This is a genomic window from Micromonospora sp. NPDC048839 (assembly GCF_040649915.1).
GTDB lineage: Bacteria > Actinomycetota > Actinomycetes > Mycobacteriales > Micromonosporaceae > Micromonospora.
On record NZ_JBEZGL010000002.1, the window covers coordinates 344,994 to 400,893 of the forward strand.

Genomic DNA, 55,900 nt, shown 5'->3' on the forward strand with positions numbered 1-55,900 from the left:
CTTCACCAGGATCGAGCCGTACACGGCGGACAGTTGGCGGTTACCGGCGAGGGCCACCAGCGCGACGTGGAACTCCCGGTGCGACTCGGCGACCGCCATCCGGTCGCCGGACCGGGTCGCCTCCCTCATCTGGTCCAGGGTCGCCCGCAACCCGGCCAGGTCGCTCTCCCGGCCGACCGGGATCCCGGCCCGCACCGCGAACTGTTCCAACACGTCCCGCAGCTCGTACAGCTCCCGCACGTCGCGATCCGACAGGGTGGCCACCCGGACTCCCCGCCGCGGCACGTGCTCGACCAGTCCCTGTTGGGCCAGCAACCGCAGCGCCTCCCGCAACGGAGCCCGGCTGATCCCCAGCCGTCGGGTCAGCTGCTCCTCCACCAGGCGTTCGCCCGGGTCGCTCTTGCCGCTGAGGATCTCCCGGGTCAGCCGGGAGACGGCGAGGTCCACCAGACTGACGCTCTCCAGCTCACCATCCACCGACGAAGCGGCCACGTCGTTCACGCCGATGAGTCTGCCACCCGCCCCGGGCTGACCGGTGTGCCTGGTCGCCTTGTCCGACCTGTCCCGCGGTGGAGGCTCGACGCCCGGGGCACGCTGTTCCCCGGTGCCGTCGCCTCCAACGGGTCGGCGGCATCGCCCGGCCTCGCGCCGCCCCGATCGGTGGAGGGCAGCCGGTGATCATCGGGCTTCCGGGTTCGGCCGGTCAGCGGCGTTGGGGTGGGGCGCCGATGGCCAGGACGGCGGTGTCGTCGGTGAGCCCGTCGCCGAACGTGTCGAGCAGATCGGTGACGGCGGCGACGGTGGCAGCGGCGGTAGCGGGCGCGAGGTTGCGGGCAAACCGGACGAGGGCGACCGCTCCGTAACGGCCGTCGGCGGTCTCACCGCCATCGACACGAGCCTCGGTGAGTCCGTCGCTGTAGAGGAACAACGTGTCGCCAGGGTTCGCTACGACTGCGGTGTTGGTGTACCGGGAGTGCGGGAAGGCCCCCACGATACGGCCCTTGGTGGGGTGGTAGTGGGTCGAGCCGTCGGCTCGCAGCAGCAGAGGTTCCGGGTGCCCGCCGCTGGCGATGATCGCGGTGAAACCGCCGACGGCCGGCGTGGGTGTGAGGATGCCGAACACGACGGTGCAGTAGCGTGCGTCCGCGCGGTATTCCTGCCAGAGCACGGTGTTGAGGTTGTGCAGCGCGGCAGCGGGGTCGGGGTCGTAGACGGTTGCGGCACGCAACGTGTAGCGGGCCAGGGCGGTGACGGCGGCGGCTTCGACGCCTTTGCCGCTGACGTCGCCGAGGAAGAACCCCCAGCGGCCGTCGATGAGCGGAAACAGGTCGTAGAAGTCGCCACCGACATGGTCGGTGGAGGCGGCCCGGTAGTACGCGGCGCTCTCGAGTCCGGGCGGGGTCTGCAGCACGGCGGGGAGGAGACTGCGTTGTAGCTTACTGACGAGATGCCGTAGCCGTTGGTCCTCGCGCTCCGCAGCCTTGCGGGCGTGGAGAAGCTCTCGCTCGTAGGCGCGGCGCATCCTCGCGTCGAAGATGGCCGTCCGGATGAGTTGGGGTTGACCATCGCTGCCGGTCTTGACGACTGACGTGACGAGGACCGGCATCCGGGCGCCGTCCTTGGCGCGAAGTTCGAGGGAGACACCGGCGATCTCGCCCTGCATGGCAAGCATCGGCGCGAAGTGGGTCTCGTGGTAGATCCGGCCGCCGCCGGTGAGCAGATCGCTGAAGCGACGCCGGTCGACGAGTTCCTCGCGGCGGTAGCCCAGCCAGGCCAGCAACGTCCCGTTGATCTTCGCGATGGTGCCGTCCAGCAGGGTGGACAGGTGACCGCACGGCGCATTTTCGTACAGGTCTTCGAGGTTGTCTTCAAGCAGGGCAGGAAACCCGACCTCACTCGGCTGGGCACTCCCATCATCGCCCTGGCCCTGCCCGTCCGGGTGGTGCCCAGCGGTGGCGGTCATCGGTAGGCGGCCCGGACAAACGACGTGATCGCTGCGGCCGTTGCCTCCGGCGCGCTCAACTGCGGGCAATGCCCGGTCGCACTCAGTGTGACGAGTCGACTTCCGGGAATCTGCGCATGCACGAACGCCCCGACCTCGGGCGGTGCGATGGCGTCCTGAGCACATTGCAGGATCAGGGTCGGAACTCGCACGGTCGCGAGATCCGCTCGGTTGTCAGACAGGAACGTCGCCCGGGCGAACACCTGTGCCATCGCGGGATCCGTCCGGCAGAAGCTCGCCGTCAACTCTTCGCCCAACTCCGGCCGCTCGGGATTGCCCATGATCACGGGTGCCATGGTCGACGACCAGCCGAGGTAGTTGCTGTCGAGTGAATCAAGCAGGTCGTCGATGTCCTCGCGAGTGAAACCGCCCCGGTAGTTTTCGTCATCGATGTAGCACGGCGACGGGGTGACCAGGACAAGCGCGGAGAAGCGGTCCGGTTCGCGGTTCGCCGCGAGGACGCCGATGCTCGAACTCACCGAGTGCCCGACGAAGATCGGCCGCTGGAGGTCGAGGTCCTGGCAGATGCTCAGTACGTCATCGGCGTAGCCGTCCAGGGAGGCGTACCGGTCGGCGTCCCAGGCCACCGGGTCAGCCTTGCCTGATCCGACGTGATCAAACAACACCAGTCGGGCCCATTGTCCGATTTCAGCGACCACGTGGCGCCACATCTGCTGATCGCAACCGAAGCCGTGCGCGAGCACAAGAGTCGGGCCGCCCGCACGACCGGTCACCACCACGTTGTTGCGGTCCCGCACAAGCATCTGCCCATCTTCCATCACCCGCATCCGCGGTCCAAGCAGGGCTCACCTGCCCTTGGCTGGAGGTGGCCCCGGGCGCGGCGAACGATGCGGGGCCGGCCCTGCAGGGCGTACCCGCGGTGCCGTCGCCCGCCACGGACGACGGCACCGACCGACCTCGCGCCGACCACAGATCTCGACTCGCGTGCGTCGTCGGTCACCCGTCGCCGGCGGCGCGGTGCCGGTCGGCCTCGGCATCCGCGGCACCTGTCGGAACGCCGTCGCCGTCGCGGGTGGCGTGGGACAGGTCCACGTCGGCTCCGGTCCGGGCGGCGTCGGCAGCCGCGTCGTCCGCGCCGACGATCTCGCCGCCGGAGTCGGTAACCGCGCCGTCGTCGTCGATGAGCTGTTCGGGGGCGGCCATCGCGATCGGCATGTACCTGGGCTCGGTCATCGGATCCTCCTCGGGGGTCCTGTGTGCTTCCCTACCGCTACCCCGAGGCACGCTCCGCACACCCTCGACCATGTCGCCGATGGTCCACTCTGCTCGTCAGCCGCACGTCACGCTTCGACGTCATACGTCTGACGATGATGCTAATCTATTTCAGCGCGGTAAACGGATCATCAACGGGACCGTCCGCGCAGCCGCGTGTGGGCGACGCGGGGCGGACGCGCACATCGTCAGCTATGCATACCCAAGGAGGTTTGACTGTGCCACTTCGTAAACTCTCCGCCCCCTGGTTGGGGGCGGCCATGGCCGCCATGATGTTGGTCGCCGTCGGGGCGTACGTCATCATGACCGGCGCATCCGCATCCGCGGCCAGCACTGCCGGCTGCGGCAAGGCGCCCGGATTGAACAGCGGCACCCACACCATCCAGAGCAGCGGAAAGAGCCGCAGTTTCATCCTTCGGCTGCCCGACAACTACAACAACACCTATGCCCACCGGCTGGCCTTCGGGTTCCACTGGTTGGGAGGCACCTCCAGCCAGGTCGCGGGCGGCGGCTCCGACGGAGCTTCGTGGGCCTACTACGGCATGCTCTCCCAGGCGAACAACACGACGATCTTCGTCGCCCCGCAGGGTCTCAACGGCGGCTGGGGCAACTCCAACGGTGAGGACGTCACCTTCACCGACGACATGATCCGCATGATCGACAACGCGCTCTGCGTCGACACCACCCAACGTTTCTCGGTCGGGTTCAGCTACGGCGGCGCGATGAGCTACTCGTTGGCGTGTTCCCGACCCAACGTGTTCCGTGCGGTCGCGGCAATCGCCGCCCCCGGGGCGATCAGCGGATGCAGCGGCGGCACCCAGCCAGTGGCGTACCTGGGGATTCACGGCATCAACGACAACATCGGGAGCGGACGGTCGCTGCGCGACAGGTTCGTCCGGAACAACGGCTGTGCCGCGCAGACCCCGCCGGAACCGCGGGCGGGCAGCCTGACCCACATCACCACCGCGTACTCGTGCCAGCCCGGATACCCGGTGCTCTGGGCCGCCTTCGACGGCGGCCACCAGCAGGGGCCGGTCGACGGGTGTGCCGGCTGTGAGAGCGGCGCGCGGAGCTGGGTCAAGCAGGAGGTGTGGCGGTTCTTCAGCCAGTTCGGGTCCACCGTGCCGCCCACCAGCGCACCGCCCACCACCACTCCCCCGCCGTCGAGCCCGCCGCCGGGTGGTCAGCAGAACGTGCAGATCGTGGGTAGCCAGTCCGGCCGCTGCGTCGACGTCCCCGGCTCCAGCACCACCAACGGGGCCCGCCCGGCGCTGTGGGACTGTCACGGCCGCACCAACCAGCGCTGGACCCACACCTCCAACCGCGCCCTGACCGTCTACGGCAACAAGTGTCTGGACGCCAGCGGTGCGGGCACCAGCAACGGCACCGCTGTCATCATCTGGGACTGCAACGGCCAGCCCAACCAGCAGTGGAACCTGAACTCCAACGGCACCATCACCGGAGCCCAGTCGGGGCTCTGCCTCGACGCCGTCAACTCCGGCACGGCCAACGGAACGCAACTGCACCTCTGGGCCTGCCAAGGCAGCGCCAACCAGCAGTGGAGCACGCGCGCCTAGTGCCACATCCGGCCCCCGCCGGAGACGCGCCGCCCGGGTCCTTGTCCCGGGCGGCGCGTCGCGTCGGCTACCGGCCCGCCTACCATTTCGCCATGGAGGACACCACCCGCGGCGTACGTATCAGACGCGGCAGCCCGGCCGACGCACCCGCCGTACTGAAGATGCTCGACGCCGCGGTGACGTGGATGAACGATCGGGGCAATACCGAGCAGTGGGGCCCGACCCCGTTCTCCGCGAAACCCGGCGGGACCGACCTGGTCGACCGGTACCTGACCGAGAACCTCCCGTACATCGCGGAGCTGGACGGGACACCAGCCGCAACCCTGGTGCTGGACTCCGGACCCAGCCCGCGCGCACCGATCGCGCCCGCGGCAGAACCTGAGCGGTACGTCCGCCTCCTGGTGACCGACCGACGGTTCGCCGGCCGACACCTCGGGGCGGCCCTGTTGGCGCACGCCGTGGAGGAGACTCGCCGAGCCGGCGTGCGGTTGCTCCGGGTGGACTGCTGGGCGGGCGGTGGTGGCGAGTTGGTGGCGTTCTACGAGCGCCACGGGTTCACCCCCACCGACACCTTCCGAGCTGGCTCCTGGCCGGGGCAGGTGCTGGCCATGCGGGTCGACTGAGTCGCGCCCCCGACGCGTGAGCTGTCCCCGCGATGCGACGCACACGTCCTCAACAGCGGGTGGCGCAGTGCGGCGCGGCGACCGTTGGCGGCTGCTTGTCCAGACCGGCCCGCGTCACGGCATCACCGCCGCTGCCGGTACCGCCGTCGTGAGCAGGTACTCGACCTCCAACCGGAGACGACCGCCGTCGGCCACCCCACGGTCGCCGACGAACGAGCGCAGGTCCGCGCGCAACGCCTCCCACCGGCCCTGGGCCACCAGCCGATCCCGTTCGGTGACGACGTGACCGGCGGTGTCGATGAGCAGGCTGGTCGCCGCGTCGGCGTTGGCGAAGCTCAGGCCCAACCGGTGCACGACGGTCGACGTGATCCGCAGGTCGGCGTCTGCCAGGAGCTGGCCGACGAGCGTGCGGTCACCCCATCGGCTCGGTGGGGCGCCTCCGGCCGGAGGCGGCGGTAGATATCCGCCGAGCACCTGGCCCATGGCCGGCAGCAGACTGCCCGGTGTCCAGGCGGCCAGCAGGACCCGGCCCGCGGGGGCACACACCCGGCTCAGTTCCCGGGCCGCCGCTTCGTGGTCGTTCGCGTACATGACGCCGAACACCGACAGGACCACGTCGGCCGCATCGTCGGGAAGCGGCAGGCGACAGGCGTCGCCGACCTGCCAGTCGACCGCCAGGCCGTCGTCCGCGGACCGACGCCAGGCCAGCTCCACAAGCGCCGGCTCCAGGTCCACCCCGACGGTACGGGCTCCGCACCGGGCGGCCAGTATCGCCGCGTTGCCCGTACCGGTGGCCACGTCGACCACCTGTTCACCCGGCCGTATCGCGGCGGCTGCCACCACCGTTTCGGCGACCGGCATCAGCCGCCGCGCCATGGCCGGATAGTCGCCGGAAGCCCACGTGGTCACGGATGCACTCTCCCATGGACCCGTGGGACGCCAGTCGGGACAGGTGTGCACACGCGGCATTCGGGGCGTCGCCGGTACCAGTAGGCGAGGGTGGCGGCGGCGAGCAGGAGCCCCCAGAGCGGGAAGGGCATCAACAGGACCAGGAAATGATCCGAGAGGTCGGTTCCGGCCCCGAAGGACTGCTGTACCAGCGAATGGCCGGCGATGCACATCATGAGGGCCACGATCAGGCCGGGTATGACCGCCGCGTGGACGGGTACTGGGCGACCGCCGACAAACGGCAGCGAGCGGGGGAAGACCTCGCCGCGGGGCCGGATCAAGCCGAGAGTCAGCCAGGTGCCCGCCTCGCCGGCGACCGCGAGGGCCAGTCCGAAGATGCGGAGACCGGGATGTGCGGCGAGGGTCTCGGCGCTTTCCCCGATGGGCCAGGGTGTCAGCCAGCTCAGTCTCGTCACCACGTACGGCAGGGGGCACAGGGCGGCGGCCCAGGTCAGGACGCGACCCCAGGACGACGCCGCCGCTGGTGTCGTCCACGCCGCTCCCGGGCGTCCACAGGACTGGCAGTGGCCGCGGTGGTGCCGCAGGAGGCGGACCAACACCGCGGCCCAACAGGCGCCGACGGCCAGGGATCCGAACACGACGAACGGTCGGTAGCCGATCGGTTCGGCGTCGCGGGCGATGTAGCCCAACCACAGCAGCAGCGCGACGAAGGCTGCCGCTCCGACGGTGATGCCACCGGCGCCCGCGGCGCGACCGCTGCGTGGCCTCGCCGACCTGAACAGGCGCGTGGCCAGTGCGGCGGTGATCGCGGCAGGCACCGCCAGCGTCATCAGGTACGCGGTGATGGTGAGCACCTGGATGTCGGGTACCAGGAAGCCGAGCAGCGTCGCCGCGACGGCGGCGACCACGATGCCGCCGACCCGGACCGCCGCGCCGACCCGGCCGCTGCGGAGCAGACCGACCAGCGCCAGCCCGACGACGCCGGCCGTCAGGGCGAGCACGACAGCCGTGTCCGACGGCACGTAGGTCATGAGGGAGAGATCCGCGAACCGGTCCTGCGGGCCGAACGGGTAGCTGCTCGGTCGCAGCCACCACAGGACCCCGACAGCGACCAGCAGGAGGGACCCGACCAGGACGCCGGTCTCCGGCCAGCCGGCGACATATCGATGGTGTGCTGACGCCGGGGCGTCATCCGTCGGTGCTGCGTGCATCTCTGTCCTCCCCGTGGGTGAGCCAGCCACGCCCGTGACCGGCATCGTGACGCCAGCATCGCCGCGCTCAGGAACCCCTCGCCATCTGCCGATCGGTAGATACCGGTCGGCAGCGCGACGCAGTTACGGTGACCTCGTGATCTCGCTGAACGCCCTGGGAGCCCGGTACGGGCGGGTGTCCCGCAGCCGTACGGCACGAGCGGGCGTGGCGATCGGCGCCTGCCTCGCTGTCGTCGTACCGGCCGGGGTCTGGGGTTCGGGCGGCCACCCACCGCTCGCCCTCGTAGCCGTGCTGGCCCTTGCGACGCTCGCCGGGCACGCGGCGATCTGGCCGCGCGCCCGGCACCTGACCGGCGTGAGCAGCGTCGTGGTGTCCGTGCTGTCACTCGGCGCGGTGGCGCTGTGGCACCACGCCGGCGCTCCCATGCCAGCGGGGCCGTGGCCCCTGCTGACCACGGCAGTCCTGGTCGCCTACCTCGCCCTGGTCTGCCGGATGGCCACGTCCCGCATCTCGACACTGACGGTCGCCGTGGCGATCCTCGCGGAGAGCGTGCTGGCCGTTCCGATCACCGGGGCCGCCGAGCTGGGCTGGCGCGACCGCGTCGCCGTCTGCGTCTTCTGGTCGCTGGCCGGGTTCGCCGGCATCGCCGCCGGTCGGTACCTGCGCCGCCTCGACGAGGCCCGGGTACGCGCCGTCCGGCTGGCTCGCCGGGCGCAACGCGTCCAACTCGCCACCGACCTCCACGACTTCGTCGCCCATGACGTCAGCGCGATGGTGATCCAGGCGCAGGCCGGACGGATCCTGCTCGACGAGGGTGTCGACGTCGCCGAGGTACTCCAGGCCATCGAGGCGGACGGCACCCGCGCGTTGAACGCGATGGATCGCACCATCCGGCTGCTCCGGGAACTTGAGGATGTCGCTGGCGCGGTCCGCACGCCCTTGCCGGATGCCAGCGGGTTGCCGAACCTGATCCGGCGGTACGCGGCCGCCTGGGACGGACCCGTCACCGTCGCTGTCGATCCGGGGCTCGAATCCTCGTTGCTGCCCGAGGCGAGCACGACCGTCTACCGCGTGGTTGTCGAAGCGCTCACGAACGTGCGCCGCCATGCCCACCCCGGGGCCGCCGTCGACGTACGGCTGCACCGCAGGCTCGAAGGCGTCACCGTGGCCGTGACGAACACGTCTCCCACCGACCAGCGGAGCCCCGCACCGATGCACAGTCGGCGCGATCCGGTACGACGGCGCAGCGGCACCGGGCTGAACGCCCTGGCCGAACGAGTCGACATGCTCGGCGGCACGCTCGACTACGGGCCGCAGTCGCCCGCTGGATGGCAATTACGTGTCGACCTGCCCGCCGACGTGCTGCGGACGACAGCATGACCATCTGCGTACTCCTCGCTGATGATCAGCACTCCGTCCGCTTCGGGTTCCGCACCATCCTGGGGGCCGCCACGGACATCGAGGTCGTCGGCGAGGCCGCCGACGGTGCGACGGCGCTGACCCTGACTCGGCGACTGCGTCCCGACGTCGTCATCGCCGACATCCGCATGCCCGGGATGGACGGACTCGAACTGACACGCAGGCTGTGCGCGGCAGACGCTCCCGTCGCGGCGCGCGTCGTGGTGGTGACGGCCTACGATCTCGATGCCTACGTGCACACCGCGCTCCGCCACGGCGCCAGCGGATTCCTCGTCAAACACTCCGGGCCGGCACTTCTCACCGAGGCGGTTCGCGCCGCGGTGGCCGGCGACGCGTTGATCAGCCCCACCGTGACGGTTCGGCTGCTCCGCGAACTCTCCCGGACCACGATCGCGCCCGCCCGCAAGCCGGAACCCGCGCTGTCCGACCGCGAGATGGAGGTCGTCTCCCTGGTGGCCGACGGTCTGACCAACCCCGAGATCGGCGCCAGACTGTTCATCACCACGGGAACCGTCAAGACCCACCTGGCCAGCGTCCACCGCAAGCTGGGCGTGCGGAATCGCGTCGGCATCGCGCAGTGGGCGTGGGAGACACGCGCCCACACCCGGATGCCGGGCGGCGAGCAGCGCTAGTCCCCTGTCGGCGTGCCGGGCCGACCGGTCGCGCGTGCTACTTGCTCCGGGAGCGCAGGAACAGGATGACGACGATGGCCACCACGACGAGGACGAAGAAGCCGATCAGCACCGGTTGGGAGACCGGCGTCTTCGGACCTCCGACCACGGCAAGGTTGTCCAGCATGGCAGTCTCCGTCCACTGAGGAGGTACGCGTCCGGGACTGTCCCCTTCCCAGAATGCGTGGCGCGCAACCCACTCCGACGCGGGGAGCAGACCGAGGCGCCGCGACCGCCTCGCTGGTGTCCCCCGGTCGAGCGCGACACGCTCCCCGACCTCCCGATCCGTAACAGGCCCGAAACTACCGGTTGAGAATCCTGGAACTTCGTGCCAGCCTGAGAGCCATCGATGTGTGTGAACGTTAACGCCAACGACCCGGGGTTTCCGCCCTCACCACCGGAGGATCAGCATGATGTCCCCGGACCCGTCCCACCGGGCGCACCCGACCATTGACGCTCACATCTTCCGGAACGACGGCGGTAATTCTGCTCCGAGGGCGCCTGGCCCGGGTCTGCTGACGCGGCAGCACTGACGGACGGACAACGCCGGGGCACCCACCCACCACCAGGAGGCACCAATGCGCGGACCTGCGAACCACCCCCCACCCGAGGACGACATCCGGGTGTCCTCCCGTCTTCGCGGACGGCTGCTCAAGCTCGCCGCTGCGGGGATCGCCGCCGCAGTCGCGATGTTCACCCTGACGATGACGACCGGATCGGCGTCGGCCGCCGACAACCCGTACCAGCGGGGCCCGGACCCCACCCGGACCAGCGTCACCGCCGTTAACGGGCCCTTCGCCAACACGTCGGTGAGCGTCCCGACCGGGTACGGCTTCAACGGCGGCAGGATCTACTACCCGACCGACACCAGCCAGGGCACCTTCGGGGCCATCGCGATCTCGCCCGGCTACACCGCGTTGTTCTCCGCCGAACTGGCCTGGATGGGTCCGTGGCTGGCCTCCCACGGCTTCGTCGTGATCGGCATCGAGACCAACAGTCGTAACGACTTCGACACGGCCCGAGGCACCCAGTTGCTCGCCGCGCTGGACTACCTGACCCAGCAGAGCCCGGTACGCGACCGGGTCGACCCCACCCGGTTGGCGGTCGCCGGTCACTCCATGGGTGGCGGTGGCGCACTGAGCGCGGCTATCCGGCGCCCGTCGTTGAAGGCAGTGGTCGGCATCGCGCCGTACTCGCCGTCGTCGAACCTGGCCAACGACCGGGTGCCCACGATGATCTTCGCTGGGCAGGCGGACACGGTGGTCACCCCGTCCTACGCCACCGGCCTGTACAACAGCCTCCCGGCCACGACGGAGAGCGTCTACGTGGAGGTCGCCGGCGCGGATCACGGGTTCATGGTCGGACGGTCGAACCCGGTGATGGTCCGCACCATGCTGCCGTTCGTCAAGATGTTCGTCGACAACGACGCCCGGTACAGCCAGTTCCTCTGCCCACTGCTGGACTCCAGCGGCGTGGTCACCTACCGCAGCACCTGCCCGTTGCTGCCCTCGACGCCCACCAGCCCGACGGCGACCCCCACCAACACACCGAGCCCCACCAACACGCCGACCCCCACCGCGTCGCCTTCCGTCCCGCCCACCTCGGCCAGCGAGATCGTCGGAACGCAGTCCGGCCGGTGCGTCGACGTACCCAACGCCTCGCGCACCAACGGCACCCGGGTGCAGCTCTACGGCTGCAACAAGCAGACCAACCAGGCATGGACCTACACCTCAGGCAAACAACTCCAGGTGTACGGCAACATGTGCCTGGACGCGGCGGGCTCCGGCAACGGCGCTGCGGTGCAGATCTACGGCTGCCACAGCCAGACCAACCAACAGTGGAACGTCAACTCCAACGGCACCATCAGCAACGTCCAGTCCGGACGATGCCTGGACGTCTGGAGCACGGCCAACGGAGCCCAGATTCAGCTGTACGACTGCCACGGACAAACCAACCAGCAGTTCCGGCTCGCGGCCCTCGCGTAAGGATCGCGGCCGGACGGAGACGGGCGGGCTCGGCGTCACACCGGGCCCGCCCGGATCAGATCAGAGTTCCCGGTAGTAGACGGCGATCGGCAGCGGAGTGCAACCGAGTGCTTCGTACAGGGCTCGGGCGGGGGCATGGAATCCGTCCCCGCCCGTGCCGATCATGACGACCTCGGCACCGAGGTCCCGCATCGCGGCGAACGCGTGCTCGCACAGCACGGTGCCCGCGCCGAGCCGACGGTGCTGCGCGGACACGGCGAGGATCGTGACGCTGGCGTTTCGGCGCTCGGGTTCTACTGCCCAGGCCACGTAGCCCGCGATGGCACCGTCGATCTCAGCGACCGCGACGTACCGGTGCTCGGCGGGGTCGTGGAGCCCGGCGACCTGCTCGACGTAGTCGTCGCGCCACGTGCCGTGCTGGTTGGCGAAGACCGCCTCGCCCACGAGGGGGCGGAAGGAGTCCTCGTAGAACGGCCCGAACGTCTCGATTGTCAGTTCGGTGAGCCGGGCCAGGTCATGCGGAAGAAACGAGCGGATACGCATGTGAGTGTGCCTCTCAAGCTGAGGTGCTGAAAGCCGACAAAGCGGGCATCAGGTGGTCAGCTGGCGGCCGGAACGGCGGCAAGCCGACCCTCAGCGGCGGGTACGCCAAGCGGCGAAGCAACTCATGGTCGAAATCCTACGACGCGCCGCAACGGCATTCGCGTCCCCTCTAGAGGGAGCACCAGCAGTACAGGTCCTCGCCCGCGTCCCGGGCGCGCTGCGCGAGGGCGGTGACCTCCTCGATGACCGGGAGCATCTCGTCGTCGGGAAGCGGACCGCTCCGCGCCAACTCCTCGACCCGCCCCCACCGCGCGGACAACTCCGGCATCTGCGGCGTGGCGATGGAGGCGAGGGTGTCGCGCGTGGCCCGATCGAGCGACATCAGCCACGGCCCCTCCTGCTCGTCCTCGCTCCACACCAGCTCGGTGTCGACAAGGCTCGCGGTCCAGTTGACCTCGCGCACGAAACCCACGAGCTGACCGAGGATCACCGTCGGCTCGATGCCCTTCAGGTCGACCGCATCCACGGCCGCGCCGCCGTGCCCGGCAGCGAGCGGCCCGCCCTCGAAATCCTCCACCAACCTGACAGCCGCAGCGTCGTCCTCGGCCCGGAAGTAGTCGTACAGCACGCCCATGGGGTGCACTCCACCACAGGGATACGACAACAGATGCCCCACGCCGATCCCGCCGCCGCGCCCCCGCATCCCCGGATCTGTAAACAACCCTTGATATTAAGTGTCACGAACGTCAATATGTGGAGGTCGCGGGTCGTCGAAGCCTGGGGAGTGAGCCATGAGGAGCCGTCGGATTTTCGCAGTGGTGGCCGGGGCGGCGATGACCGTCACGGCGGCCGTCGCCTTCGTCCCCAGCAGCACGGCGGCCGTGTCGTCGCCGGATGTCGTGCCGATGGTCGCCTGCACCGCCCCGGCCTGGGCCGAGGGCACCACCTTCCAGACGGGCGCCCAGGTCACCTACGGCGGCCGGCTCTACCAGGCACTTGTCGCCCACACCGCGCACCCCGGCGCCGGCTGGAACCCCGCCGCGACCCCGTCGCTGTGGCGTGACCTGGGCGCGTGCTCGGGAAGCACTCCGCCGCCCACCACGGCGCCACCGACCACGCCACCCCCCACGACGCCGCCACCCACCACGCCACCCCCGACCACACCTCCCGCCACCACACCGCCCCCGACCACGCCGCCGCCCACCGGCGGGACCTGCGCGGTCAAGTCGCGGCCCACCGGCAAGGTGTTGCAGGGCTACTGGGAGAACTGGGACGGTGCCTCCAACGGCGTACACCCCGGCCTCGGCTGGATCCCGATCACCGACAGCCGGCTCAGCCAGCACGGCTACAACGTGATCAACGCAGCGTTCCCGGTGATCCGCGCGGACGGCACGGTCCTCTGGGAGAACGGCATGGACGCCGGCGTCAAGGTCGCCACCCCGGCCGAGATGTGCCAGGCCAAGGCCGCCGGCGCCACCATCCTGATGTCGATCGGCGGGGCCGCCGCCGGCATCGACCTGAGTTCCACCGCGGTCGCCGACCGGTTCGTCGCGACGATCGTGCCGATCCTGACGGCCTACCACTTCGACGGCATCGACATCGACATCGAGACCGGCCTGACCGGCAGCGGCAACATCAACACCCTGTCCACGTCGCAGGCGAACCTGATCCGGATCATCGACGGCGTCCTGGCCCGGATGCCGTCGAACTTCGGCCTCACCATGGCACCGGAGACGGCCTACGTCACCGGCGGCAGCGTGGTCTACGGCTCGATCTGGGGCTCGTACCTGCCGATCATCAAGAAGTACGTGGACAACGGCCGGCTCTGGTGGCTCAACATGCAGTACTACAACGGCAGCATGTACGGCTGCAACGGCGACTCGTACCCGGCGGGCACCGTGCAGGGCTTCACGGTGCAGACGCAGTGCCTCAACAACGGCCTCACCATCCAGGGCACCACCATCCGCGTGCCGTACGACAAGCAGGTCCCGGGCCTGCCCGCGCAGATCGGGGCGGGCGGCGGCCACCTGTCGACGACGCTCGTCACGCAGGCCTGGAACTCCGTGCCCGGCCTGAAGGGCCTGATGACCTGGTCGGCGAACTGGGACGGGTCGAAGGGGTGGACCTTCGGCGACAACGTGAAGCGCCTGCAGGGCCGCTGACGCAACCCGTGCCAGGATGGCGAACCGAAGCCCGGTGCCGTTGCGATAGGTAGGCATGACCGCCCAGGACGACGCCGACCTCCTGGCCCTGACCGCAGGTGGCGACCGGAACGCGTTCGAGGCGTTCTACCGCCGGCACGCGCCGTGGCTGCGGCTGCGCCTGTGCTACCGCTGCTCCGACGACGCCCTCATCGACGACGTCGTGCAGGAGACGTTCCTCGCCGTCTGGACGGGCGCCGCGGCCTCGTTCCGGCCCCGCGACACCGACGCCGCCGCCTGGCTGTGGCGGATCGGGTCACGCCGGCTCATCGACGCGCTGCGTCGCCGCACGTCCCGCGACCGGCTCGGCCGGCTGCTGGCCCGCCTGGGCGGCCGGGACGAGTCGTCCGCCGAGGAGCAGGTGCTCATCGGCCTCGAACACGGCGACCTCGGCGGCGCCCTCGCCCGCCTCTCCCCGGAGTTGCGCGCGGTCATCCGCGCCACCGTCCTTGACGGACTATCCACCGCCGAGGCCGCCGTCCTGCTCGGCATCCCCGCCGGCACCGTCAAGACGCGGGCGATGCGGGCCCGCCGGCAGCTGCGAGAGGAGTTGACATGACCTGGCATCTGCTCGACGAGGACCTGCGCGCCTACGCTGCCCGTACCCTCGCCGCCCCTGGTCTGTGGTCCACGGAGGCCCACCTGACGGCGTGCGGTGAGTGCCGCGAACGCCTCGCCGCCGCCGCGACCGCCGACCTACGGTGGGCGATCGACGGAGGCTGGGCCCGCCTCGACGCCTCCCTGGACGCGCCGCGGCCGGGGCCTGTCGAACGGTTGATGATCACGGCCGGCGTTCCCGATCACACCGCGCGGCTGCTCGCGGCGACGCCTGCGCTGCGGCTGTCGTGGCTCGTGGCGATCGCGGTCACGGCCGCGTTGACGGCAACGATCGCTTTGTTCACCGACCCGGTCGTGTTCCTCGCCGTAGCCCCGCTGTTGCCGCTGGTCGCGGTCGCGATGTCCTTCGCGCCCGGCATCGACCCCACCTACGAGATCGCGGTGGTCGCTCCGATCCGCTCGTTCCGGTTACTGCTGTTGCGGTGCCTCGCGGTCCTGTCCGCGACCACCGCGCTGTCCGCCGTGGCCAGCCTCTTCATCTACGAGTACGGACTGCGCGCGACCGGTTGGTTCCTGCCGTCACTCGCCCTGACCATGCTGTCGCTGCTGCTCTCGGTTCGACTCGGCGCGGGGCCGGCCGCGGTCGTCGTCGGCGTCGGCTGGGCGGCGGTGGTCGCCGCCACCTTCGGCGACCGGCTCGTCTTCACCCTGGCCGGGCAGGTCGGCGTCGTGATCGTCGGCGGGATCGCCGCCGTGGCACTGGCCCGTCAGCGCGGCACCTACGACCGCCACCACGTCCCCCACCTGTCGAGGAGAATGTCATGACTGCCGTTCAGGCAGACGGTCTGGCGCTGCGGTACGGGCGCACCACCGCGCTCGAGGACGTGTCGTTCACGCTGCGTACCGGGGTGACCGGGTTGCTCGGCCCGAACGGTGCTGGCAAGACGACGCTGCTGCGGATCATCGCGACCGCCCTGCCGGCCGACGGCGGCACGCTGCGGGTCTTCGGCCACGACCCGAGCACGTCACCCGGGCGGCTCGCGGTCCGGCGCCGGTTGGGCTACCTGCCGCAGGACCCCGGCTTCCACCCGTCGTTCACCGCGTTCGAGTTCGTCGACTACGTCGCGATCCTCAAGGAGCTCACCCACCGGGCGACACGGCACACCGAGGTCGCCCGGGTGCTCTCCGCCGTCGGCCTCGACGACCGCCGACGGTCCCGGATCCGGACCCTGTCCGGCGGCATGAAGCAACGGCTCGCGCTGGCAGCCGCCCTGGTCGGCGACCCGGACCTCGTCATCCTCGACGAACCGACGGTCGGCCTGGACCCGGAGCAGCGGCTGCGGTTCCGGGAGCTGATCGCGGACCTCGGCGAACGCAAGACGGTGTTGCTGTCCACCCACCAGACCGAGGACGTCATGTCGCTGTGCCAGGAGGTCGTCGTCCTCGACCGGGGCCGGGTGCGGTTCGAGGGCACCCCGGCCGAGCTGGCCGGGCTGGCCGCCGGCCGGGTGTGGACGAGCGCGGCGCGCCAGGCAGGGGCGTTGGCGTCGTGGCGGACGGGCACGGGGCTGCACCGTCACGTCGGCGACCCGCCAGCCGGGGCGACGCTGGTGGAGCCGTCGATCGAGGACGGCTACCTGACGCTTGTCGGCACCGACACCGAGGCGTCGGCGGTCGCGGGCGGCACGCGATGACCGCGACCCTGACGGTGGCCACGCCGGCCCGTCCGACGCCGTCGTCCACACCCGGGCGTCGGCGAGCGCTGCTCGCACTCACCCGGTTCGAGTCGGTCCGGATGCTACGACACCCGCTCACCGTCGCGGCCGCGCTGCTGTTCCTCGGCCCGTGGCTGTGGGGCTCGTTGTCCGGCTCGGCCAACCGATACCCGGTGCTCCCCGACGAGCTGATCACCATCCAGCTGCTCGCGTTGCCGATCCTCGGCGGGTCGGCGCTGATCGTGGCGAACCTCGTCACCCTGCGGGCGCACCGGCACCACGTCGACGCGTCCTACGACGTGCTGGTGCTGCCGCCAGCCTGGCGGGTCGGCGGGTTCCTGCTGGCACTGCTACCGCTGGCCGGCCTCAGCCTGCTGCTCGTGGGCGTCCGGGTCGCGGTGTCCGCGAGACTTCCGGGGTCGGCCGGGAGCCTCGACGTCGCCACACTGCTAACCCCGTCGGCGCTGACGCTGCTCCTCGGCGCCATCGGGGTGCTCTCCGGCGTCCTGATCCGCTCCCTGCTGATCGCCCCACTTCTCGTCCTGCTCGTTGTGGTGCTGGAGTTCACGGCGATCACCATGACCCTCGTCGGGACCGGCTGGCGGTTCCTGCTTCCGGTCTACATCAGCGAGTTCGCCGTCCCGGTCCCCGCCGGCGTCTCCGAGCGGCCCTCGGCCCGGCACCTCGCCTACCTGGTCGGGATCACCGTGCTGCTCGTCGCGGCCGTACTGGCCCGGGCCGCCGCGCGGCGGTCGGTCGTCGCGGCCGGGCTTGCGGTCGGGCTGATCCTCGCCGTCGGCGGAGGGGTGACCCAGTCGCTACCCGACCCGGGCATGGCGGCGGCCCGCGCGACTGTCGAAGACCGGCCGGCGAGCATCCAGTCATGCGTCAGGCGCGGCGACGTCACCTACTGCTACTTCGACGGGTTCGACGGGTTCGTCCCCGGGTGGGAGTCGGTGGTGACCTCCGTACGCGCGGTGGTGCCGGACAGCGCCGACTCGTCCGGACCACCGCTCGCGGTGCGGCAGCGGGCCCTCGTCGAGGAGATCTCGGCCGGGGGCGCCGGGTCCGTCGCCGAGGCCATGCAGGTGGTGGCCGGCTGGAAGGTCGATGACGTGGCGGCGGGCACCGCGGAGGCGGTCCGGGTCGACACCTCGTGGGGCGACGATCGGGCAGCCGCCGCCCTGGCCGCCGAGGTTGCCTACCGGCTGATGGCCGCGAAGGCGTACGACGGGGGGAACTTCCTCTGCGGGGCGCAGGCCGCGCTCCTGGTGTGGCTGGTCGGGCGGGCGTCGCCGACCACCCTGGCCGGGATGCGTTCGCTGGACGAGACGAGCACCGGCGCGCTCGTCTTCAGCGACACATCGGGCCTGTACGGCATCTTGGCACCCGACCGGGCGGCGGCACCGGCGTTGGAGTTGCTGGAACGGTCGCCCGACGAGGTGGCACCGCTGGTTGAGCGGCACTGGGCCGAGCTGACGGCGCCCGACACACCGTTGGAGCGCTTCGGTGCCATCTTCGGGGTGCCGATCCAGCCGCTCGCGCCGGACGACGAAGCGCTGCCGTGCGTCCCGTGAGCGACGTGCCCGCCGTCGGCGCGGCGGGGCCGGCGGCCGGCGGGCCCGTGCCGAGGCGGGGTGGGCGACTGCGGACGGTGGCGGCGCTGGTCTGGCCGACGCTGCGGGCGACGCGGATCTCGCCGCTGCTGGCGGCCGGGGTCGTCGGTGTGGCGATCGTGACCCCACCGGCCGTGACCGGGTCGGTCCTGCCTCCCGACGAGCACATCACGTTGCTGCGGTTGGTGCTGGCCTGCGTCGGCCTCGGCGTCACGTTCGCGCTCGACGACCCCGCGAAGCCGACCACGGAGACCCTGCCGGTGCCGGCCTGGCTCGGCGCGCTGGCCCGAGCGGCCCTCGCCGCGGTCGTCGGTGGTGCGTGCTGGGCGGCGGCGCTGCTGGTGACCCGGTCCGGGCCGGAGACCGCCTCGCTGCCGTACGCGGACCTGACCCGTGAGGCCGCGACCGTCGCGGCGGTCGCGTTCCTCGCGTCGGCAGTCGGCTGGCGACGGTCGCCGCGCGGGATCGGCAGCCCACTCGCCGCTCCGATGCTGCTGCTGGGGATGGCGGTGGTGGCGCTGCTGCCGGCCTCGGTGGCTCTCCTCGTCGGCACGGGCGACGGCTGGGACGCGGCCCACGACCGCTGGATGTACCTTCTGGCGGGGACACTGTTGGCGACCGCCGGGGCGCTCACCGCCCGCCGACACCCCGGGCGCGGCTGACAGTCGTGCGGTCCCGAACGAGCGTCAGGGCGATGACGAGAAGGCCGAGCAGGGCGACGACGGCGTTGGCAGTCGTGAGGAACACCGCCTCGCCTGGGCTGGCGTGGCCGAGGTGGGTCAGATGGAAGAAGAAGTGCGGTATCGCGAAAGTGGAGAATGCCGCCGCCGCGGGGATGACGAATGCGGCTCTAGGCGCGACGAGAGCTATGCCGAGGACGACGGCCAGGCCGAGGGTGGCGCCGCCGAAGTCTCGCGCGTAGTGCTCGCTCAGCGGCGGGGTGAGGGTGACGGTCGGAAAGTTGTGGTAGAAGCTTTCCGGGAAGAACTGGTTCCAGAACCCGACGACGAGTTCGTCGAGGAAGAGGGCAGCCAGGGCGATCCGGATCAGAATGGTCAGCCCACCGCTGCGTCCGTCCGGTGCGGCGACCTGCGGAGCGGCGGGGACGGGTGGCCGGCCTTCGTTCATCGGGTCCGCCCGGTGGTTGTCCGTGCCGCGGGAGTGGCCAGCCACTCGTCGAAGGTCTGCTTGCCCCGAGGACCGGGGGCGGTGGGTAACAGGCCGTCTCCGGCCATGGCTCGACCGGTCGCTCCCGGGAGGCGGACGGGCAGGACGACGCGGTGACGCCCGCGGGCGCGGAGCAGGCGGCGGGCCATGTCCGACATGCGCAGCCGTTGCGGGCCGGCGATGTCGGGCGCGCGGCCGGCCGGGTCTGCCAGGGCGAGGGCGACGAGACAGTGCGCGACTTCGTGGGCCGCGATCGGCTGGATGCGCATCTGGGGCACCACTGCGATCGGGCCGGGAACGGTGGCGAGCATCTGCGCGGCCAACTCGTGGAACTGCGTCGAGCGGAGCACCGTCGCGGGCACCGCGCCGTCCAGGACGAGCCTCTCCTGGCGTCGTTTGCCCGCGTAGTAACCCCAATCGACCCGGTCGACGCCGACAACCGACAGCGCCACGTGGTGCCGCACCCCGAGGCGCTGGCCGGCGGCGAGCAGGTTGCCTGTCGCCGTGCCGAAGAAGATCTCCGATCTCTTCCGGTTGATCGTCGACACGTTGCTGACGTCGACCACGACCGGTGTGCCGGTCAGGGCCTCGTCCAACCCGGAACCGTGGATCAGGTCCACGCCCGTGGAGCGCGCGAGGATGACCGGCTCGTGGCCGGCAGCCCGTACGGCGTCGACGACGAGACGTCCCACCCCGCCGGTCCCGCCGGCTATCGCGATACGCACTGAACTGCCTCCCAATCCGCCACGAACGGCCGTCGCTTCTGCGAACTGGACCGAGCGGCCCTTCGATTCGTGACAGCGGCGCCGGCCCGCTACGCCTTTTGTCACGAATCGGAGACGTGCTCGGTCCGTACTGACGACACTCGCACCAGGGCCGGGATGCCCGTCCACGACTGGGAGAACCGATGGTTCCCGACATTCGTCCGCCAGTTCGGTCAAACGCGCTACCCAGTGCGTTCTGCGCCGTCGTCGCCGAACGACGCCTCCTCAAGAACCTCGCATACCACCTGGTCGGTTCGGCCGAAGTTGCCGAACACGCGGTGCAGGAGGCGTACACCGGCTGGTACACGATGACGGACGACCAGCAGCATGGGATCGACAGACCTTTCGCCTGGCTGGTCGGCACACTTGTACGGATCTGTGTCGGTCTGATCCAACCGTCGCCGTCCGGTCAGGTCGAGCTCAGCGGCACGTTCAGGGACAGAAGCGACGAGGCGGGCGGTCATCGTGGAGCGAGGGAAAGACGGAACGCTTGTCGCCGCGCTGGAGGTCTTCGGCGCGGTCCGTCCGCGGCTCTTCGGCATCGCCTACCGGATGCTCGGAAGCGTCGCGGAGGCGGAAGATGTCGTTCAGGAGGCCTGGCTCCGGTGGCAACAGACCGACCGCAGCCAGGTACGGGACCCGACCGGCTTCCTGGTCACGACGACTTCTCGGCTCGCTCTGAACGCCGCGACCTCGGCGCGCGCCCGACGTGAGCTGTATCCCGGACCGTGGCTGCCCGAACCCGTCGACACCGCCGCCGACCCGACCCTGCGGGCCGAACGCACCGAGTCACTCGAACTCGCCGTACTGCTCCTGTTGGAACGGCTCACGCCGGCCGAGCGAGCGGTGTACGTGCTCCGCGAGGCGTTCGACTACCCGTTCCGGCGCATCGGCGAGGTACTCGACGTCAGCGAGGCGTACGCGCGGCAGCTCGGTCGACGCGCCCGCACGCACCTGGTCCAGCAGCGGCGCGACCCGGTGGCGCAGACCGACCACAACCGCCTGTTGCGTGCCATCCTCGCCGCCGCCCGCTCCGGTGAGCTGACCCGGCTCGAGGAACTGCTCGCCGCGACAGCCACGTCCTACGCCGATGGCGGCGGCACCGTTCGGGCCGCCCTGGTGCCCATCGTCGGACGTGACAACGTCGCCCGTTACCTCCTGGGGCTGATGCGCAAGTTCGGCCATGGTGTCGCACTGGAGATCGTCGAATCCAACGGCCAGGCGGCGATCCTCGCCTCGCGGTCGGGAACGACTGTCGCGTTGCTCGCCATCGAGGCCTCCCCCGCCGGGATCGAACGGGTGCTCATCATCCTCAACCCCGAGAAGCTAGCCCGGTTCCCGCACCACCGGAAGGCGCACGGGTGAGATCGTTGCGGCGTGGCGAAGTCGCTTGACCTGCATCTGGCGTTCGATCGGGGTGCGGGTTTCCCAGGTCGCTCGGTGGAGAGCGCGCTACGGGAGAGCATTCGAGCCGGCCGGCTGCGGGCCGGGGCGCGTCTGCCGGGGAGCCGGAGCCTGGCCGCCGACCTGGGCCTGGCCCGGGGCACGGTGGTGCAGGCGTACGCGCAACTGGTGGCGGAGGGGTGGCTGGTGACGGTACCGGGCTCGGGCACCCGGGTCGCGGACGTACTCCATGATCCGCCCGGCTCGCGCAGGCAACCGCAACCGTCTCCCCCGGCCGGACCGATGATCGAGTTTCGGCCGGGGATTCCCGACCTCGGTTCGTTCCCCCGAACGGCCTGGACCGACAGTGTCCGCCGGGCGCTGGCCACGGCCTCGCGCGGCACGCTTGACTACCCCGAGCCGACGGGGCTGCCCGGATTGCGGACAGCGGTGGCCGACTATCTCGCGCGTACCCGTGGGGTCCTCTGCGACCCGGAGGCGGTGGTGATCACGGCGGGCTTCACCCAGGGGCTCTCCCTGCTGGCGCGGACGCTGCACCGGCGCGGGGTCCGCGCCATCGCCACCGAGAACCCCGGTCTGGCCCCGCACCGCGTGGTGCTTCGCGCCGCGGGTCTGACGGTCACCCCGCTCACCGTCGGCGTGGGCGGTGCCGACCCGGCCGACGCGGCGGGTCAGGCCGCGCTGCTCACCCCGGCGCACCAGCATCCGACCGGACTGGTGCTCGCCCCGGAGCACCGCTACCGGTTCATCGCCTGGGCACGGAAGCACGACGCGTTCCTGATCGAGGACGACTACGACGGCGAGTTCCGCTACGACCAGCGCCCGGTCGGCGCCCTGCAGGCGCTGGCGCCAGAGCGGATCGTGTACGCCGGCAGCACGAGCAAGTCGCTGGCGCCGGGCATCCGCCTGGGCTGGTTCGTCGTACCCGAGCCGCTGCGTCGCGAACTGACAACGACGATCATGGAGGCCGGTGCCGCAGTCTCCGCGATCGACCAGCTCGCCATGGCGGACCTGCTCACGCACGGCGACTACGACCGGCACATCCGCCGCATGCGCCTGACCTACCGGCGTCGCCGGGCCGAGCTGGCCGGCCGGCTGGCCGAGGTGACCGCCACGTCGCTGGAGGGCATCGCGGCCGGTATGCACGCACTGCTGCCACTGGCGTCCGCGGCGGAGGAGCGCCGGCTGATCCAGGCCGGGCGCCGCCGAGGGCTGCACCTGATCGGCCTGCACGGCAACGGCTACTGGCACGACCCGGCGGATGAGCGGCAGGCGGCGGCCCTGGTCCTCGGGTACGCGGCGCCACCGGCTCACGCCTGGCAGGAGGCACTGTCCAGGCTCTGCCAACTGGTCCAGCAGGCTGGGCACTAACTGGTCCATTTCGTTGGTCCGGTCGGGGATACGTTCGATTCATGCAGACCATCAAGATGGGGAACAACGAGATCGTGCTGCTGGGCACGGCCATGCCGGCAGAGCTGCCGCAGGGCTCGCACGTGATGACGGCGACGATCGAACTGCCACCGGGCGACCCGGGCACGCCACCACACCGGCACTCGGGCCAGGTCTTCGGCTACCTGCTCGAGGGCGAAATGATCTTCGAGCTGGAGGGTGAGCCCGAACGGGTGATCAAGGCCGGTGAGGCGTTCTGGGAGCCCGGTGGCGACGTCATCCACTACCGATCCGCCAACAACCTGCCCGATCGGGTGACCAAATTCCTGGTCGTCATGGTGTGTGCGCCCGACCGGGAAATGCTGGTGCTGGTGAGCCCCGAGGAGCTCGAACAGCGTAAGGACCGCCGCTCACCCCGGCCGAACTGACGGAGAGACACAGTTATGCGTATCGTTCTCGCTGGTTCGACGGGCGTCATTGGTCGCCGCCTCGGACCGCTCCTGACCGCCCAAGGGCATGAGGTCATCGGGTTGGCCCGCAACGGCCCGGTCGCCGTCGACGTGCTCGACCGCGACGCCGTGGCGGCAGCCGTCCGCGACGCCCGGCCGGACGTGGTGATGCACCAGCTGACCAGCCTGAGCACCGGCGATCTCGCCGCCAATTCGCAGTTGCGTCGGATCGGGACCCGGAACCTGGTCGACGCGGCGCTCGCCGCCGGGGTACGCCGCATCGTGGCGCAGAGCATCGCCTGGGCGTACGAGCCGGGCGCCGAGCCCGCGACCGAGGAGACCCCGCTCGACCTCGGTGCCACCGAGCCGCGGCAGACGAGTGTGGCCGGTGTCGCCGCGCTCGAATCCGCCGTCCAGGAGGTGCCCGAGTGGGTCGTGCTGCGGTACGGCACCCTCTACGGACCGGGCACCTGGTACGCCCGCGACGGTCTGATGGCTCAGTTCGCCGCTGCCGGCAGAGTCCCCGCCGACGCGGACGTGAGCAGCCTGCTGCATGTCGACGACGCCGTCGCCGCCGCGGTCGCGGCTCTGGAGTGGCCCGCCGGGGCGGTCAACGTCTGCGACGACGAGCCTGCCGCCGCCTCGGAGTGGGTGCCCGCGTTCTGCGCGGCGGCCGGGGTCCCGGCACCCGCGGTGACCGTGGGCGAGCGGCACGGCTGGGCGCGGGGGGCACGCAACGGGCTCGCCCGCACGCAGCTCGGCTGGGTCCCGACCTTTCCCTCGTGGCGAGAGGGATTCGCCACCGTGTGAGCGGCCGGCTGTCATGTGCGGACACCCCGCCGGAACCGGACCTCGGGCTGTCCTGGTTCGGTGGATCCGTCATTGCCCGGTCGGTGGGTCGCCCGGCGGTCCTGGGTCCATCGGCCGGCGAAGGCGCTCGATCAACGTGCGGGCCGCCTCGGCGTACCCCGGGTCCGACCCGGAGGGCCGATGTCCCTGGATCGGTGGCGGGACGCTGTCGCCCGGTTGGGCCACCACATCGGCAGGATCTCGTAGCCGGCGGTCCACCGTCGCCGCCGGGCCGGCGACGGTGGCCGGCGTCGTCGTCCGGTGGGCGGAGAATATCCAGCCGCCGATGGTGTCGGTGTCGCGCCACAGGTTCGTCCATCGCCACCCGACTCGATCGCCGACCTCGTGCAGCACCTCGTCGTCGACGAAGGCGGGGAACAGTCGCGCGTAGAGTCGGCTCAGCGGCGACCCGTGGGTGAGCAGAGCGACTCGGCTACTGACCTGCGGCGGCAACTGAAGCACTGTCGCGGCGGCCAGGACCGAACCATGGCTGTGTGCGGTCAGCAGCACGGCGTTGCCGCACGAGACCAGGTGGATGATTCGTCGGGTCAGCTCCGGCACAGCTCGTTCGGCGTAGCAGGGTGGCGCGAACGGGTGAGCGGCCCGAGGCCAGAACGTGCCCAGGTCCCACAGGACACCGACGTGGCGCCTGAATTCGACTGTCCGGTAGGCGAAGATTCCGCCGATGGCCAGGCCGAGGATGATCGCGGCGATCCCCCAGCTACCGAACGCGATGGCGAAGGTGATCAGGCTGCCGGGCAGGCGCGCGTAGCGCTGCACCGATTCGCTCGGGAGCAACTCCAGCAGACCGAGGGTGGTGGTGGCCGTGCCGAGCCCGGCGAGACAGGCGTAGACCACTGCCAACGGGACAAGTCGTTCCGTGAAACGGGCCCGAGCTATCGCCTTCCGCACCTGCCGCAGTCGGGCCGCTGCTCCGGCCGGGCGACCCGGGTAGTCGCACGCGACGATCGACGCTGCCGCACGGAGCCGGCGGCGTCGGGAGATGAGGACGACCGGTACCGCTACGACGAGCGTGAACAGCACTGCCCGGAAGAAGCCGAAGATTGCCCAGGTGAACGCCGGCGGCAGACCGGAGGCCAGGCCCTCTCCGGTGGGTGCGTCGCGGTCCAGGAAGTCCGCCACCCGGTAGACGAACTCGGCGGAGACCGCCACCGCCAGACTGACCGCGCTGGCCGCGATCACCAGCGCGCCCAGCCCGAGCAGCGGGACGGTGCCCCGCCGGCGGTCCCGGCCCCCGAGCAGCACAGCGCCGAGGGCTGTCAGCAGGGTCGTCTGGGCAACGAAGACCGAGGTGAGGATCGCGCCGTAGCCGGGTAGGCCGCTCCCCCCGTTCCAGGCCGCTGGGCTGACCAGGACGTGGGCCGTCACCACGATGGTCAGGGCGACGGCGACCGTACGCACCGTGCGGGTGAGTCGGTCCAGTCGCTGGTCCGAGGCGCCCCGGTCGATCAGCGGAGGCACGCAGAGCAGGACCACGCAGGTGGCCAGCACCGTCCCGCTGGCCACGGCCAGCGCGATCGTGCCGGCCGTGGCGCCGGTTGCAGCTCGGGCGGCGAGCAGAGCGACGTCCAGTGTCGCGAACGCCGCCGCGACGTGGATCGAGCGCAGCCGGCCCACCAGTGGCCCGGCATCCCACTGGCCGATCTCACTGAGTCGATGGGCGGAGACCTCGTCCGCGGGAGCGCGGAAAGCTTCGAAGGCCGTCCCTGGTCGCGCGCTGGTCCGCCAGAGCAGGCCGATGGCGGCGGCCGGAACCACCGCGAGTACCGCCAGGCGCAGGCCCACCGGTTGGCCGCCCAACCAGGACAACCAGACGCGCCCGGCCAGGCAGCGTGACGAGCCCATGCATTTCCACGCGATCAGGTCCAGCGTGACGCCAGCGAAGGCAAGCACATACAGGGCGGTGAGAGTGAGCGCCAGCAACCGGCACAGGGCTCTGACCACCGCATCCGAGCCGGGGTTCGCCGGCCGCATCCAGATCGCCACGTTGGCCAGCATGAACGGCAGCAGGAACACCAGCGACAGCGTCCGGACCACGGTTCCGGAGGGCAGGTCAGCCCAGCGGTACGCCTCGAGCGTCACCCGTTGCCCGCTACTGCACGAACAGTGGCGGCGGGGCCGGTAGAAGCCCCCTCTGCGGTCGCCCGCGACCTGCTCGACCTGTGACACGTCCAAGACCTGGTCCGCGCTCGCGGTGGCGGCCCCATGCACCCGCAGCTCCACCACGTCATCGGACATCCCCGGCCCGCTCGACCGCGCTGAAGAACCCGACATCGGACCCCCTGGAGCACTTTCGGTGGCAAGCCGGGTAACCCAGCCGGGGACCCCGCACCACTCGCGGCGGTGTACCCCGCGCGACCGAGACCAACCGTGCGCCTGAGCCCTCAGCTTCCTCAGCACGCAGACGTGCGGTCCACCAGGGTACGAGCGACGTCGCGGACCGTGCGCGTGGTGCTCCGCGCCATCGTCGTCAGGACGGTGAAGGCCTCGTCGGCCGTGCAGCGCCGATCGCCCATGATGATGCCCTTCGCCTGTTCGATGACAGCCCCACTGTCCATGGCCGCTTCGATGTGTCGGGAGAGGGTCGTCCAGGCTGCGTCGAGGTGGTCGTTGGCCATGGCGAGACTGGCGTAGCTGGCGAAGGTCTGCGCCACGGCGATGGTGTGATCGTCGAAGGCGTGGGGTTCGGTGGCGTAGAGGTTGAGCGCTCCGCCGATGGTGGCGTGGATCGGCAGGCCGATGGACAGGGAGCTGCGGGCTCCCGCCTGCAGCGCGCGGGCTGTCCAGTCCGGCCAGCGGCTCTCGGTTGCCATGTTGCTGATCGACTCGATGGTGGTGGCGGCGGCGGCTTGCAGGCAGGGGCCGAGGCCCAGCTCGTACTGCGACTCGTCGAGGGCCAGGGCGAGGCCGCGCACCGTGAACCGCCTCCTGGACCGTACGAGCCGAGCACGGGCCGTGGCACTGGGCAGGGGCGCGGGCGGTGGGTGACAGCCGGCGCTCGGGCACGGATATGCTGTAGTTCTGTGGCACGGCGCCTTGGATGGGCGTCGTCGAGACCAGCGTCAAAGAGTGGCGCGGATCCCGGACTCCGGATCAGGAGTCCTGCAGCGATCCGCGCATCCCACCAGATGCCCGGTGGTGGTACGCGCCCTCGTTAAGGACGCCCTGATGACGCACGTCGCACCCATGGACCCGCACGAGGCGTTCGCCGAGCTCGGCCGTATCCGACTCGCCGACATCGGCCTCGACGTCCTGCTGGACAAGATCGCGCAGCTGGCCAAGCGCACGATACCCGGGGCCAGCGAGGTCAGTGTCACCCTGCTGCACGGCAACAAGCCGCACACCGCCGCGTTCACCGGCGACCTCGCCCTCGCCCTCGACGAGAAGCAGTACGAACGTGGCTACGGCCCGTGCCTGCAAGCCGCGGAGAGCACCTCCAGCCTGATCGTGCCGGACACCGGCAGCGAGCAGCGGTGGCCCGGCTGGGCCCAGACCGCTGCCCAGGCCGGCGCGCACAGCTCCCTGTCGGTCGGCCTACCCGTGCACGAGCACGTCACCGGCGCCCTGAACATCTACGCCACCGCCCCTGGAGCCTTCGACGACGACGCGATCACGATCGCTCAGACGTTCGCCGGGTTCGCCGCCGTTGCCCTGGCCAACGCCCACCTGTACGAGACCCAGGCCACCCTGGCCGGGCACATGCAGAAGGCGATGGAGAGTCGGGCGGTGATCGAGCAGGCCAAGGGGATCCTCATGGGCGAGCGACGCTGCACTCCCGAGGAGGCCTTGGCCGTCCTCAGCAAGCTGTCGCAGGACACCAACCGCAAGCTGCGCGACGTCGCCTCGGCTCTGGTGGAAAACGCTCATCGCCGCCGACGGCCGTAGCGGCGGCAGCACGACGTAGCCCGATCAATCCGCGCGGTGAGGGGAACCAGCGAGCCGGTGGCACGCACTCCGGCTGGGCGGTAATCGGTGCACAATGGGCGTTCGGAGGTGATCAATGTGATTGGCGGGGAGAAGGTCCCGAAGCTGTGTCAGGTGGTGCTCGACTCCACCGATGCCAGGTCGCTCGCGGAGTTCTATCGGTCGTTGTTGGGCCTGGTGTACAAGCCTGGTCACGAGCCGCCGGAGCCGGGGCAGGCGGACGAGCGCGGTCACGACTGGCTCGTGCTGAGGACCACCGACGGCGCCCCGCAACTAGCCTTTCAGCAGGTGGACCAGGTGCCGTCGCCGACGTGGCCGGACGGTCAGGTGCCGCAACAGCTGCACCTGGATCTCAGCGTGGCCTCGATCGAGGAGTTGGAGGCACAGCACGACCGGGTGTTGGCCCTCGGCGGTCGGCTGCTGTCCGATCAGAAGGACGGTCCCGACGAACCGTTCCGGGTCTACGCCGACCCGGCCGGGCATCCCTTCTGCATCTTCGTCACCTGAGGAGGAGCCGGGCCGCTCCGAACCAACGAGTGCCGCAACCGCTCATCCAACTCCAACGCGTCACCGGCCCCGCCACGCGGGGGCTGACGAGCCATTCGGGCCTCGACCAGCGGGTACGGGGTGGATGGGGAGGTTACGCCTCGGCATCGGGTCGGCTGTGCACCACCAGCTCGTCGATCTCCAACCGGCCGACGCGCAGCTCCCGCACGACGGCCCGGCGGATCGCCAGCCGCCCGATGGCCAGCGCCCCGACGGCCACGGCCCCGACGGCCACGGCCCCGACGGCCATTGCCCCCACGGCGAGGGCACCGAGCGACGCTGCCCCCACAGCCCGCGCGCCCGTCGCCGCCGCGCCGTCAGCGCGCGTCCCGGTCATCCGCATCGGGCGTACCCCCACATCATTCCCCCATTGTCCGCGTACCGCTGGCCGCCCGCTCCCCACAGCTTCCGGATGTCACCCCATCGCAGCACCGGCGGGCCTGCGCCGTCCACGTTCTACGCAGTGTGGATCATCAGTGCCCCTTACCCAGCCAGCGACGCCAGGAGGGCTTCTCGGGGTCGACCTCCGTCATCGCGTCGGCGTCGGCCGGCTGCGGGTCGGGCGGCGCCGCGGAGGTGGGCGGGCGGATGTTCGGGTCGACCTTCACATACCCGCGGAAGCGGGGTGACGGCGATCGCTCGTTCAGCGTGGTCCCCTTCCGTGGTGCGGCCAGGTGCGGCACGATCGATGGTATTCCGTCCGGACCAGCGGGGGTCGCACGCGTGGGGTTACCGACGAGCCTTTTCAGCCTGGCGCTGTTCGTCGTGCTGCTGCTGCCCGGCTTCGCCTACCTGGCGGTCCGGGGCCGCACCGGCCCCGAACGGCCGATGAGCCCGTTGCGCGAGACGATCACCGTGGTCAGTGTCAGCCTGGTTGCGCTCGCCGCGGTGCTGGCCCTTGCCGGGCTGGCCCGGGTGCTGGCGCCCGGCCACACACCTTCCATCGGTGAGCTGCTCAAACACCCACACGAGTACGCCCTGCGGCACTACGTCACGTTGACCTGGTGGGCCGTGGGCCTGCTCGCGCTTGCGATCGTCGGGTCCGCTGGTGCGGCGTGGCTGCGGTCCGCGGCGCCGGGGCGGCCGCCCCACCCGTCGCAGATGTCGTCGTGGTGGCTGGCGTTCACCGAATACCCGGCCGACACGTTCGACATTCACGTCGGCTGCACCCTGGAGAACGGGAGCTACGTGACGGGCGTCGTCTACGCGTACCCCCAGACGATTGTGGACTCCGCGGACCGTGACCTGGTGCTCCGCCCACCCATCGCGGTGCGCCCGGCCGGCGCGGCGCAGCCGACGCCGCTCGCCAATGTCGGCCTCATGACAGTCAGCGCGCGTCGCATCGTGACAATGACGGTGGGGTACGTCCCACGGGAGGCACCGGATGCCAAACAGTCAGGGTGAGCCGGTCCACGTCGCGTGCCCCTCCTGCCGGCGGCATGCCTCGTACACCCTGTGGACCACCATCGACATCGCCGAGCGACCGGATCTGGAGCAGGCCATCCTCGCGGATCGGCTACGGGTCGGCGCCTGCCCGCACTGCGCGGCGGCAGTGCCGCTGCCGTCCGCGCCGCTGCTGATGTACCGCCCGGACCGGGTGCCGCCGCTGGTGCTGGCGTTCCGCCCAGAGGACGAGGGCGACCTGGTCGAGCTTATGAAACGGCTGATGGTGCCGCTGCGCCACGTACCCCGGATCTGGGATGGTCAAATTGCCACCGTCGCATGGACCGAACTGGGCCCGGCAGCGCGGTCCGAACTCGATTCGATGACCGGCACACCCGACGACCTGCGCAGCCTCGCCGACTCGGTCGAGTGGTTCTACGACGAGCCGTCCACCGAGATGAAGATGCTCGTCTGCTGGGCGGGCGGCGAGAAGTGTCTGGATGCGGCACTGTCCGGGAGGCACGGCGCAAAGGCGCTCGCCCGGCGCTATCTTGAGCGAGCCTTGACACACGCCGAAAACCTCGGCCTCGGGCCCGGTGCCGAACCGGATCCGCTGCGGCTGCACCAAGCCCTGGCACAGCTGCACCTGGAACTCGCCGAGAGCGCAGACGACCACGACCAAGGCCTCGACCATCTGCGAGCCGAAGCCGACGGCGCCCCGGACCGCAGCGAACAGCAGGCGCGAGCGCTCGGCAACTGGGGCGAAGCGCTGATGCATCGGCCCGGCGGAGACCGCGCATCCGACCTGGACGAGGCGATCGACGTGCTCTCCGCGTCCGCCGAGGCATGGGCGGCGCTGGACAATCGGGAGGCGTCCGCGCGGCAGGATCTCCAGGTTGTCAAGGCGCTGTCGCTCCGCGCCGAGATCGAGACGACACCGTCCGGAATCCACACCGTTCCGCCCGAGCAGGACGAGATCCTGCGGCGCTGCCAGCGGGCGGTCGAGACACTTACCGACCTCGGGTCGGACCACCTGTGGGCGGCACTGCTCGCACTCGGTAGCGCCCAGGCCCAGACGATCGATATCCAGCGCACCCGGGAGCAGATCTACGCCGCGGCGCTGGCGACCTTTCGGCGGGGCATCGATGTGACGCGCAACCACTCGGAACGGCGTGCCTACTTCCACCACAACATCGCCTCCCTGTACCGGCAGCACGGCGAGCTCGATCGCGCGGTCGCCAACTACGAGGCGGCCCTGGGGCTGGCCAACGGAGCACCGCTCGGCCTGCCACCCGAGCAGATCCAAGCCGACCTCGGCAACACCCTGCTTCTCCGGGCGGCGGCCGGCGACCACGACCGCGTGGAGGCATTGTTGACCGACGCCGCCACGCACCACGGGCGGGCTGGCCGCGACCGCGAACGCCGGGCGGTGCTGCGGGCGCTTGCCGACCAGCACTTCGATCGGGAGCGCTGGCGAGATGCGGCCGTGCGCTACCAGGAGGCATGGCAGGTGGACGACCATCTTTTCGGTGGAGTACGCACCGACAGTGGACGGCGGGCCGAACTGATCGGGGCAGGGCGGCTACACGCCCGGTGGGCCTACGCGTTGCTCCGCGACGGCCACGTCGAGGACGCCATGATCGTGCTGGAACGCGGCCGCACCCGCGCGCTGCGGCAGTCGGCGGCCCTGCCCGCCGCATCGGTGCTCGCCGACCTGCATGCCGCCGTCCCGGTCGACGGTGCTCTCGTCATGTTGCTGGCCACCTCGGCCGGTGGCGCCGCCATCATCCTGAGCGGCGAAACTCCGCGGTTGGTCCGGCTCGACCAATTCACCGACGCGAGGGCGCAGCACCTCCTCCAGATGCGGGCGCGGTTGTTCCCCGTCTCCGATGCGGAGTATGAGGCTCATTTCTACTCACCGTCGTTCCAGCACTCGAACATCATCGTCACCCCGCTCGAGGATGACGACATGCCCGCCCTGCAGAGCCAACTGTGGCGCCTGGCCATCAGCCGGATCGACGATGCGCTGCCGCCACGCACCCCAGTCCGGCTGCTTCCCGGCGGCGGCCTGGCGCTCCTACCCTGGTCGGTGGCGGCCCCACCCGTCAACGTGAGTGACATCTGGCTGGCCCGGCGCCAGATCTCGATCGCGCCGAGTGCGTTCGCGTTGCGCGTGGCCCACGCAGCGCCATCCCGGGCGGGCAGCGGCCTGCTGGTGGTCGCCGACCCCACCGGCGACCTGCCCTCGGCCCGGGCCGAGGCCGCCCTGATCGCCGGGCCGTCGACACCGCTCCTGATCGGGGCACAGGCCACACCCGCCGCCTTCCGGACGGCGCTGACGCGACACCGGCCACTCGTGCTCCACCTCGCCTGCCACGCCTACTACGACTGGGATGACCCGACCGGATCCCACCTCCGACTGCACGGAGGCGCCATCGGTATGGACGAGATGCGCGACGCGCTCGCCGGCGGCGGTGTGGAAACCGTGATCCTGTCGGCCTGTGACACCGGCGTGGCGACCGCCGGCCCGATCGCCGACGAGCTCGTCGGCTGGCCGGCCCTGTTCATGCGAGCCGGCGTGACCGCCGTGGTGAGTACACTATGGCCCGTCCATGACGTGGTCGCGGCGGTGCTGACGGCCGACCTTCACCGCCGCCTGGCTGCCGGCGACTCCCCGGCCTCGGCGCTCCGGGGCGCGCAGCTGTGGTTGTGCCAAGCCGGCCGGGATGAGGTCCTGGCCAGGCTGACAGGCGACAGCGACGCGGTGGTCGCGCTGCGCGACGAGATCCGGGCGGAGTGGACCCGACCGGTGCCGTTCGACGATCCCGCCCACTGGGCGGCGTTCGTGCTCACCTCATGACGAGCAGCGGTAGGTGCGGAGTCGAGGGCCGCTACCAGGCCACCCGGGCACGAGGGGAGCACTGCGCCAGGAGGGGTTCCGCCGGTTGGCCGATCGTCTCGAGATCGTCACCGTGACCGACGATCCGATCCGCGATCTCACGGCGATGGGAGCCGCCTACGTGTCCAACGCCGCGGCCGATCCCGATCTCTACCGGGTCATGTTCGACGACGGGTTCGCACTCGACGACCCGGCGCAGGCCGACGGGACGCTGCTGCATCTGGTCCGCGCCATCGAACGCGCCAGGTCCGCCGGCCGGCTCGGTCCGGATGTCGACCCCTCGGACCTGGCGACACAGAGCTGGGCCATCGGACATGGCCTGACCTCGCTGATCACGGCCGGCCCGCTGCCCTTCTCAGCCTTCGCGCTCGGCGTTCCCATGCTGACCGCCATCTACGTCGCCAACGGCGACGACCCCGGCCGCTGCCGGCGGTCGGTCGCGCTCGGCTGGAGCGAGATCGACACCACTCCGGGCGCCAGTACGCCGGTACCCGGAGGCGCTCCGGCGAAGAAGCGGAGGCGAGCTCCGCACTTCACAGGCTGACCGAGGCCGCAGTTGCGGACATGCCGACGTCGGCAGCGCCAACTCCGTCTCAATTCAGTCGATATGGCTGTGTCGGCCGCAAGTCCCTGCCTCCGTCAACACCACTTGCTACCGTGACCGTCCCTACTTCCGTCGTGGGGGTGTGCGTGACGATGACCAAGGTTCTCCGGCTGATCGGATACTGGGACGGTCCGGCGGTTTCGGAAACGCTGCCCGATGTCTGCGACTTTGTGATCGCCGACGCCAACGTCACTCTGCAACGGACTGTGGCGGCGTACCTCCGATCCGGCACGGTCTTCACCGCCGCTGCGGGCGTGTCCATCTGCCGACTCTGTGGTGCCGCAAACGGCAGCACCGAGCAGACCGACGGAGAGCATTTCGTGTGGCCTGAGGGCCTGGCCCACTACGTCGAAGAACACGACGTCCGTCTGCCCGACGAGGTCGCTGCTGTCGCTCTCTCCGGCGTGGCTGCACCTGTCGACTCCGAGTGGTTCGAGCACTCGGTGCTGGAGACCGGTGAGCTGAGGATCGATGAGGACTGGTGGCGCGGCCTGGCCGGGGTGAGCTCTGCTGGCCCTGGTATCGAGCATCTGTCTGGCTGTAGACGAAGCGAGTCGACGGCGAGTTGGGACCTGCCCACCAGCGCCGACATCTACGTCGATCGGGTGCCACCGGAAGCCGTGACGACTCTGGTCCAGCTCCGACGACTGCTCGGCGCCCCATGGCCGTTTTCCGGCCTTCGTGACCTGCTCGCCTCCCAACCACTCCTCGCCGCCGTCGGCAACCCGTCCATGCTGTATCGCACACTGACCATGTCACCAGACCTCCGGCCGTATCTCTTCTACCGCACGGAAGGTGGGCTCATGCCAGTGTGGTCCGATACCTGAACGTCGCCAACCCTGCTGCACGACCGTGCGATCAGATCGAGCGATGACTGTCGTACCCGTGTGTGAGGCTTCGGGGCATGGCGACTTTCGTACTGATCCACGGGGGCGGCGGCAGCGCCTGGGACTGGCACCTCCTTGGCCCCGAGCTGACCAGCCGCGGCCACGACGTGGTGACACCGGAACTGCCGATCGAGGACAACTCCGCGGGGTTCGCCGAGTTCTCGCAGACGGTCGTCGACGCGATCGGTGACCGGAGCGACCTCGTGGTCGTCGGGCACTCGTACGGCGCGTTCACCGCACCGCTCATCGCCGACAAGCTACCGGTGCGGCGGCTCGTCCTGCTCACGCCGATGATCCCCAAACCCGGGGAGCGACCCGGTGACTGGTGGGCCAACACCGACTACCGCGGCGCGGAAGGGCTCAGCGAGGAGCAGCAGTTCTACAACGGCGTGCCCGCCGACATCATCGCCGAGGCAGCGGCACACACCAGGGACCAGGTCAGCGCGGAGGGCAACGAGCCGTGGCCCCTGCGCGCCTGGCCAGACGTCCCCACGACCGTGCTCCTCGCGCGCGCGGACCAGTTCTTCCCGGCCGACTTCCAGCGCCGGGTAGCCGCCGACCGACTCGGCGTCGTCCCAGACGAGATGGACGGCGGCCACGCAGTGGCACTCAGCCACCCCCAACAACTCGCCGACCGGCTGACCGCGTACCCGCCGCGCTGAAGGCGGGACACCACCAGCCATCCCGGTACGCTACGGGCGCCTCGGCGCGCCACTACTGGTCAGATCTGCGACGGCACTCTTCGATGGTCGACACATGCTGCTCGGCTCACGCCCCGGACCGCTGCCAGCGGGGTGTCCAAGGCGAGACCCAGGTTGGTCAGCGCGTAATGGACCGGCGGCGGCACGGTCGCCTCGGTTGGCCGGCCAGGGCAGCGCATCCGCGCGGACGTGGTTCCCCTCGGGCAGGCGGTCAGGGGGTGCAGAACGTCGCTGGCTCGGTGAGGTCGAGCTCCGTGCATTCCCATCCGGTGCCCTGGTCGTGGTATCGCCAGCCCGTGGCGGCCGTGTGATGGAACAGGTAGATGACGCTGCTGGCATCCGGGCGTTGCACGTCGGCCGCCGCCCACGTCTCGACGCACTCCACGTCCCTGGGAGCGAAAGACCAGCCCGCGGGCAGTTCGACCAGGGTCCCGAGGGTCTGCGTCGATGGACACCCGGGACCCCGGGATCCGTCACTGGTGGGTGCGGAGGCCGGTGGCGAAGGGGGGTCGGACCGGCGGTTGGCGGCGACGGCGACCGTGGCGCCGATGGCGAACACCACCGCCGCGGCCGCGGCACCGGTGGTGACCGCCATCCGCCGTTGTGTCTGCCGCGACCTGCGCAGGGCACGCTCGTACATGTCAGCGGTACCGCCGTGCTCGCTCAGATCGGCCATGGCCTGGCGCAGCGGCCCGAGGTTGTCGGTCATCAGGCCCCCTCCAGCACAGCCGACAGCAGCTCAGGCGCTATCTCCCGCATACGCGTCAACGCCTTGCTGGTCTGACTCTTGATCGTGCCCACCGAGCACTGCAACAGTTCCGCGGCCTCAGCCTCGCTGCGGTCCTCGAAGAACCGCACCACCAGCACGGCACGTTGCCGCTGGGTGAGGCGGCCGAGAGCCTGGTGCAAGGCCAACTTCAGATCAGTACGACGAGCATGGTCACTGCCGGGCTCAGCCACGTCGGCCAACTCCCCCGGCAACGACTCAGCCACCTTGCGACGCCGCCACCAGCTCACATGCTGGTGATACATGGCGGTACGGGTGTACGCCTCGAAATGCCCCGGATCATGCAACCGACGCCGACCCCGATGCGTACGGGCCAGCGCGTCCTGCACCAGGTCCTCGGCGAGGTGCCGGTCACCGGTCAGCAGAAACGCCGTCCGCAGCAACGCAGGAGAGCGGGTCCGAACGAACTCACAGAACAGATCGTCGATGGAGTCCGCCATGCCCCGCTCGTTCCCCCCACGTACCCCAAAGTCCTTCAGGCAGCGGCGGCGTCGATGCGGCCAGTTGACTGTGGGACACACCGTAGCGGGTGTGCCCCCACAGCAAGCGACCGCGGTCTACCCGATCAGGAGATGCAGAACGGCGCCTCCTTGAGGCCGAGGTCCACGCAGTCGTATCCGCTGCCGTCGCCGTAGTACTTCCAGCCCGTGCCGGCCACGAAGTGGAACAGGTACCAGCCGTCCCCGGCGGTCGGGCCCTGCGGATCGGCTCCCGCCCAGTCCTGTACACACTGGACAGTGCCGAAGGTCCAGCCCTTCGGCAGCTCGACCAGCTTCTCCAGGGTCTTCGCCGAAGGGCACTCGGCACTCCCACCCGCCGGGGCGGCCACCGCAGGCGACGCACTGGGGGCGCCGGTGGCGGCAGCGGCGGAGGTCGGAGCAGATGCGGTCGGGGTGGGGCCGGGTGCCGGCTTGGCGCCGCAGGCGGGGAGTGCGAACAGGACGGCGGCGAAGGGCAGGAGCAGAAGAGGACGTACAGACATTTCCGGACCCCTATGGATCGTGGCGATCGTCGCTTACACCCGGGTACATGCGATCCATCGCCCACAGGTTGCCGCCAACCACAAAGATCTTCAGAAATTTCTGGCGACCCCCTCCGGGACGGCACCGGTCGCGCGAGCGCCCGGCACGCCGATGTCGCCTTGAAGGGTCACCGCACGGTTCGGGCGCGGATGCCCGTTGGCCAGTCCGAGTTCACCGCGTCTCTCTACCTTGCCATCGGATCACCGCCGAGGCGCAGGTGATCCTTCGCTCTTGACGAAATGAGGATTGATGGCGGTAAGCAAGCGGGTGGGCCTGGGTGCCGCGGTGGCCGCGCTGATCCTGACGCTGCCGGGGGCCGCGTCCGCAGCCGAGCAGAGTACGCGGAACCGCGCCGAGCTGATCAGGTTCGCCATGCTGCCGGCGGCGACGTTCGTTCCCGGTAGCGAACCATCCGGCTCGTCACTCGGCACTGCCCCGATCAACGGCATCATCCCGCCGTTCGTCGACCAACCGGTCCAGGGGTTCAGCGGCGTCCTTCGCAACGCCGACGGCACCTTCGACGTGTTGTCCGACAACGGTTTCGGCAACAAGGCCAACAGCGCCGACTTCCTGTTGCGTGTCCAGCGGGTCGCGCCCGGCTTCGCCAGCGGCGCCGTCGACGTTGTCGGCGGCGTCAACCTGACCGATCCGTACGGCAAGGTTCCGTTCGCTCTCACCCGCGCCGACCGCGTGCTCACCGGTGCCGATTTCGACGTCGAGTCGATCAGTCGGACGGCCGACGGCACGTACTGGATCGGTGACGAATTCGGCCCCTACCTGCTGCACTTCGACCGCGCGGGACGCCTACTCCAGGCGCCGGTGCCACTGCCGGGAGTGTTCGCCCCCGAGAACCCGACCCGCGGTACGACCCCGGCCAATCTCTCCAGCAGCAAGGGCTTCGAGGGCATGGCCCAGTCACCGGACGGCGCCACGCTCTATCCCCTACTCGAGGGCACGGTCGCGGGCGACCCGACGGGCACGCTCCGGCTCAACGAGTTCGACGTCAGGACCAACACCTACACCGGTCGGCGCTGGACGTACGCGCTCGACGCTGCCGACCACGCGATCGGTGACGCGATCATGGTCGACCGCGACCGCTTCCTGATCATCGAACGGGACAACGGCCAGGGTGAGACGGCGAAGGTGAAGAGGATCTACCTGGCCGACAAGCGCGACCGGAACCGGGACGGGCGCCTCGACAAGACCCTCGTCGCCGACCTGATGAACATCGCCAACCCACGGCACGTCGGCGGGTTCGGCAACACCTTCACATTCCCGTTCCAGACCATCGAGGACGTGGTGATCCTCGACGACCGCACGATCGCCGTCCTCAACGACAACAACTTCCCGTCCTCCTCGGGCCGCACCGCCGGCCGAGCGGACAACAACGAGTTCATCGTGATCAAGCTGGACCGCGGCCTGGATGCCGACAAGCGCATCCTGCGCCGCTACTGACCCGGCACCAGGGGTAACCCATCTCCACGGCAGGCCTGGGACAGCTCATCGAGCGGCTGTCCCAGGCCTGTTCGCCGGCGAAACGGTCGTGCAGGTCAACGTCCGCCTCATTCCCCGGACACGCCGCCACGGACACCGGAACCCACCGACCCCGACGCGGCTCTCAGGGCGGCGGCGAAACGCTGCGGCTCAGCCGGTGCCATCACCACGAGGCTGAGGTGCGGTGCGCTCTGCACCGTCAGGTACTCGTTGGTGAACGACATCACTCCGAACGCCGGGTGCCACAGGGTCTTCACGTGGTGCTGCCACGTGGAGACGGTCTGGTCGTGCCACAGCTGCCGAAATTCGGGGCTGCGCTCGGAGAGCTCGGTGGTGATCTCGGCGAGCCGGGGATGGCCGGGGTACTGCCCGGAGTGCAGGCGCAGCAGCCCGACCAAGTCGGCGGCGGCACCTGCCCACTCCGCTCCCCACCGCTCGCGGGCCTCCGGGGCCAGCATCGTCCACCGGACGGCGTTTCGGTGGTGGGCGGGCATCGTCGCGAAGTCGGTGTACAGGAATGCCGCCGCGGCGTTGAAATACGCCACGTCCAGCATGGGCTGCAGCACCCCCGCCGGGGTGTCACCGAACGCCTCGACCAGCTGCCGTACCCGTTCGTCGGCGGGATCGCCGGGGTCGGCGGCCGGCTGCGGCTCGGCGACGTGTGCGAGCGCGAACAGATGCCGGCGCTCGTCATCGGTCAGGCACAGCGTACGGGCGACGCTGCTCAGCACCCCCGGCGACGCGGTGGGCTGCCGCCCCTGTTCGAGGCGCGCGTAGTAGTCGACGCTCACGCCGGCGAGTTGAGCCACCTCTTCGCGGCGCAGCCCCGGGACCCGCCGCCGGTGCCCGCTCGGCAGGCCGACGCGACGAGGCTCTACGCGGCTGCGCCGATCACGCAGGAAGGCGGCCAGAGCTTCATTACGAATCACCCCGCGAAGGTTACGCGAGGGTGGGCATCCGATTCCTAGGTAATGGTGTGCCTGGTACACCACGCCGACCGGTGGTTGCCTCAATCCTGCGGGCGTTACTCGAGAAGTGGATAGACATGCAGATTTCGACAATAAGCTCCGGCGGTTTCGAGGGTCGGCGTCAGCCCTGTGATGCACATCCCTAGCGGGTCACATGTCCTGCGCCGTAGCTGTCAGGGCGTCGACCCAGTGACGGGTCAGCTCGGACCGTCCGGGATTTCGGAGCAGAGCGGCAGGGCCTCGGGCCGCCTCCTGGAAGGTCACCTCGGTGCCACCTCCGGGCCATTCGAGCATCAGCCAGGACTGGTAGAAGCTCAGTTCGCCGCTCACCGCCGCCCAGCCGAATCGGCTCGGCCAGACGATCTCACCCACGATCCCGTCCAGCCGGTGGGGCGTGGCGACGACCACGAAGCGACTGCCGACAGCGATTTCGCCCGTGACGTCCGTTCGCTCCACACCACGCTGCCACTTCGGCCAGGTCGGTACCGCCGTCAACTGGGCGAAAACGACAGCGGGCGACGCCGTCAGTCGGCGCCGGTGGCTGACGAAGCTGTCGCAGCAGTCTGGCCCCCAGCCGGGCGGCCAGTGGATACGAGGGTGCGGTTCGTTACTCACGGCACCAGCGTGGATGTGGCCCGGCTCGCATAGCACCTGTCACATGACTGTCGCGGCGTCCTCGGTCGAGGGCGGACCAGCACGTCGGCAGGTGATCTTCGCGGGTGGCAAGGTTCCGCAGTGCTGCAGGCCTAGGAGATAAACGCAGTGACACTGATCGGCCGAACCGAGGACGTCACCTCGATCCGGGATTTCTTCGAGAAGGCAGGCATCCACGGCGGCGCGCTTCTCCTCGTCGGCGATGCCGGGGTGGGCAAGACCGCCGTTCTCGACGAGTTCGCCGCCGGCCAGGCCGAGCGCGGCACCCGAGTCCTCCGCGCCGCCGGCGTGCAGTTCGAGGCGGACGTCAACTATTCGGCGCTCAATCAGCTTCTCTTTCCGCTCGGTGACGAGATGCCCGTACTCAGCGAGGCACATCGCGCAGCGCTGCGCCGCGCGCTCGGTTTCGAGGTCGGCCCGGTATCGGACCGGCTCGTCGTCTCCAACGCGGCGCTCATCTGGCTACGGTCCGTCGCGGCGGAAGCCCCGATCCTGATCGTCGTGGATGACCTGCACTGGGTCGACCGGGCGAGCGCGGAGGTTCTGAGTTTCGTGTCCCGCCGCCTGGTCGGTAGTCCGATCGTCTTCCTCGCGGCGTGCCGGTCGGCTGAGCGAGGGTTCTTCGCCGAAGGCGGGCTGCCGGCGATGGCTCTGCCGCCGCTGCGCGCCGCGGCGGCGGCGAGCCTGGTGGAACGACACTTTCCTGAGCTCGCACCGGCGGTTCGCCGCCGACTGCTCGCCGCGGCCGCCGGCAACCCCCTGGCGCTGCTCGAACTGCCCTCCGCGTTGAACAGCGATCAGCGGACGGATTTCACGTCGCTGCCCTCCGTCCTGCCGCTGTCCGAACGTCTCCAGGCGATGTTCGTGTCCCGGGTACGCGGCCTGCCGGACCCTTGCCGCCTGATGCTCCTGCTCGGTGCGCTCGGCGGCCACACCGACATGGCGCACCTGCGATCGGCCGGCGGTGCCGTGTGCTCTCCGGACGACCTGGCACCGGCGGAGGAGAAACGCCTGGTACAGGTGAGCACCAGCCGGCTGGGGTTCCGGCACCCGCTGATCGGGGCCGCCGTGGTCGAGGCGTCGACGGAGCGCGAACGGCGTTGGGCACACGGGGCGCTGGCCGAGACCACAGCTGTCCCCGAACGCCGTGTTCGCCACCTGGCCGAGTCGGCTGAGGGCGCCAGTCCGGAGATCGCCTTTCAACTCGAGGTCGCGGCCCGAGCCCTGCTCCGGCAGGGGGACGCGATCGGCGCGGTGACCGCCCTCACGCGAGCTGCCGACCTCAGCCCGTCCGCCGTCGACCGCAGCCGTCGTCTGGCCGAGGCCGCGTACATCGGTGCCGACGCCGGCGGCGAGATGACGGCCGCCAGACGGCTGCTGGGCGACGCGCGCCGAGGTGGTTCCCTCGACGCCCATTCACTGCCTGCCGCGGCCGCCGCCGCTCATCTTCTGGTCAACTCCGACGGCGACGTGCTGACGGCTCATCGGTTGCTGGCCGGTGCCATCGAGGCCGGGGAACACGGATTCGACGGCACGGATCCCGACCTCGTCGAGGCCATGCACACCCTGCTGCTCATCAGCTGGTGGGTGGGCACCGACCAGACCTGGGAGGTCTTCCACGGGTTGCTGCGGCGGCTGACGCCGCGGCCCGAGGCCGTGTTGCAGGCCACCGCTGCGATCTTCCCCGATCCGGCCCGTGCAGGTGTCGAGCAGGTCGACGCCCTGGACGTGCTGATCGACACCGTGGCCACGAACGACGATCCCACCCGTCTCATCCGGATCGGCACCGCTGCGGTGTTCGCCGATCGGCTCCCCCTGCTGCGGGAGTCGGAGCGGCACCTCGCGCAGCTGGGTCGCGAAGGGCGATCGCCAGCTCGTCGCCATCTCGGCGCGCTCATGCACCTGGGCCTCGACGGCTTCTTCGCGGGCCGGTGGGACGAGGCATGGGAGCTGGCCGACGAGGGACACACGCTCTGCGCCGAGCACGGGTTCCGGTTCTTCCGCTGGTACTTCCACTACGTGCACGCGCTGGTTGCCGCCGGGCGCGGGGAGATCGAGGCCTCTGCCCAGCTCACCGATGACATGTTCCGCTGGGGTGTGGCGCGCCAGGCGCTCGGCGTGACCTATTTCGCGCTGCAGGCGCGGGCGCTCAATGACATCGGGGCCGGCGACTACGCGGCCGCGTTCCAGCACGCGCGCCAGATCAGTGCGCCGGGCCAGCTGGCCTCCCATCGGCCGACCGCCCTCTGGGCCGGCTTCGACCTGGTGGAAGCGGCCCTGCACCTCGGTCACCACGGCGAGGCGGCAGCACATGCGGGCGTCCTGAGCAGGGCCCGACTGGGTGATCTCTCGCCACGCCTGCGGTTGCTGACGTCGGCAGCGGCCGCGTTGACCACGGACGATGGCGCTGCGCGCGACCTGTTCGAGGCGGCGCTGGCGACACCTGATCTGGAGCAGTGGCCGTTCGACCTGGCGCGGGTGCGCCTGGCGTACGGACAGCAGTTGCGTCGGCGGCGGGAGATCGCGGCGGCGCGGGAGCAGCTCACCAGCGCGCATGACGCGATGGCCGCGCTGGGCGCCCGGCCCTGGCGGGACCGTGCCGCCAACGAGCTACGCGCCACGGGGATGACGCGCCTTTCCGGGTCGGACGCCGGGACGCCGACGTTGACGGCGCAGGAACGGGAGATCGCCGATCTGGCCGGTGCGGGCCTCACCAACAAGCAGATCGCTCAGAAGTTGCTGATCTCGCACAGAACGGTCAGTGATCACCTGTACAAGATGTTCCCCAAGCTCGGAATCACGTCGCGTGCGGCTCTACGAGATGCACTGGGCGCCTACGACCGGCGCAGCTAAGGCCTGACATCACGCTGGGGCCGGCCCCGGAAGCGGGGGACGGTCTGCCCCGGGCCATGCTCCGGGCGACTCCGCCGGCAGGTCGACCTCTTCGGTCTCCGTGCGGAAGACCTTCATGCCTCGGGCCTGGTAGTTCTTCAGCGCGGCCGGACCATCGAGGGTGCAGGTGTGCACCCAGACGCGCCGGACCGGTTGGAGGGCTGGCCACCGCTCGGCCAGGCTCCACGCCCGCTGCAACGCGACGGTCAGCAGATGGCCGCCGAGGCCGTGGCCGACGAATGCCGGCAACAGGCCGAAGTAGGCGAGTTCCACCTCGCCCTCGCGGTGGCCGTCGAGTTCCACGTAACCGACGGGGGTGCCGCGGACCGTGGCCAGCCAGGTCTCGACACCGGGCCGGTCGAGCCAGTCGTACCACTGCCGCCAGCTCCAGGTGAGCCGCTCGAGCCAGAACCAGTCGCCGCCCACGCCGGCGTACAGATATCTGTTCAGTTCGGGACTCGGCAGTTCGACCCGGGTCAGGGTCATGGGCGTGGCTGGTGGCGTAGCGGCACGGATATCGGCTGCGTTGTGTTGCTCAAGACACCAGGTAGTGATCTTCACCTCCGCGAGCATTCCATTCGCGACCAGGGACAACCACGTGTTTCGCCTCACGCCACAAGGACCAACGACGGCCAGACATGTGACAGATGCTGCGGCCGTGACCGGTCACCGATGGTGAACCCCGACAGCGATCATCCAACGAGGAGGTGCCATGGGAAGCAGTCTGCGGTCACTACGGCTCACCCGGGCGAAACCGACGGACTCGAGTTCCAGGGCAACGGTATGCCGGTGAATCAGACGCCCCTCAGAGGCAGAGCCCAAGAAACGGAATTGATCGGGCAGCGGCTGCGCGAGGCGGGCACCGGACGGGGAAGCGTCCTGATCCTCGAAGGCCGCCCGGGCCTGGGGAAGACAGCACTACTGCGCACGGCCGCCGACAACGCCAGACGTATGGGTATCCGGGTCGGCTGGGGTGCGGTCACGGCCAGCGATCAGGCGGTGCCGATGGGACCATTCGTCTCGGCCCTGTTCGACGGTGACGAGCCACTGGCTGATCCGCAGGAGCGCGGCCGGCTGCACTATCTGCTGGAGCAGCGCCACAGGTTGCTGGACGAGCTGGCGGCCCTGCTGGAACAGGCCGTGCGGCGTACCCCGATCCTGATCTGCCTCGACGACGTGCAGTGGGCGGACACCGGATCGCTTGTCGCCCTGCAGACGCTGCCGTCTCGCTTGGCGACCGTACCGATCGTCTGGCTGGCGGCGTTCCGGGCTGGTCAGACTCCGCCCGGTCCGCAGGCGACCATGGAGGCCCTGCGCAGGTCGGGTGCCGACTCCCTGCTGCTGGCGCCGCTCGAGGCGCAGGCCACCAGGGAGGTCGTCACCGACGTCGTACGGGCCCGGCCCGATCAGGCGCTGCTCGCTCTGGCGCAACGGGCGCACGGCAGTCCCTTCCTGCTGATGGAAATGCTCCGTGGTCTGGAGGAGGAACGGCTGCTCCGGATCGAAGCCGGCTGTGCGTCGCTGATCGAGGCGAAGCTTCCACGGCGGGTACGAGACAGCATGCGTGACCGGCTCTCCCGGATGTCGGAGATGGCCGGCCGCCTGGCCAGTGTCGCGGCAGTGCTGGGAAGAGCCTTCTCGTTCGAGCAACTCGCGGCGATCCTGGACGTGTCTCCGGTGGCGCTGCTCGCTCCGGTCGACGAGCTGTTACGTGCCGAGCTGTTCGTCGAGGTCGACGGTTCTCTGGGCTTCCGGCACGACCTCCTGCGGGAGGCGGTGCAGGCAACCCTGCCGGCATCCGCGTACCGGGCCCTGCAACGGCAGGCGGTCAACGCGTTGCTCGCCACACAGGTCCCTCCGGTGGAGGTTGCGGCGGCCCTCGCGGCCAGCGCCGTGAAGGGCGACATCGCCGCCGCACGCACCCTGCAGGCCGCTGCCACCGCCCTGTCCGCCTCGGACCCGAGCATCGCCGCCGATCTCTGCTCGCGCGCACTTCAGATCACGCCGGACGAGGACCCGCTGCGCGGGTCGCTGGCCGCTCAAACGATCCTGCTGCTGCACGCCGCCGGGCGGATGGGCGAGGGCAAGGACCTCGCCGACGGGGTGCTGCGGCAGTTCATGCCGGTGGACCAGGAGGCGGAGGTACGGCTGGCCCTCGCCGGCATGATCGCGCTGGCGCCGGACGTCCGAGCAGCCGCCGGTCGTCGCGCGCTCGAGTTGCCGTCGTTGTCCCCCACCCTGCGTGCCCGGCACCTCGCGGTCCTCACGCACAACCTGCTGATGGCGGGAGAACCGGCGCAGGCGCGGGCGCTCCTACCCGATGCCCGCGACATGGTCGTGACGAGCGCCGACCCGACGGCCGCGTTCGCTCTCGAACTCGCCGAGGGCGGGCTGGCGTACGCCGACGGCGACTTCCGGCGCTCCCTCGAACTGATCAACAGCGCCGCGCGCGCCGGAGGCGGGGCAGCCGACCCGCCCCGAGCGATGCTGGCACGCGAATGGCACTGCGAACTCCTCGCGCTGCTGGACCGGTACGACGAGTCGTTGCAGATCACCGGCGAGTGCCTGACGGCCGCACAACAGGGCCGTCAGGGCTGGGGGGTACGGCTCTGGGAGGCGTGGCACGGCCGGCAACTGCTCCAGGTGGGCCGCCTCGCCGACGCTTCCGCCGCGCTGGAGGCAGCCGTTGAGATATCGGACGGGCACGCCATGGTGGGTGTGCTCGAAGCCGCGACTGTCGTCGCGCTCGGCCGGGTCGCGATGCACAGCGGCGACGCTCTCCAGCTCAAGCGATGCATCGGCATCATGCGGGAGGTCCGCAGCACGGAGGCGCCCGGAGTACGTCGTCACGCCGCATGGCTGCTGGCCCACCAGGCGTCGGCCCTGGGTGATCTGGCGGAGTTGCGCCGGCAGTTGGGTGTCCTGGGCGAGCAGGAACGACTCACCCTCCTGCCGCTGTTCCCCCAGGACGTGACGGATCCGGTTCACCTCGTCCGGATGGCCGTGGCGATCGGGGACAGCGATCTGGCCGAGGCCATGGTGGAGGTGGCTGCCGATCGGTTGCGCCGCAACCCCGGGGTGCTCTCGCTGGAGGGCGTCGCGGCGCACACGCGTGGCATCGCCACCGGATCACTCGACGACCTGGTCGAGGCGACACAGTGGTTCAGGCATGGTCCGCGACCACTCGCCGCCGCGTCCGCTCTGGAGGACGCCGGTGTCGCCGCGAACGCGCACGGTCGCCAGGACGAGGCGGTCGCCATGCTCGGGCGGGCTCTCGAGACCTACACCCGGGCCGGGGCGACCTGGGACGCGGGCAGGGTCCGTGGCCGCCTGCGTGAACTGGGCGTACGACGCCGGCTATCGACAGTGGTGCGACCCCAGCAGGGTTGGGCCGCTCTCACGCAGTCCGAGCTCGACGTCGTGCGGCTCGTGGCGCAGGGCATGACAAACCGTACCGTCGCCGAGAATCTCTTCCTGTCGGCGCACACCGTCAGCACGCACCTTCGCCACGCCTTCGGCAAGCTGGGTATCAGATCCCGGGTCGAGCTGACGCACCTCATGGCGCGGCACGAGCACAGCGCGGCTTGACCGCATGCGCGCCGGTCCGGCCGGCGACAGGCCCCTGCCACCGTCGAACGACGGCGGCCGGGGCTTACTCGTCGTTGTGGGGCGCCACCACACCTGGCGGATTGGCGGCTCACTCTCCACGAGATAGCGGTTCACGTGATCGTGCGATGTGGCCGGCGACCAACGCTGCGATTGTTGTGTCAGACAACGCGGCAGGGAGAAACCATGGAGGCAAGGCAGTCGAACACCATTGTCCTGGTGCACGGCCTGTGGGTCACCTCACGCAGCTGGGAATACTGGATCGAGCATTACCGCAGGGCCGGATATCACGTTGTCGCCCCAGCGTATCCGGGCCTCGACATCGAGGTCGAGGAGTTACGGAAGGATCCAACGCCGATCGCGGACCTGACGATCGAGGGCGTCGCGGCGCACTACGAGAGAATCGTCCGCGCAATGACCAACCCGCCGATTCTGATGGGTCATTCGTTCGGCGGCACGATCGTCCAGATGCTGCTCGACCGAGGGCTGGGCGCGGCAGGTGTCGCCATCGACTCGGTGCCGGTCAAGGGCGTCCGCACCGTGCCGTTCAGCCAGGCCAGGGCGGCCTTCCCCGTGCTCGGCCGCCTCGCCAACCGGCACCGGGCGGTGCCGCTGACCCTGGCCCAGTTCCGCTACGCCATCAGTAACAGCGGCACGGAGGAAGAGACCCGGGCGGCCTACGACCGGTACTACGTTCCGGGAGCGGGGCGGATCGTCTGGGACGGCGTACTGGCGAACTTCACCCCGCGGGCGGCCACTCGGGTGAACTTCGCCAATGCCGAGCGGGCGCCGTTGCTCTTCATCTCCGGCGGAGCGGATCACCTCATGCCGCCGTCGGTGAACCAATCGAACTACCGTCACTACGCCCGCCGCTCCGACGCGATTGTCGCTTACGCGGAATTCGCGGGTCGTTCCCATTTCACCATCGGTGAGCCAGGCTGGCAGGACGTTGCCGACTATGCGCTCAGCTGGGCCGAGAAACCGCAGGCGATCGACGAGAAGATTCCTGCCGGCGCCCGAGTCTAGTTCCGCCGAATTATTCGCTCTGGCCGGCGTAGGCCGGCTCGGCAAGAATGGAGCACAACAGATGGCGTACATCAAGGTGGGAGAGGAAAACTCCACCGACATCGAGCTGTACTACGAGGACCACGGCACCGGCCGACCGGTGGTGCTCATCCACGGGTTCCCCCTCAGTGGACGCTCGTGGGAGAAGCAGGAGGCCGCACTGCTCGACGCCGGCCACCGGGTGATCACCTACGACCGGCGCGGCTTCGGGCGGTCCAGCCAACCGGCCGGCGGTTACGACTACGACACCTTCGCCGGTGACCTCGACACGCTCCTGGAAACCCTCGAACTCGACGATGTCACGCTCGTGGGCTTCTCGATGGGCACCGGTGAGGTCGTCCGCTACCTGGGCACTCGCGGCTCGGCCCGGGTACGTCGGGCGGCCCTGCTCGGGCCGCTCGGACCGTTCCTGCGCAAGACCGATGACAACCCCGAAGGTGTCGAGACGGCGTTCTTCGAGGGCATCAAGTCCGCCATTCGGGCGGATCGGCCGGCCGCGATCAAGTCGTTCCTCGACAACTTCTACAACATGGATGTCCTCGGCGGCACCCTGGTCAGCGACTCCGCCTGGCAGGACAGCTTCAACGTGGCGCTGGGCGCCTCTCCCATCGCCGCGGTGACGTGCGTCGACGCGTGGCTGGAGGACTTCCGCGACAACATCGCGTCGATCGACGTGCCGGTGCTTGTCGTCCAGGGCGACGCGGACCGGATCCTGCCGCCGCCGGTCACCGGCAATCGGTTGCCCGCGCTGCTGCGCGACGTACGGCATGTCCAGATCGAGGGCGGCCCGCACGCGATCGGCTGGACTCACGCCGAGCAGGTGAACCAGGAGCTCATCGCCTTCCTCGGCTGAGCCGGCACGCACACCCTCAACCCGTCAATCAGCATTACGAAAGGAACCTCATGTTCTCTGTCTCACACAAGGCCCGCCGACTGGCACTGGGAGCAGCCGGTCTCGGTGTGCTGGTCAGCCTCGCGGGGGTCGCCGCGCCGGCCCTCGCCGAGAGCAACTTCCTGCGCCCCGCGAAGGAGAAGCCGACAGTCGTGCTCGTGCACGGTGCGTGGGCGGACGGGTCCAGCTGGGACAAGGTGGCAGCCAAGCTCCAGCACGACGGCTACCGGGTGGTCACGCCGCCGAACCTGCTGTCCGGCGTGAAGAACGACGCCGACAACCTCCGCGCCTACCTGGACACCATCACCGGACCGGTTGTCCTCGTCGGGCACTCCTACGGCGGCATGGTCATCACGAACGCCGCCCTGGGCGACAAGCAGGTCAAGGCCCTGGTGTACGTCGACGCGTACATCCCGGACACGCACGACACCGTGCTGTCGCTGACCTCGGCCATGCCGGGCTCGGTCTTCGCGGCTGACGAGTCCACCGTCTTCGACCACGTCGCGATCCCCGGTGGTGACCCGCACTACCCCAACCTCTACGTGAAGCCGTCGGTCTTCGGCAAGGCGTTCGCCGACAAGAGCATCCCCGCCAGGGACGTGGCGGTGCTGGCCGCCCGGCAGCGTCCGCTGGCCTTCAACGCCCTGGTCGAGGAGTCCGGTGAGCCGGCCTGGCGCACCATCCCCTCGTGGTCGGTGGTCGGCAAGCAGGACGCCGTGATCCCTGCCGCTCAGCAGACCGCCATGTCCAAGAGGGCCAAGGCACACACCGTCGAGATCAACGCCCCCCACCTGTCGATGGTCACCGACACGGGCGCGGTCACCAACCAGATCGAGGCCGCCGCCAAGGCGACCAACTGACACAGCAACAGCAACCGGCCGTGGCATCGTTCACCGCGATGCCACGGCCGGCCTTGTCGCAGGTCCTGATTCACGGCGCGCGGGCGGGGCGTTGGCGATACTGTCGGCATGAGGTACGTGTCCAGAGTGCCGCGACCGCCGCTGGACGCGCTGATCGGCGACCTCTACTACCTGGAGGGCGCGCCGCCGTACGCCCGGCTGATGCTGCCGCCGATGCCAGGGGCGCTGCTCATCGTCAACCTCGGGGCGCCGTTCCAGATCCGCGCCGGCACCGACGTCGGGACGGCCGAGTACGCCGACGGCTGCGTGGTCACCGTGCCCACCCGCGCGCTGGAGTTCGGCTACCCGCTCCAAACCCGGTCCGTCGGCGTGCACGTCAAGCCGTGGGGGCTGGCGCCGTTCCTGCCGATGCCCGCGGCCGAGCTGTGTGACCGGCCGGTGACGGTGGAGCAGGTGTGGGGCCGACCCGCCGTTGCTGAGCTGCGGGACCGGCTGGACGCGGCGGACGGACCGCGCGAGATGCTGACGCTGCTCGAGGAGGAGCTGATGCGACGGCTGCGCGAGACGACCGGCCTGGGGCTGGTCCGCCACACGAGCAGCGTCATCGCGGCGTCCGGCGGGGCGGTGGCGATCGGCGACCTGAGCGTGGCCGCCGGTGTCAGCAGCACCCATCTGGCACAGCGGTTCAAGGAACTCATCGGTGTCACGCCGAAGCGGCTGGCCCGCACCCAGCGCTTCGCCGCCACCATGCTCGCGATCGACTTTGCCGCACCGATCGACTGGGGCGACGTCGCCAGCGGCGCCGGCTACTTCGACCAGGCCCACTTCGGCCACGAATTCCGGGCGTTCACCGGGCTCACACCGACCCGGTACGCCGAAGTCCGGCGGCGGTTCCTGCGCGAACATCCTGGCCACACGCTGGACGGCTGGCCGCTGCCGGCCGATTGATTTCTTACAAGAGCCACAGCTCACGACACGCTAATTTGGGGGCACCCCGAAGCAGAGGAGAGTCCGTGGGCAAAGTGGTCATGTACAGCTCGGTGTCGGTGGACGGCTTCATCGCCGACGCCCATGACCAGCCCGGACCGCTGTTCGACTGGTTGCTCAGCGGTGACGTGCCGTTGGACGAGAGCGGCGCGTTGAAGGTGTCGCAGATGTCGTACGACTACACCCGGCCGTACTGGGACCAGATCGGGGTGACGATCGCCGGCCGCCACGTCTTCGACCTGACCGACGGCTGGGATGGGAAGCCTCCGAGCGGGGTCGACCACGTGGTCGTCGTGACGCACCGGCCGGCGCCCGAGGGCTGGGACCCGGAGGCGCCGTTTCACTTCGTCGACGGCGTCGAGGCAGCCGTGGCCAGGGCGCAGGAGCTGGCGGGTGACCGCATCGTCGAGGTTGCCGCTGGCGACGTCGGTGGCCAGGTGCTTGCCGCGGGCCTCATCGACGAGGTGCGCATGGACGTCGTACCCGTCGTGTTCGGGTCCGGCAAGCGCTACTTCGGGTCGGTCGACGCGCAGCACCTGTTGGAGGACCCGGACGTGGTGATCCAGGGCAACCGGGTGCTTCACCTGCGCTGTCGGGTGCGCAACTGACCGACGGTCGCGTGGGCCGGTTCGGCCCACGCGACCACTGTTGCTGCCGATGGCAGGAGGTCCGGTCAGGCGGTCGTCCGGGCCGCCTCCAGGATGACCTCGGTAACCTCACCGGGATGCGAGATCAGGCCCAGGTGACCGGCGTCGATCTTGGTGATGTCGGCCCCCGCCCGCTTCATCATCGCCTCCTGGCTGGCCGGCGGGATGACCCGGTCCTCGGTACCGATCACTGCCCACACCGGGATCGTCTTCCACGCCGGCTCGGTGGCCGGCACCGCCAGGGCGTTCGTGGCCAACGCGGTCTGCGTCACGGCGAGCACCTCCGCCTGCCGCCGGGGCAGACCGTTGGCGAAGCCGGGGATGAACACCTTCGGCAGGACGTACGCGTCGGCCGCACCTTCCGGGGCACCCGGGAACGGCACGAGCTTGAAGACGCTCGTGGGGTCGGTCAGGGCCGGCTCAAGAATCGAGCCGGAGCCGGCGGTGAGTTCCTCCACGGTCTCGCCCTTGTCCGGGGCGAAGGCGTCGACGAACACGATTGCCTTGACGTTCTTGTTGCCGGTCGCGGCGTCGCTTGTCACGAAACCGCCGTAGGAGTGGGCCGCGATGACGACGGGACCCTCGATGGTGGACAGGAAGTCCTTCAGGTAGCCGCTGTCGATCGTCGGCCCCCGGCTGGGTTGCGGCGCGACCTGCACCTCGAAACCGCGTGCCTGGAGTCTGCGGATCTCCCCACTCCAGCTCGAGCCGTCGGCCCAGGCGCCGTGCACCAGGACGATCGTCGGTCTGCCGTCATGCCCCCGGTCGGGGGTTGGTCGCACACCGCCGTCCGCGAACACGTGTGGGGCGGATGAGCCGAGCACCGTCACCAGCGTTGCGGCGGCGAGCGTTGCGGCGATGGTCTTCGGCCGACGTAGCGAGATACCGAGCATGTCTCTTCTCCCTCGTTGGTCAGTGGTTTCCGGACGCGGGCAGATGCGCATGGCTGCCTGCGCGACCTGCCGAAGCCGCAACCGCTCGGGAGCACCGCCGAGTGGCGCGCGTGCACCGATAGCGGCGGGCTTCGGTGCCGCGCTGACCTGCTTGATCGCCCGACCCTCACCGTACTGACGTTCAGTGGAGATCTCGGACAGAAGAGGAAAATCGTTCGAGTTTCACCTTCTTGGTGGAAGCGCCACCAAAAGGTTCACCCCACGCGTTGCTCAGGCGGGGAACGCCCGTAGCCGGCCGGTCGCCGTGGGCCGGGATCTGACCAGCCGGGACAGCACTGTCGACAGCGCCAGGATCGCGGTGGCGGTCAGGGTGATGCTCGCGCCGGCGGCGACATCCCAGCGGCTCGACGCGTACAGGCCGCCGAGCCCGCTGAGGGCACCGAGCGTGACGGCCAGGGCAGTGATGACGCTCAGCCGGTGCGACCACTGGCGCGCCGCGGCCGCCGGCGCGACGATGAGGGCGAGGGCGAGGATCGTGCCGATGGCCGGGACGATCGTCACGACCGCCACCTGGATGGCGAGCAGCAGCACGACGTCCCAGACACCGGTGGCGAAGCCGGCCGCCTGCGCGCCGGTCCGGTCGAAGCCGGTGTAGCGCAGCGGACGGGCGCAGGCCAGCAGGACGGCCGCGACGACGACGAGCACGACGGCGGTGGTCCCGAGGTCCTGCGGGCTGACGGTGAGGATCGACCCGACGAGAAACGAGGTCAGGTCTCGGCTGAAGCCGTTCTGGGTGGCGACGAGCCCGGCGCCGAGGGCGAAGCCGCCGGAGAGCAGGACACCTGTCGCCGCGGCCGTGTTCTGGCTCTTGTGGCGGCTGAGCGCGGCGACGCCCAGCGCGACGATCGCGCCCGCGACCACGCCGCCGACGACGATGTTGACGCCGATGATGGACGCCGCCACCACCCCGGGAAACGTGGCGTGGGTCAGTGCCATGGTGAAGAAGGACAGCCGACGTAGTACGACGTGGACGCCGACGAGTCCGGCGAGCGCGCCGGCGAGCAGCACCTCGGCCGTGGCCCGGTGCAGCGCGTCATCCCACCAGTTCATGGGGGGACCTCCTTGCCTCGGAGGAGATGATCCGCCCGTGCTTGCGTCTCGACCGCAGCGCGCCCAGTGGGAGCAGCAGCAGGTAGGCGAGCACGAGCAGCAGGACGACCGCGGAGGCCGAGGTCAGGGAGATGCCGTGGTCGACCGATGCGGTCCAGCTCGCCAGCAGGCCACCGTATGCGGCGACGAGGATGAGCCCGGTGCCGATCACCGCCATCAGCGGCAGGCGTGCGGTGAGCATGCGGGCGGTCGCGGCCGGCACGATGAGCAACGCCACCACGAGGATGGTGCCGACGGCGCGTACCGCGGCGACGACGACGAGCGCGACGATGATGTTGAGCAACAGATCGAGCCCGGCGATCCGGAAGCCGGCGGCGGCCGCTCCGGCCGGGTCGAAGGTCCGGAAGACCAGAGCGCGGGCGCTGATCAACAGCAGCCCGAGGATGACGACCGCCAGCACGGCGGTCTCCGCGATCTGGCGCGGCGTCACCGTGAGGATGCGCCCGAAGAGGAACGACGTCAGATCCGAGGTGTACGAGGAGCGCCGCGACACGAGCACCACGCCGATCGAGAACATGGCGGTGAGCACCACGGCGGTGGCGGCATCGTCGGACAGCGCCCCGCCACGGCTGAGCAGGGTCAGCGCCACCGCCGTCACGACGCCGGCGACCAGCGCCCCGACGACGATGCCCTCGATGCCACCGGCCAGGAACCCGACGACGACGCCGGGAAACACGGTGTGCGTCAACGCGTCGGAGACGAACGACAGGCGGCGGGCGAAGACGAAGACACTCACCGGTCCGCAGACGAGGGCGAGCAGCGCGAGCTCGGCCAGGGCGCGCCCCATGAACGGTACGGTGAACGGCTCGATCACGGCTCCACCAGCACTGTCCGGCCGTCTCTCAACTCGATGGCGTGTCCGCCGTACGCGCGGCGCAGCGTGTCGGCGGTCAACGTCTCGTCGGGCGGGCCGACCGCCCACTGCCGGCGGTTGAGCACGCAGACCGTGTCGGCGAGTTCGTGCGCGACCGTCAGGTCGTGGGTGCTCAGCACCAGGGTTGTCCCGGCCGCGCTGAGGTCGCGCAGGACGGACAGGATGGCGTCCTGGCTCACCGCGTCGACGCCGTTGAACGGCTCGTCCAGGAGCAGCAGCCGTGGCTCGGCGGCGATGGCGCGGGCCAGCAGCACCCGCTGGCGTTGGCCACCGGAGAGCACCCCGAAGTGGGTACCTCCGTGATCGGCGAGGCCAAGACGGTCGAGCGCCTCGTGGACGGCTCGCCGGTCGGCGGTGCGGGTGGGGCGCCACCAGCCGATGCGTCGGTAGCGGCCCATCATGACGACCTGGCCCGCGGTCACCGGGAAAGCGGCGTCGAGGGAGTCGGTCTGCGGAACGTATCCGGTGCGGGTCCGGGCCTGGGCCGGCGCGCCCCCGAGGACGGTGGACGTGCCGGCGAGGACCGGCACCAGGCCGAGGATCGACTTGATCAGCGTGGACTTGCCAGCGCCATTGGGCCCGATCAGCGCCAGGCGCTGCCCGGGGACCAGGTCCAGGTTGACGTCGGTGAGCACGGGCGCGCCGTGGTAGCCGACACTCACCTCGGCGTAGCGAAGGGCAGCTTCGGCCACCGCGACATCGCCCATCTCAGCCGCCCAGAGCCGTGACGATGACCTGGGTGTTGTGCCGCTCCGCGCCGAGGTAGGTGCCCTGGGGCGTGCCCTCGGCGCCGATGCTGTCGCCGTAGAGGGCGTCCGCACCGCCGATGACCTTGACGCCGGCCTGGTTGGCGATCGCCTCCGCGCTCTTGGGCGGCAGCGACGTCTCCGCGAAGATGGCCTTCGTACCCGTGGCCTTGATCTTTGCGACGAGCTCGTTGAGCTGCTTCGCGCTCAGCTCGGCGGAGGTGTCGAGGCTGGGGATGACCGAGCCGACGAACTCCAATTTATACCGGTCGACGTAGTAGCCGAAGGCGTCGTGGTTGGTCACCAGCTTGCGCTGGTCGGCAGGGATCCGGGCGAAGGCGGCCTCGTTGTCGGCGTCGAGCTTGTCGAGTTCCGCCGCGTAGGTCTTCAGGTTGCCGGCGAAGGCCGCCGCGTGCGCGGGGTCGGCCGCGGCGAGGCTCTTCTCGATGTTGGCGACCATCGTCTTGGCGTTCAACGGGTTGTGCCAGATGTGGGGGTCGTGCTCCTCACCCTCGTGCGCGCCCTCGCCCTCCTCGTGGCCTTCCTCGCCCTCCTCGTGGCCACCCTCGCGCAGGGTGACGCCCTGGCTGGAGTCCACGACGGTGCCCTTGAAGCCGGCCGACTCGATGGTCTGGTCGAGCCACCCCTCGAGGCCGACACCGCTCTTGACGACGATGGCGGCCTTGCCGATCGCCTGGATGTCGGCCGGCGTGGGCTCGTAGTCGTGCGGGTCGACGTTGGGCTTGATGATCTGGGTCACGGTGACGTCGCTGCCGCCGATGGTGCGGACGAAGTCGGCCACCTCGGGGGTGGTGGCGACCACCGCGAGCCTCGTACCGGACGAGGTGTTGCCGCTGCCCTCGGCCGCGTCCTCCCCCGCGCCACAACCGCCAAGGAGAACCAGCGCGGCGGCTGCCGCCGCGGCGATGATCGTGCGTTGTCCATGCTTCACGAAACACTCCATTCCTGAGGTCCGGAACGGTAATCGTTTTCATTAAGTATCGTCTAATAGCAAGATGACCACACGTGCATGTGTCGCGCCCCAGGCGGCGCGCCCGTCAACGCTGGTTCGGCGGAACGGTCGTCGGTGCG

Annotated in this window: 57 protein-coding genes and 1 pseudogene (2 of these 58 only partly in view); 31 read left to right on the plus strand and 27 right to left on the minus strand. The window is 70.1% G+C overall.

Annotated features, from left to right (window positions below):
• From AB0C25_RS04725 to AB0C25_RS04740, 4 genes are all read right to left on the minus strand, one after another.
• Positions 1-501: the 5' portion of a GntR family transcriptional regulator gene (locus AB0C25_RS04725; RefSeq protein ID WP_357369639.1), read on the minus strand. Its footprint begins 165 nt before the window's first position; the window shows 501 of its 666 coding nt (coding positions 1-501); its start codon is at positions 499-501; the stop codon falls past the left edge of the window.
• Between the two features lie 202 nt (positions 502-703).
• On the minus strand, positions 704-1,963 hold the full coding sequence (locus tag AB0C25_RS04730; RefSeq protein WP_357369641.1) for a SpoIIE family protein phosphatase: 1,260 nt from the start codon (positions 1,961-1,963) through the stop codon (positions 704-706).
• Positions 1,960-2,790 (minus strand): alpha/beta hydrolase, encoded by an 831-nt coding sequence (locus AB0C25_RS04735; RefSeq protein ID WP_357369643.1) that lies wholly within the window; start codon positions 2,788-2,790, stop codon positions 1,960-1,962. Before AB0C25_RS04735 ends, AB0C25_RS04730 begins: the two co-directional genes overlap by 4 nt.
• Before the next feature lie 169 nt (positions 2,791-2,959).
• Positions 2,960-3,196, minus strand: a complete 237-nt coding sequence (locus tag AB0C25_RS04740) for a hypothetical protein (protein WP_357369645.1) — start codon at positions 3,194-3,196, stop codon at positions 2,960-2,962.
• A 308-nt stretch (positions 3,197-3,504) separates the two neighbouring features.
• On the opposite strand from AB0C25_RS04740, the gene AB0C25_RS04745 reads away from it, so the two are divergent.
• A complete protein-coding gene (locus AB0C25_RS04745; RefSeq protein WP_357370129.1) occupies positions 3,505-4,812 on the plus strand; it encodes a ricin-type beta-trefoil lectin domain protein in 1,308 nt (435 codons plus the stop codon).
• A gap of 92 nt (positions 4,813-4,904) precedes the next feature.
• The gene (locus AB0C25_RS04750; protein WP_357369647.1) at positions 4,905-5,435 is read left to right on the plus strand and encodes a GNAT family N-acetyltransferase; all 531 of its coding nucleotides are present in this window, start codon (positions 4,905-4,907) and stop codon (positions 5,433-5,435) included.
• Positions 5,436-5,549: 114 nt separating this feature from the next.
• On the opposite strand, the gene AB0C25_RS04755 is transcribed toward AB0C25_RS04750, so the two are convergent.
• Together AB0C25_RS04755 and AB0C25_RS04760 are read right to left on the minus strand one after the other, a co-directional pair.
• Complete coding sequence (locus AB0C25_RS04755; protein WP_357369649.1) at positions 5,550-6,344, minus strand: class I SAM-dependent methyltransferase; 795 nt, start codon at positions 6,342-6,344, stop codon at positions 5,550-5,552.
• Positions 6,341-7,555 (minus strand): hypothetical protein, encoded by a 1,215-nt coding sequence (locus tag AB0C25_RS04760; RefSeq protein ID WP_357369651.1) that lies wholly within the window; start codon positions 7,553-7,555, stop codon positions 6,341-6,343. The genes AB0C25_RS04755 and AB0C25_RS04760 overlap by 4 nt, the downstream gene beginning before the upstream one ends.
• A 136-nt stretch (positions 7,556-7,691) precedes the next feature.
• Between AB0C25_RS04760 and AB0C25_RS04765 the strand changes: the two genes are divergently transcribed.
• Together AB0C25_RS04765 and AB0C25_RS04770 are read left to right on the plus strand one after the other, a co-directional pair.
• Positions 7,692-8,936, plus strand: a complete 1,245-nt coding sequence (locus AB0C25_RS04765) for an ATP-binding protein (RefSeq protein WP_357369653.1) — start codon at positions 7,692-7,694, stop codon at positions 8,934-8,936.
• Positions 8,933-9,607: a response regulator transcription factor gene (locus AB0C25_RS04770; RefSeq protein ID WP_357369655.1), complete on the plus strand. Its 675-nt coding sequence runs from the start codon at positions 8,933-8,935 to the stop codon at positions 9,605-9,607. Before AB0C25_RS04765 ends, AB0C25_RS04770 begins: the two co-directional genes overlap by 4 nt.
• 37 nt (positions 9,608-9,644) lie before the next feature.
• Here AB0C25_RS04770 and AB0C25_RS04775 read toward each other — a convergent pair whose 3' ends face one another.
• Complete coding sequence (locus tag AB0C25_RS04775; protein ID WP_357255242.1) at positions 9,645-9,773, minus strand: hypothetical protein; 129 nt, start codon at positions 9,771-9,773, stop codon at positions 9,645-9,647.
• A 451-nt stretch (positions 9,774-10,224) separates the two neighbouring features.
• Here AB0C25_RS04775 and AB0C25_RS04780 point away from each other — a divergent pair, with 451 nt between their 5' ends.
• Positions 10,225-11,631 (plus strand): ricin-type beta-trefoil lectin domain protein, encoded by a 1,407-nt coding sequence (locus AB0C25_RS04780; RefSeq protein ID WP_357369657.1) that lies wholly within the window; start codon positions 10,225-10,227, stop codon positions 11,629-11,631.
• A gap of 60 nt (positions 11,632-11,691) precedes the next feature.
• Here AB0C25_RS04780 and AB0C25_RS04785 read toward each other — a convergent pair whose 3' ends face one another.
• Positions 11,692-12,174 (minus strand): GNAT family N-acetyltransferase, encoded by a 483-nt coding sequence (locus AB0C25_RS04785; RefSeq protein ID WP_357369659.1) that lies wholly within the window; start codon positions 12,172-12,174, stop codon positions 11,692-11,694.
• Positions 12,175-12,343: 169 nt separating this feature from the next.
• Positions 12,344-12,808, minus strand: coding sequence for a hypothetical protein (locus AB0C25_RS04790; RefSeq protein ID WP_357369661.1), 465 nt, complete (start codon positions 12,806-12,808; stop codon positions 12,344-12,346).
• A gap of 157 nt (positions 12,809-12,965) precedes the next feature.
• Between AB0C25_RS04790 and AB0C25_RS04795 the strand changes: the two genes are divergently transcribed.
• Genes AB0C25_RS04795 through AB0C25_RS04820 form a run of 6 tightly spaced genes read left to right on the plus strand, consistent with a single transcriptional unit; the run spans position 12,966 to position 18,926 of the window.
• Positions 12,966-14,336 (plus strand): glycosyl hydrolase family 18 protein, encoded by a 1,371-nt coding sequence (locus tag AB0C25_RS04795; protein WP_357369664.1) that lies wholly within the window; start codon positions 12,966-12,968, stop codon positions 14,334-14,336.
• A 55-nt stretch (positions 14,337-14,391) separates the two neighbouring features.
• Positions 14,392-14,934 (plus strand): RNA polymerase sigma factor, encoded by a 543-nt coding sequence (locus tag AB0C25_RS04800; RefSeq protein ID WP_357369666.1) that lies wholly within the window; start codon positions 14,392-14,394, stop codon positions 14,932-14,934.
• Positions 14,931-15,758 (plus strand): hypothetical protein, encoded by an 828-nt coding sequence (locus AB0C25_RS04805; RefSeq protein WP_357369668.1) that lies wholly within the window; start codon positions 14,931-14,933, stop codon positions 15,756-15,758. Before AB0C25_RS04800 ends, AB0C25_RS04805 begins: the two co-directional genes overlap by 4 nt.
• Positions 15,755-16,627: an ABC transporter ATP-binding protein gene (locus AB0C25_RS04810; RefSeq protein ID WP_357369670.1), complete on the plus strand. Its 873-nt coding sequence runs from the start codon at positions 15,755-15,757 to the stop codon at positions 16,625-16,627. Before AB0C25_RS04805 ends, AB0C25_RS04810 begins: the two co-directional genes overlap by 4 nt.
• Entirely contained in the window at positions 16,624-18,225 is a 1,602-nt protein-coding gene (locus tag AB0C25_RS04815) for a hypothetical protein (protein ID WP_357369672.1), read from the plus strand. The genes AB0C25_RS04810 and AB0C25_RS04815 overlap by 4 nt, the downstream gene beginning before the upstream one ends.
• A complete protein-coding gene (locus tag AB0C25_RS04820; protein WP_357369674.1) occupies positions 18,222-18,926 on the plus strand; it encodes a hypothetical protein in 705 nt (234 codons plus the stop codon). The genes AB0C25_RS04815 and AB0C25_RS04820 overlap by 4 nt, the downstream gene beginning before the upstream one ends.
• Here AB0C25_RS04820 and AB0C25_RS04825 read toward each other — a convergent pair.
• Both AB0C25_RS04825 and AB0C25_RS04830 read right to left on the minus strand, forming a co-directional pair.
• Positions 18,895-19,392, minus strand: a complete 498-nt coding sequence (locus AB0C25_RS04825) for a hypothetical protein (protein ID WP_357369676.1) — start codon at positions 19,390-19,392, stop codon at positions 18,895-18,897. The two genes, AB0C25_RS04820 and AB0C25_RS04825, sit on opposite strands and share 32 nt — an antisense overlap.
• Positions 19,389-20,156, minus strand: a complete 768-nt coding sequence (locus tag AB0C25_RS04830) for an SDR family oxidoreductase (RefSeq protein ID WP_357369678.1) — start codon at positions 20,154-20,156, stop codon at positions 19,389-19,391. Before AB0C25_RS04830 ends, AB0C25_RS04825 begins: the two co-directional genes overlap by 4 nt.
• Before the next feature lie 182 nt (positions 20,157-20,338).
• On the opposite strand from AB0C25_RS04830, the pseudogene AB0C25_RS04835 reads away from it, so the two are divergent.
• The 5 genes and pseudogenes from AB0C25_RS04835 to AB0C25_RS04855 form a co-directional block, all read left to right on the plus strand.
• A pseudogene (locus AB0C25_RS04835) lies at positions 20,339-20,515 on the plus strand (sigma factor); the annotation flags it as partial.
• A 145-nt stretch (positions 20,516-20,660) separates the two neighbouring features.
• Positions 20,661-21,560, plus strand: coding sequence for an RNA polymerase sigma factor SigJ (sigJ, locus tag AB0C25_RS04840; RefSeq protein ID WP_357369680.1), 900 nt, complete (start codon positions 20,661-20,663; stop codon positions 21,558-21,560).
• A gap of 12 nt (positions 21,561-21,572) precedes the next feature.
• Positions 21,573-22,970 carry a PLP-dependent aminotransferase family protein gene (locus tag AB0C25_RS04845; protein ID WP_357369682.1) on the plus strand — a complete coding sequence of 466 codons (1,398 nt, stop codon included), beginning with the start codon at positions 21,573-21,575 and terminating at the stop codon, positions 22,968-22,970.
• A gap of 41 nt (positions 22,971-23,011) precedes the next feature.
• The gene (locus tag AB0C25_RS04850; RefSeq protein WP_357369684.1) at positions 23,012-23,416 is read left to right on the plus strand and encodes a cupin domain-containing protein; all 405 of its coding nucleotides are present in this window, start codon (positions 23,012-23,014) and stop codon (positions 23,414-23,416) included.
• A 15-nt stretch (positions 23,417-23,431) separates the two neighbouring features.
• On the plus strand, positions 23,432-24,247 hold the full coding sequence (locus AB0C25_RS04855) for an NAD(P)-dependent oxidoreductase (protein ID WP_357369686.1): 816 nt from the start codon (positions 23,432-23,434) through the stop codon (positions 24,245-24,247).
• Positions 24,248-24,316: 69 nt separating this feature from the next.
• Here the strand turns inward: AB0C25_RS04855 and AB0C25_RS04860 are convergent, their stop codons facing one another.
• Positions 24,317-26,545, minus strand: coding sequence for a hypothetical protein (locus AB0C25_RS04860; protein ID WP_357369688.1), 2,229 nt, complete (start codon positions 26,543-26,545; stop codon positions 24,317-24,319).
• A gap of 155 nt (positions 26,546-26,700) precedes the next feature.
• Positions 26,701-27,222 carry a GAF and ANTAR domain-containing protein gene (locus AB0C25_RS04865; RefSeq protein ID WP_357369690.1) on the minus strand — a complete coding sequence of 174 codons (522 nt, stop codon included), beginning with the start codon at positions 27,220-27,222 and terminating at the stop codon, positions 26,701-26,703.
• A gap of 253 nt (positions 27,223-27,475) precedes the next feature.
• Between AB0C25_RS04865 and AB0C25_RS04870 the strand changes: the two genes are divergently transcribed.
• The gene (locus tag AB0C25_RS04870; protein WP_357369692.1) at positions 27,476-28,192 is read left to right on the plus strand and encodes a GAF and ANTAR domain-containing protein; all 717 of its coding nucleotides are present in this window, start codon (positions 27,476-27,478) and stop codon (positions 28,190-28,192) included.
• Positions 28,193-28,300: 108 nt separating this feature from the next.
• Entirely contained in the window at positions 28,301-28,738 is a 438-nt protein-coding gene (locus tag AB0C25_RS04875; protein ID WP_357369693.1) for a VOC family protein, read from the plus strand.
• 133 nt (positions 28,739-28,871) lie between these two features.
• Here AB0C25_RS04875 and AB0C25_RS04880 read toward each other — a convergent pair whose 3' ends face one another.
• A complete protein-coding gene (locus AB0C25_RS04880) occupies positions 28,872-29,114 on the minus strand; it encodes a hypothetical protein (protein ID WP_357369695.1) in 243 nt (80 codons plus the stop codon).
• Between the two features lie 136 nt (positions 29,115-29,250).
• The gene (locus AB0C25_RS04885; RefSeq protein ID WP_357369697.1) at positions 29,251-29,460 is read right to left on the minus strand and encodes a hypothetical protein; all 210 of its coding nucleotides are present in this window, start codon (positions 29,458-29,460) and stop codon (positions 29,251-29,253) included.
• Between the two features lie 40 nt (positions 29,461-29,500).
• On the opposite strand from AB0C25_RS04885, the gene AB0C25_RS04890 reads away from it, so the two are divergent.
• The 5 genes from AB0C25_RS04890 to AB0C25_RS04910 all read left to right on the plus strand — a co-directional run bounded on the left by AB0C25_RS04890 (position 29,501) and on the right by AB0C25_RS04910 (position 35,212).
• Complete coding sequence (locus AB0C25_RS04890; protein ID WP_357369699.1) at positions 29,501-30,181, plus strand: DUF6338 family protein; 681 nt, start codon at positions 29,501-29,503, stop codon at positions 30,179-30,181.
• The gene (locus AB0C25_RS04895; RefSeq protein ID WP_357369701.1) at positions 30,162-33,020 is read left to right on the plus strand and encodes a CHAT domain-containing protein; all 2,859 of its coding nucleotides are present in this window, start codon (positions 30,162-30,164) and stop codon (positions 33,018-33,020) included. Before AB0C25_RS04890 ends, AB0C25_RS04895 begins: the two co-directional genes overlap by 20 nt.
• Positions 33,021-33,105: 85 nt before the next feature.
• Positions 33,106-33,603 (plus strand): TetR-like C-terminal domain-containing protein, encoded by a 498-nt coding sequence (locus tag AB0C25_RS04900; protein ID WP_357369703.1) that lies wholly within the window; start codon positions 33,106-33,108, stop codon positions 33,601-33,603.
• 146 nt (positions 33,604-33,749) lie between these two features.
• Entirely contained in the window at positions 33,750-34,490 is a 741-nt protein-coding gene (locus tag AB0C25_RS04905) for a hypothetical protein (RefSeq protein WP_357369705.1), read from the plus strand.
• Positions 34,491-34,567: 77 nt separating this feature from the next.
• Positions 34,568-35,212: an alpha/beta hydrolase gene (locus AB0C25_RS04910; protein WP_357369707.1), complete on the plus strand. Its 645-nt coding sequence runs from the start codon at positions 34,568-34,570 to the stop codon at positions 35,210-35,212.
• 250 nt (positions 35,213-35,462) lie between these two features.
• Here AB0C25_RS04910 and AB0C25_RS04915 read toward each other — a convergent pair whose 3' ends face one another.
• From AB0C25_RS04915 to AB0C25_RS04925, 3 genes are all read right to left on the minus strand, one after another.
• Positions 35,463-35,960 (minus strand): hypothetical protein, encoded by a 498-nt coding sequence (locus AB0C25_RS04915; RefSeq protein ID WP_357369709.1) that lies wholly within the window; start codon positions 35,958-35,960, stop codon positions 35,463-35,465.
• Entirely contained in the window at positions 35,960-36,478 is a 519-nt protein-coding gene (locus AB0C25_RS04920) for a SigE family RNA polymerase sigma factor (protein WP_357369711.1), read from the minus strand. Before AB0C25_RS04920 ends, AB0C25_RS04915 begins: the two co-directional genes overlap by 1 nt.
• Before the next feature lie 125 nt (positions 36,479-36,603).
• Positions 36,604-37,020 (minus strand): hypothetical protein, encoded by a 417-nt coding sequence (locus AB0C25_RS04925; RefSeq protein WP_357369713.1) that lies wholly within the window; start codon positions 37,018-37,020, stop codon positions 36,604-36,606.
• A gap of 289 nt (positions 37,021-37,309) precedes the next feature.
• Between AB0C25_RS04925 and AB0C25_RS04930 the strand changes: the two genes are divergently transcribed.
• Entirely contained in the window at positions 37,310-38,515 is a 1,206-nt protein-coding gene (locus AB0C25_RS04930) for an esterase-like activity of phytase family protein (protein ID WP_357369715.1), read from the plus strand.
• A 107-nt stretch (positions 38,516-38,622) separates the two neighbouring features.
• Here AB0C25_RS04930 and AB0C25_RS04935 read toward each other — a convergent pair whose 3' ends face one another.
• Both AB0C25_RS04935 and AB0C25_RS04940 read right to left on the minus strand, forming a co-directional pair.
• A complete protein-coding gene (locus tag AB0C25_RS04935; RefSeq protein ID WP_357369717.1) occupies positions 38,623-39,483 on the minus strand; it encodes a helix-turn-helix transcriptional regulator in 861 nt (286 codons plus the stop codon).
• 189 nt (positions 39,484-39,672) lie between these two features.
• Complete coding sequence (locus AB0C25_RS04940; RefSeq protein WP_357369719.1) at positions 39,673-40,137, minus strand: hypothetical protein; 465 nt, start codon at positions 40,135-40,137, stop codon at positions 39,673-39,675.
• A 147-nt stretch (positions 40,138-40,284) separates the two neighbouring features.
• On the opposite strand from AB0C25_RS04940, the gene AB0C25_RS04945 reads away from it, so the two are divergent.
• On the plus strand, positions 40,285-43,029 hold the full coding sequence (locus AB0C25_RS04945) for an AAA family ATPase (protein WP_357369721.1): 2,745 nt from the start codon (positions 40,285-40,287) through the stop codon (positions 43,027-43,029).
• Between the two features lie 9 nt (positions 43,030-43,038).
• Here AB0C25_RS04945 and AB0C25_RS04950 read toward each other — a convergent pair whose 3' ends face one another.
• Positions 43,039-43,554, minus strand: coding sequence for a GNAT family N-acetyltransferase (locus AB0C25_RS04950; RefSeq protein WP_357369723.1), 516 nt, complete (start codon positions 43,552-43,554; stop codon positions 43,039-43,041).
• Between the two features lie 297 nt (positions 43,555-43,851).
• Here AB0C25_RS04950 and AB0C25_RS04955 point away from each other — a divergent pair, with 297 nt between their 5' ends.
• The 6 genes from AB0C25_RS04955 to AB0C25_RS04980 all read left to right on the plus strand — a co-directional run bounded on the left by AB0C25_RS04955 (position 43,852) and on the right by AB0C25_RS04980 (position 51,086).
• On the plus strand, positions 43,852-46,656 hold the full coding sequence (locus AB0C25_RS04955) for an AAA family ATPase (RefSeq protein ID WP_357369725.1): 2,805 nt from the start codon (positions 43,852-43,854) through the stop codon (positions 46,654-46,656).
• Between the two features lie 204 nt (positions 46,657-46,860).
• Positions 46,861-47,700: an alpha/beta fold hydrolase gene (locus AB0C25_RS04960; RefSeq protein ID WP_357369727.1), complete on the plus strand. Its 840-nt coding sequence runs from the start codon at positions 46,861-46,863 to the stop codon at positions 47,698-47,700.
• A 61-nt stretch (positions 47,701-47,761) separates the two neighbouring features.
• On the plus strand, positions 47,762-48,592 hold the full coding sequence (locus AB0C25_RS04965) for an alpha/beta hydrolase (RefSeq protein WP_357369729.1): 831 nt from the start codon (positions 47,762-47,764) through the stop codon (positions 48,590-48,592).
• 50 nt (positions 48,593-48,642) lie between these two features.
• A complete protein-coding gene (locus AB0C25_RS04970; RefSeq protein ID WP_357369730.1) occupies positions 48,643-49,491 on the plus strand; it encodes an alpha/beta hydrolase in 849 nt (282 codons plus the stop codon).
• 108 nt (positions 49,492-49,599) lie between these two features.
• A complete protein-coding gene (locus AB0C25_RS04975; protein ID WP_357369731.1) occupies positions 49,600-50,439 on the plus strand; it encodes a helix-turn-helix domain-containing protein in 840 nt (279 codons plus the stop codon).
• Between the two features lie 65 nt (positions 50,440-50,504).
• A complete protein-coding gene (locus tag AB0C25_RS04980) occupies positions 50,505-51,086 on the plus strand; it encodes a dihydrofolate reductase family protein (protein ID WP_357369733.1) in 582 nt (193 codons plus the stop codon).
• 65 nt (positions 51,087-51,151) lie between these two features.
• On the opposite strand, the gene AB0C25_RS04985 is transcribed toward AB0C25_RS04980, so the two are convergent.
• The 6 genes from AB0C25_RS04985 to AB0C25_RS05010 form a co-directional block, all read right to left on the minus strand.
• Complete coding sequence (locus tag AB0C25_RS04985) at positions 51,152-52,018, minus strand: alpha/beta hydrolase (protein WP_357369735.1); 867 nt, start codon at positions 52,016-52,018, stop codon at positions 51,152-51,154.
• Positions 52,019-52,288: 270 nt separating this feature from the next.
• Entirely contained in the window at positions 52,289-53,128 is an 840-nt protein-coding gene (locus AB0C25_RS04990) for a metal ABC transporter permease (protein ID WP_357369737.1), read from the minus strand.
• On the minus strand, positions 53,112-54,002 hold the full coding sequence (locus tag AB0C25_RS04995; RefSeq protein WP_357369739.1) for a metal ABC transporter permease: 891 nt from the start codon (positions 54,000-54,002) through the stop codon (positions 53,112-53,114). The genes AB0C25_RS04990 and AB0C25_RS04995 overlap by 17 nt, the downstream gene beginning before the upstream one ends.
• Positions 53,999-54,769 (minus strand): metal ABC transporter ATP-binding protein, encoded by a 771-nt coding sequence (locus tag AB0C25_RS05000; protein WP_357369741.1) that lies wholly within the window; start codon positions 54,767-54,769, stop codon positions 53,999-54,001. Before AB0C25_RS05000 ends, AB0C25_RS04995 begins: the two co-directional genes overlap by 4 nt.
• A 1-nt stretch (position 54,770) precedes the next feature.
• Positions 54,771-55,760, minus strand: coding sequence for a metal ABC transporter substrate-binding protein (locus AB0C25_RS05005; RefSeq protein ID WP_357369743.1), 990 nt, complete (start codon positions 55,758-55,760; stop codon positions 54,771-54,773).
• A gap of 106 nt (positions 55,761-55,866) precedes the next feature.
• Positions 55,867-55,900, minus strand: the final stretch of a protein-coding gene (locus tag AB0C25_RS05010) for a class I SAM-dependent methyltransferase (RefSeq protein ID WP_357369746.1). 782 nt of this gene lie beyond the right edge of the window; only the last 34 of its 816 coding nucleotides appear in the window; its start codon lies beyond the right edge, outside the window; the stop codon is at positions 55,867-55,869.

Bases quoted from the DNA above. Each gene is read 5' to 3' on its own strand.
- AB0C25_RS04800 (WP_357369666.1), top strand. From the start codon at position 14,392: ATGACCGCCCAGGACGACGCCGACCTCCTGGCCCTGACCGCAGGTGGC.
- AB0C25_RS04850 (WP_357369684.1), top strand. From the start codon at position 23,012: ATGCAGACCATCAAGATGGGGAACAACGAGATCGTGCTGCTGGGCACG.
- AB0C25_RS04775 (WP_357255242.1), bottom strand. From the start codon at position 9,773: ATGCTGGACAACCTTGCCGTGGTCGGAGGTCCGAAGACGCCGGTCTCC.
- AB0C25_RS04925 (WP_357369713.1), bottom strand. From the start codon at position 37,020: ATGTCTGTACGTCCTCTTCTGCTCCTGCCCTTCGCCGCCGTCCTGTTC.
- AB0C25_RS04955 (WP_357369725.1), top strand. From the start codon at position 43,852: ATGCCGGTGAATCAGACGCCCCTCAGAGGCAGAGCCCAAGAAACGGAA.
- AB0C25_RS04860 (WP_357369688.1), bottom strand. From the start codon at position 26,545: ATGTCCGATGACGTGGTGGAGCTGCGGGTGCATGGGGCCGCCACCGCG.
- AB0C25_RS04760 (WP_357369651.1), bottom strand. From the start codon at position 7,555: ATGCACGCAGCACCGACGGATGACGCCCCGGCGTCAGCACACCATCGA.
- AB0C25_RS04870 (WP_357369692.1), top strand. From the start codon at position 27,476: ATGACGCACGTCGCACCCATGGACCCGCACGAGGCGTTCGCCGAGCTC.
- AB0C25_RS04740 (WP_357369645.1), bottom strand. From the start codon at position 3,196: ATGACCGAGCCCAGGTACATGCCGATCGCGATGGCCGCCCCCGAACAG.
- AB0C25_RS04785 (WP_357369659.1), bottom strand. From the start codon at position 12,174: ATGCGTATCCGCTCGTTTCTTCCGCATGACCTGGCCCGGCTCACCGAA.
- AB0C25_RS04895 (WP_357369701.1), top strand. From the start codon at position 30,162: ATGCCAAACAGTCAGGGTGAGCCGGTCCACGTCGCGTGCCCCTCCTGC.
- AB0C25_RS04855 (WP_357369686.1), top strand. From the start codon at position 23,432: ATGCGTATCGTTCTCGCTGGTTCGACGGGCGTCATTGGTCGCCGCCTC.
- AB0C25_RS04815 (WP_357369672.1), top strand. From the start codon at position 16,624: ATGACCGCGACCCTGACGGTGGCCACGCCGGCCCGTCCGACGCCGTCG.
- AB0C25_RS04745 (WP_357370129.1), top strand. From the start codon at position 3,505: ATGATGTTGGTCGCCGTCGGGGCGTACGTCATCATGACCGGCGCATCC.
- AB0C25_RS04950 (WP_357369723.1), bottom strand. From the start codon at position 43,554: ATGACCCTGACCCGGGTCGAACTGCCGAGTCCCGAACTGAACAGATAT.
- AB0C25_RS04780 (WP_357369657.1), top strand. From the start codon at position 10,225: ATGCGCGGACCTGCGAACCACCCCCCACCCGAGGACGACATCCGGGTG.
- AB0C25_RS04910 (WP_357369707.1), top strand. From the start codon at position 34,568: ATGGCGACTTTCGTACTGATCCACGGGGGCGGCGGCAGCGCCTGGGAC.
- AB0C25_RS04970 (WP_357369730.1), top strand. From the start codon at position 48,643: ATGTTCTCTGTCTCACACAAGGCCCGCCGACTGGCACTGGGAGCAGCC.
- AB0C25_RS04975 (WP_357369731.1), top strand. From the start codon at position 49,600: ATGAGGTACGTGTCCAGAGTGCCGCGACCGCCGCTGGACGCGCTGATC.
- AB0C25_RS04920 (WP_357369711.1), bottom strand. From the start codon at position 36,478: ATGGCGGACTCCATCGACGATCTGTTCTGTGAGTTCGTTCGGACCCGC.
- AB0C25_RS04915 (WP_357369709.1), bottom strand. From the start codon at position 35,960: ATGACCGACAACCTCGGGCCGCTGCGCCAGGCCATGGCCGATCTGAGC.
- AB0C25_RS04880 (WP_357369695.1), bottom strand. From the start codon at position 29,114: ATGACCGGGACGCGCGCTGACGGCGCGGCGGCGACGGGCGCGCGGGCT.
- AB0C25_RS04750 (WP_357369647.1), top strand. From the start codon at position 4,905: ATGGAGGACACCACCCGCGGCGTACGTATCAGACGCGGCAGCCCGGCC.
- AB0C25_RS04985 (WP_357369735.1), bottom strand. From the start codon at position 52,018: ATGCTCGGTATCTCGCTACGTCGGCCGAAGACCATCGCCGCAACGCTC.
- AB0C25_RS04805 (WP_357369668.1), top strand. From the start codon at position 14,931: ATGACCTGGCATCTGCTCGACGAGGACCTGCGCGCCTACGCTGCCCGT.
- AB0C25_RS04965 (WP_357369729.1), top strand. From the start codon at position 47,762: ATGGCGTACATCAAGGTGGGAGAGGAAAACTCCACCGACATCGAGCTG.
- AB0C25_RS04795 (WP_357369664.1), top strand. From the start codon at position 12,966: ATGAGGAGCCGTCGGATTTTCGCAGTGGTGGCCGGGGCGGCGATGACC.
- AB0C25_RS04790 (WP_357369661.1), bottom strand. From the start codon at position 12,808: ATGGGCGTGCTGTACGACTACTTCCGGGCCGAGGACGACGCTGCGGCT.
- AB0C25_RS04730 (WP_357369641.1), bottom strand. From the start codon at position 1,963: ATGACCGCCACCGCTGGGCACCACCCGGACGGGCAGGGCCAGGGCGAT.
- AB0C25_RS05000 (WP_357369741.1), bottom strand. From the start codon at position 54,769: ATGGGCGATGTCGCGGTGGCCGAAGCTGCCCTTCGCTACGCCGAGGTG.
- AB0C25_RS04770 (WP_357369655.1), top strand. From the start codon at position 8,933: ATGACCATCTGCGTACTCCTCGCTGATGATCAGCACTCCGTCCGCTTC.
- AB0C25_RS04810 (WP_357369670.1), top strand. From the start codon at position 15,755: ATGACTGCCGTTCAGGCAGACGGTCTGGCGCTGCGGTACGGGCGCACC.
- AB0C25_RS04825 (WP_357369676.1), bottom strand. From the start codon at position 19,392: ATGAACGAAGGCCGGCCACCCGTCCCCGCCGCTCCGCAGGTCGCCGCA.
- AB0C25_RS04930 (WP_357369715.1), top strand. From the start codon at position 37,310: ATGGCGGTAAGCAAGCGGGTGGGCCTGGGTGCCGCGGTGGCCGCGCTG.
- AB0C25_RS04735 (WP_357369643.1), bottom strand. From the start codon at position 2,790: ATGCGGGTGATGGAAGATGGGCAGATGCTTGTGCGGGACCGCAACAAC.
- AB0C25_RS04990 (WP_357369737.1), bottom strand. From the start codon at position 53,128: ATGAACTGGTGGGATGACGCGCTGCACCGGGCCACGGCCGAGGTGCTG.
- AB0C25_RS04960 (WP_357369727.1), top strand. From the start codon at position 46,861: ATGGAGGCAAGGCAGTCGAACACCATTGTCCTGGTGCACGGCCTGTGG.